Below are 57,671 nucleotides of genomic sequence, written 5' to 3'. Positions count from 1 at the left end.
CCTCGGCCATGCCTGGCTGAACACAACGGATGAAGCCGGCCCCGGCCCGCTGACTATGGCTGGCGGCAAGCTCGCCATCACCGCAGACTGCCGGCTGGACAATCGCGAGGAATTGCTGGCCAGGCTTGGCATCAGGGACGCTTCGCTTGCCGACGGCTCGCTGCTGATGCGCGCCTATCTGCGTTGGGGCGAGGCATGCCCGACCTATCTGCAAGGCGATTTCGCCTTCGCCATCTGGGACAGCGAACGCCAGGCGCTGTTTTGCGCGCGCGACCATTTCGGGGTGAAACCCTTCTACTATCATGCGGATGACCAGCGTTTTATCTTCGCTTCGGAGATCGGTCCCATCTTCGCCGTCAGCGGTGCCGGCGCGCGTCTCAGCGAGCATCAGATATCAGGGTTTCTGGCCGGGCTGCCCGACGATCCGCAGTCGACGCCCTATACCGACATCTTCCGCTTGCCGGCCCGCCACAGCCTGACGGTGAGCGACAGCCAAGTGATGCTGCGCCGCTACTGGCAGATCGAGCCGTCGCCGAGGCCGATGCGGTCCGATGCCGCGGAGGAATTCCGCCACCTGTTCTCGCAGTCGGTCCGCAACCGCATGCGGGGCACACCGGCGGTCGGCGCGATGCTCAGCGGCGGCCTCGATTCTTCCGCGATCGCCTGCGTGGCGGGCCTGCAGAACGCCATGGCGCGAAAGCCCAGACTGCCGACCTTTTCGCTGATCTTCGAAAGCGGCTCCTCGATGGACGAGAGGCCTTTCATCGACGCGGTGATCGGCCAGCAGAAGGTCGACGGCACACTGATTGCCGTCGGCAATTACGCGCCGTTCGCCGAGTTCGAACGCATCCTCGAAGAGCAGGAGGGGACGTTCCTGGCGCCCGGCCTGTCGCTGACGCGCGGCATCTACAGGGAGGCTGGCGCGAAAGGAATGAAGGTGCTGCTGGACGGCCATGGCGGCGACGAAGTCGTCTCGCAAGGTCATGGCCATCTGCACGAGCTTGCCAATGCCGGCAAATGGATGGAGCTGTGGCGGGAGATCCGCAGCGCCTCGAACACCTATGGCGACAGCATGCTGGGCCTGTACTACCAGTTCCTGACCCTTTACGGGCCGGCCTGGCGCATCGCAAAACTCAGGCACACGGCACGCCGCATCCTGGACAGGGTTCGCAGCAGGCCTGCCGCACCGCGCGGCGCGAGCTGGCGCCACCTGGTCAATCCGGACCTTGCCAGGCGGACCGACCTCATCGAACGCTTCCACAGGGCCGGACACATGCCGTCCGCGGTGACTGCCAGTGAAGCGCTTAGCCATCGCTGGATTCTGTCGAACGGCGTCGTGCCGCACGCCTTCGAGGTTCTCGACAAGGCGGCCGCCAATTTCGGGATGGAGCCGCGCTATCCGTTCTGGGACAAGCCGCTGGTCGAGTTCTGCCTGGCGCTGCCGGGCGAGGAGAAACTGCACAACGGCTTTGGCCGCCATGTGCTGCGACGGGCCATGGAAGGGATCCTGCCGCCGTCAGTCCAATGGCGGCGCGACAAGATCGATTTCAAGTCCAACCTCGTCCACGGCATGCTCGGCAACCACCGCGACCTCGTCGACAAGGTGCTGGTATCGGATGCGGACCGCATCGCGCCCTATGTCAACCTGCCTGAGGTGAGCGCGGCCTATGCGCGGATCCTCGGGCAGCCGGATGAGGCGACCCTGCCCGATGTCCAGTGTGTCTGGCGCTCAATCGCGCTTTCTCTCTGGTTACGGCAAGTTCAACTGCGTGGGAGCCAAGCATGACGAGATCGAACACGTCGCTCGCGGCCGACCCGGGGCATGCTCGGTTGCGTGTCGAAGGCAATCCGGAGAGAGAGCGCCGCTTCTACAAGGCCTACGGCCTGACGATCAGCTCGGAACTGGCCTTGCCCGAACTCGAGCCGACGGCGCCGGCCGCGGCCGACATCGTGATCGCCGTCGGTCCGATCGACTATCCAAAACCCTCGCTCGAGGCCGGAACCGCTTTCCGTTTCGAACCGAGGCATCAATATCTGGCATGGCAGGCGGTCGGCGCCTTCCTGATCAGCGACGCCTGCAGGATCGTTGTCGATCCGGCGCCAGGGATAGACGACCAGCTGATCGCCTTTCCGCTGCTCGGGCCGGTCATGGCGCTGCTTTTGCACCAGCGCGGCCTGCTCATCCTGCATGCCAGCGCGATTGCCGTCGGCGGCAGGAGCGCCATCTTCATGGGCGACAAGGGCGCCGGCAAATCGACGACGGCCGGCGCGATGATCAGCGCCGGGCACGGCTTGCTGAGCGACGATGTCGTGGCGCTCGACCTGTCCAGCCCGGACGAGCCGATGATCGTTCCGGGCTTTCCGCAGCTGAAGCTCGCTGCCGACGCCGCGGCCGCCATCCCGATCCGGCAAGCGGAAGTGCGCCCACAGGTGCATCCGGCGATCGACAAGGCACAGCATCGCCTGCATGGCGGGTTTTCGCCGGACAAGGTTCCTGTGACGAGGCTCTACATTCTCGAGCGCGGTGAAAAGGCAGCGATATCGCCGCTGCCCGAGGTCGAGGCGCTGTCGGCCGTCATCAAATTCTCCTACGTGACACGCTTCGGGCGGCCGGCCCTGGTCGGCGATTTCGCCACCCGGCACCTTCGCCACTGTGCCGGGTTGGCTGGCCATATCGGCGTGTGCCGCCTCGAAGTGCCGACGGGCCTCGGCCGAATCGGCGAGGCCGTGGCGCTCATCGAACAGGACCTGGCATCCGACGAACGCGCGCGGTGAGCAGATCATGCCGGCATCATCCGTCCTTCGCTTGTCGCTGTTTCGGGAAATCGCCGGATTTGCCGGCGTCATCGCCAGGATCGGCGGGCGGCGAACCTGGACGGCCTTGCTCTTCCTGGTTCTGGGAAGCCTGACCGAAGGCATCTCGATCCTGCTTCTCATTCCCTTGCTGCAACTGGTGGGGCGTTCCGAGCAGAATTTCGCGGTCAGACTGCCGGACAACGATATCGTGCGCTGGCTGGTGCCTGACGGGACGCTGCAACTGACGACGGTGCTTAGCGCGCTGGTCGGGCTTGTCGCGCTGCAAGCGGCCTTCAACCGCTTCAAGTCCGTCTACATGGCCAGGCTTCTGTTCGATTTCATCAACCGTCTGCGCATGAATCTGTTCGAGAGTATCGGCAAGGCGCGCTGGGGCATTTTCTCACGCATGCGCAGTTCCGATCTCGACCATGCGCTCACCGGCGACATAGACCGCGTGCAGGCCGCGGCATTCTCGCTGCTGATGCTGGCGCAGATCGGCGTGCTTTTGGCAGGCTATCTCGTCATATCGCTGTTCATCTCGCCGGTGATGACAGGCTTCGCCATCGTGATCGGCGTGCTGATGTTCGTCGCGCTGCGGCCTTTTCGCACCCGGGCCACGGCGTTCGGCCGGGTGGTGACGACCAATCGCCAGGATCAGTATCGCACGGTCTCGGAATTCCTGGGCGGCATTAAGGTAGCCAAGAGCCTGAATGTCGAGGCGAGCTATTTCGCGCAGCTGCAGTCGACCCTCGAAAAGATGAAGGCCGACAACATCAACTACGTGCGCAACTCAACGATCGGCACCGCTTTGTTCCAGGTGGCGAGTGTCGCCGGGCTCAGCCTGTTCATCTATGTCGCGCTGGTTCGCTTCCAGCTTTCGCTGGCTGAGATCGTCGTGCTGCTGCTGGTTTTCATGCGCATCGCGCCGCGCTTCATGGACATGCAGACCCAGGCGCAGCAGGTCCTGATCAATCTGCCTGCCTATGCCTCGATGCGCGACCTGCAGACGCGCTTCGACGCGGAGCGCGAATTCGACGCGGAGCGCGAACTGGTGAGCAGCGAACCCGCTGATGGCGCCAGGTTGGCGCTCGATGTCGGGCTCAACATACGTGATGTTTCGTTCGCCTATGGTGACGTTTCCCCAGCACTCAGGGATGGCGAAGGGGGCGGCAAGCCGGTGGTGAGCGGCATCACCTTCGGTCTTCCCGCCGGCAAGGTCACCGCCCTTATCGGCCCTTCGGGATCGGGCAAGAGCACGATCGCCGACATGCTGCTTGGCCTGCTCGAACCGACGCAGGGCAAGATCCTCGCCGACGGCGTCGAGATCGACGCGCAAAACCGCCGGCGCTGGCGCGACCAGGTGGCCTATGTGCCGCAGGACGTGTTCCTGCTGCACGATACGATCGCAGCGAATTTGCGCCTTGCCGCGCCGCAGGCCAGCGACGACGAACTGTGGGCGGCGCTGCGGTCGGCGCATGCCGCCGACTTCGTCGAACGGCTCGAGCATCGGTTGGGTACGGTGGTCGGCGATCGCGGCGTGCGGCTCTCGGGCGGCGAACGTCAACGCATTGCGCTGGCGCGTGCGCTGTTGCGCAGCCCTTCCCTGCTCATCCTCGATGAGGCGACCAGCGCGCTCGACTGGCAGAACCAGGCGCTGATCGCCAAGTCGATCGACGGGCTGCGCGGCCGGATGACTATCCTGACCATCGCGCACCGGCCGTCGATGATCGCCTTCGCCGACTGGGTCGTAGCAATCGAGAATGGCCGCATCGTGGAGGTCGGCCAGTATCAGCGGTTGAAGCAGGAATCCGGCAGCAGGTTGTCCCGGATGCTGTCAGGCGAGCAGGCCGAGAGACAGACCGCCGACATTCGCTGAGGACGATTTGGCCACGGCGCAAAAATCAGTGAATGCTTCGCCTGGCGCTGAACTTCTCGTTCTCGGCCGTCTGGTCCAGGCCGAGGTTTCTTTCGGCTTCGCGTGCCTTGTCGGCTGGCGTCGGAGCGCTCCTGGCGACCATGACGAAGACCAGCAGAAAGTAGCCAAGCTGAATGATGACGGCGCAAGCGATGGCACGCAGCAGCGTCATGCCCAGCGAAGCGCCATCGAAATAGGACCACGCGACCACGATCGCGATGGCGAAAACCATTCCCATGATGAATTTTGGTAGTGACATGCCCGTCGTCCCGTCAACCGACGCGAGCATGCAAAAGCGACGACTTACCCACCCAAGTATCTCCCCATGCGCCACGCGAGCTTATTCTTATGCCCACTTTCGACCGGTTGCTTCCGGCCTTTCCAACCTATCCAAACTCTAACAGGAACAATTTGCGACTCTATTAAGGCGGGAAACTGTCGGCAAGGCCAACCGCAAATAATTTTGAGCGGGTCGACGGGATCGACTCTGTCATGCTGCGACGCACACATAGGCACCATAGCGATTAGCAGGAAGTAAATTTCCCTTCAGTAAAAGCTGCAATGTTAATTAGTATTTTATGCGAACAACCTAGGTCATCCAGCGAATCCTAAGCAATTTAACGCCCCACGCTCTGCGGCGAAGAACGATTCGCCCAAAATCGGCCCCAAAAAAGCACTACATTTTCGGCATTTGCTCACAAATTGTCACAAACGTGCCACAAAGGCGAATTTTTGGGCAGAGCGCGTTTATTATTTAGTCAATTCATGACGTGACTATTTCACCGTGATGGGAAATTGTGTGTTGCGCTGCAGCATTTTTTTGATATCGTGCCGTAAACCATTCGTTCAACGTATGGAGCTTTAAGCATGAGGGACGTCGCCAAGTCGGCCAATGCGGGGTTTTCGCAGGTCGGCATTGATTTTCCGCCACCCATCGGCGGCCTGCTCAAACGCAGTTTCGATATTGTCGGCTCACTGGCCGGCCTGGTTCTTCTCAGCCCGCTGTTTGTGATGGTGGCCCTTCTGGTCAAGCTGTCGGACGGCGGCACGATCTTCTATGGCCACAAGCGTATCGGCCGCGGCGGCCGGGTATTCCCCTGCCTCAAGTTCCGCACCATGGTTCCGGACGGCGAGCGCGTGCTTGCCGCTTACCTTGCCGCCAATCCGGAGGCGAATGCCGAATGGATCGCGACGCGCAAGCTGAAGAACGACCCGCGCGTGACGCGCGTCGGCGCGGTGCTGAGGAAGCTCAGCCTCGATGAACTGCCGCAGATCATCAATATCCTGCAGGGCGACATGAGCCTCGTTGGACCTCGTCCCGTCGTGCGCGACGAACTGGAGATCTACGGCAGCGCCGCCGTCTATTATCTGAAGTCGCGCCCCGGCCTGACCGGCCTGTGGCAGGTCAGCGGCCGCAACGACGTATCGTACGACAGCCGCGTGGCGTTCGATCGCCACTATGTCGAGAACTGGTCGTTGTTCGAGGACGTTCGCATCATCGTCAAGACGGTGCCTGCGGTGTGGATGTCGCGCGGCTCCTACTAGAGTCAGCCTCGCACGGCCGGTCTTGCATTGAGGCGGCCGCCTTCGGCCAGCAGCGAACCTCATCGGGCGGTGGGGGCAAAGCGGATCGGAAACGTTCAGTTGAAAACAGACATGGTCGGACTTCTTCGCAGCAGATCCACGGCGCCGGTACGGCTCATCGCAGCCTGCCTGGCGCTCTCGCTTTCGGTCCCGGCCATGGCCGGCGACTACCAGCTTGGACCGCAGGACAAGCTCAACATCCGCATCGCGGAATGGCAGACCGTCGAAGGCACGTTCCGTGACTGGTCGGCGGTCAACGGAGACTATTCGGTCGGCCCCGGCGGGACGCTCTCGGTGCCTTTCGCAGGCGAATTGCCCGCCGCCGGCAAGACCACCGCCGAGATCGCGGCGACGATCAGCCAAGCCCTGCAGCGTAAGCTGGCGCTTGCGGACAAGCCGGAAGCATCCGTGGAAATGGTGCAGTTCCGGCCGTTCTACATTTCGGGCGAGGTGCAGTCGCCTGGTCAGTTTCCTTACGTGCCTGAACTGACGGTGCTCAAGGCGATCAGCGTTGCCGGCGGCATCCGCCGCAATTCCGATCTCGGTGCCCAGCTCGGCAAGGACCTGATCACCGCCAAGGGCAATTTTGACATTTACGACGACCAGCGGGTTCGGCTGATAGTCAAACGCGCCCGCATCGATGCCGATCTGGTTGGCAAGACCACCTTCGACGTGCCGAAGGAGGTCGAGGGCGATCCGCGGTTGCAAGCCATCGTCGCCGACGAGATGACAATCCTCACCTCCGACCAGAAGGCGCTGAAGCTGAAGCTGCAGGCACTCGATGAGCTGAAGAGCGTTTTGCAGTCCGAAATCGAGTCGCTGCAGCAGAAGATCGTGAACCAGCAGAAGCAGGTCGAACTGGCGCAGAAGCAGCTCAGCAACATTGGCCCGCTGGCTCAAAAGGGTTTGGTCGCCAATTCGCGACTGCTGGATTCGCAGCAATCCGTCGCCGACCTGCAGGGCAAGATCCTGGACTACGAAACGGCAATCCTCACCGCCAAGCAGTCGATCAGCAAGGCGGCGCAGGATGCCATCGATGCCCAAAACACCTTGAGTTCGAAGCTCGCCGCCGACCGGCAGCAGACCGAAGCCGATCTGAACGAGGCTGCGCTCAGGGTGGGCATGCAAAAAGGCCTGATGGCCCAGGCAACGGATCCGGCAACGACGGCTGCCATCACGAGCGGCGAAGAACCGGCCCTCCTCTATTCGCTGGTACGCGTTACCGACGGCAAGACGAGCGAGATCGAAGCCAAGGAAGACACGCCGGTGCTGCCGGGCGACGTGATCAAGGTCAAACTGGCGCCGATGGCCAGCCAGTAGCTCAATCTCGCCCCAAGCCATACGGCGGAGGCGGGATGACAAGGAAGGGTTCGCCCGCGTTCGAGGAGCGCGGGCGGCGATCTGTTTGGACCGCTTGAAGGCATAAAATGCAGCCCGCCGCCCCCCGTCACGTCTACCTCAATCTCGATGCGATGCGCGGCGCGGCGGCGATCAGCGTGATGCTCTACCACTTCTCGCCGTTCATCTCGGACGGCAAGGTGCTGCCTTCGAGCTACCTCGCGGTCGACCTGTTCTTCCTGCTCAGCGGCTTCGTCATTGCGCACGCCTATGACAGGAAGATCGAAACCGGGATGAGCATCGGCTCCTTCCTGCTGATCCGGCTGATCCGCCTCTATCCGCTCTACCTTGCCGGCACGCTGCTCGGCTTTTTTTATCTGATGATCAAGAACAGGATGATGCCGGCCGAATATCTGCCGGTCTCCGACATTGCCGTCATGCTGACGACGGGCATGCTGTTCATTCCGCTGGTCGGCGATGCCTATCACACTATCTTTCCGCTCAATCCCGCCTCGTGGTCGCTGTTTTTCGAGCTCCTCGTGAACATCGCCTATGTACTGCTGTTCTTCGTGCTGTCGAAAAGGGCGCTGGTGGTGCTGATCGCCGGCATCCTGGCGTTGCTGATCCTTGGCGCGGTGCTGGCCGGCACGCTTGATTTCGGCATGACCGGACAGACCATCGCCAGTGGCTTGCCGCGCGTCACCTTCTCGTTCTTTCTGGGCGTGCTGTTTTGCCGGTCGATGGGGGTCATCCAGGGGAGTCTCGGGTTCCTGCAGAAAGGCTACTGGGTCGAGATGGCGATGATCCTGACACTGGTGGTCTTTGCCATCGCGCCGGCAGGCGCCGGCCGCGCGCCCTACGATCTCATCTGCGTCGTTTTGTTGTTTCCGCTCTTGGTCACGGTTGGCGCCGTGGCGCCGACCCGTCCAGGCCTTGCCAGGCTCTATGGCTGGCTCGGGCGGATCTCCTACCCGATCTACATTATCCACACGCCGATGCTGATGATCATCGCGGGAGCGGGTAAGGCCGTCTCCATCGATCCGTTCGCCAACCATCCCTGGTTCGGCATCGTCATGGCGCTTGCGGTTATCGTCATCGCCGACATCGCAACCCGCCTCTATGACGAGCCGGTGCGGCGGTTCCTGCAGCGGCAGATGCAGCGTTCTCGCGCCATCGCCTGAGCTTCGGCTCGCCCCTTAGAGGGGTTCGACTTTTGATGGAATCGCCGACCCGCTCTAAGTATTTGTTTTCACGCAATTCCGGACGGAAAACCTGCGCGCTTTTCCTGGAATTGCTCTAACCTATTGCGTGCGTTCCGCCGCTTGCGGCTTTCGCTTCCTGGATGGCGATCCGCGACCGCTGCGGCCGCACCACCGGCACTTCGCGCAGCTTGAACAGGCCGTAGTAGACGACGAATGACGCCGTGAAGTAGGGGCCGAGGATTTCGACCTCGAAGAAGGAGCGGAGCAGCATGAGGCCGACCGCGCCGGCAAGGACGACCGAATCGGCGCGCCAATCGCGGAAGATCACCGACGACACGTGTCCATAGAAGGCGCGCAGGATGACCAGCGCAATCAGCGTCACCCCGACAAAGCCGAGCTCGACCAGGGTCTCGATATAGGTGTTGTGGAAGTGGAAGCCGGTGCGGGTGGTGATGTAGAACTCGGCCCACAGCCGTTCGGCCTCGGCGAAACCCTGCACCCAATAGGCGGCATAGCCATAGCCGAGGACCGGGAATTGCTGGGCGGCCTCCCAGCCCTGTTCCCACAGATAGGTTCGCCCGGTGAGCGTCGAATCCTTGCCGAAGATGCCGAGCACGAAATCCATAAGGCCGAGATTGAGCGCCGCCATGATCGCCCCGACCAGCGTGCAGGCGCCGACCGCAAACAGCACCCGCCTATAGCGGCGTGACAGCACCTTGCTCACGCCAAGCAGGATGACGACCGCCAGCCCCGCCGGCAGCGACGCCACCGAGGTGGCGGAATGGGCGATGGCCAGCATGTAGAGCGACAGCAGGCCGATCGGCGCCGTCCAGACCAGGCTTGGCCAGCCGCGCCGGTAAAAGACGACAAAGACGAAGCAGAGATAGATGCCAAACGAAGCGAAGAAGCCGACCTGATTCTTGGAGCCGAAGGCCCCGACGAAATTGGTGGTCCCGTCGATGGTGTCGAGCGCATAGGCGCCGACATGCAGCGAATAGAGCAGGACGAAGAAGATCCCGATCAGGGAACCCACCACCAATGTGCGCACACTGACCGTGCGCGCGGCGACATAGGCGCACAGCACATGCGAGAAATACTGGAGCGACGCTCTCGCGGTCGTGCCGGGCGCATGCGACCAGAAGACCGAGAAGCAGACATAGGCGACAAACAGCAGCGGCAGCCAGGCGTCGGAGAGATGCCGCAAAAACCGCCGGTAGTCGACAAGAATGAGCGGAAGCCAGACCGCGTAGTAGGCGAGGATGAGAACCTTGCCGAAATTGGTCGAGTAGGCGAAAGCAAAGATCGAAACGGCGACGGCGAAGGTGCCGTAGACGACATTCTTCTCCGGATCGATCAACAAGGATTTTGGAATCTTCATATCCCTACCGGATCTCTCATCCACTGAGCCTTCGCGGCTGGGCCTGTCAAAGGCTGGACCACGCCCCGATCAGGGGCGTCCATTGTGCAGTGCAATATAACCTACCGTTCTATCGCCCCTCACTCAATGACAAATGTTGTCGCGGGCAAAACAGGAAGGACCTGCGCACGATCCTGCAACAGCTGAATGGCGTTAATGCGGCGCGCTCGCCGCATAAGGCCGCACCAAGTCGGGGCGGGAGCGGGAGCTACCACAAAGCGCCGCCGGTGATTTGGATGTTTTCCATGGTGATGCCCTTGGCCGCGTCCGAGCACAGGAAGACGGCAAGCCCTGCAATCTCTTCCGGCTGCAGCACGCGCTGCTGCGGGTTGCCGCGTGCGATTTCGGCCATGGCTTGCTCAGGCGTGCGGCCCTTGCCTTCACGCTCGACGACTTGCGCGACGTTGCGGCGCATCAGTTCGGTCTCCACCCAGGTCGGGCTGATCATGACGCAAGTGACGCCGTGCGGGGCACCTTCCAGCGCCACGCAGCGGGTCAGGCCGAGCAGGCCGGCCTTCGAGGCGCAATAGGCCGGATTGTCCTTCCAGCCGACGGAGGCCGCGGTCGAGCCGATGTTGACGATACGGCCCCAGCCGCGCCCGATCATGCCCGGCAGCACGGCGCGGGTGACACGAAAGGCGCCGGTGAGGTTGGTGTCGACGATCTTGTCCCAGAGTTCGTCGGAATGGCCGCAGACCGGCTGCTCGGCGGTGGTGCCGGCGGCATTGACGAGAATGTCGGCCGGCCCGATCGCCGCCTCCGCCTCGGCCACGAAACTATTGCTAAGATCGCTGTCGCGCACGTCGAGATGCGCGGCGTGGACCCTTGTGCCATGCGCCCCAAGGGCGGAGCGCACCCGTTCGACCTCCTCGGCGCCCGGATAATAGGCGGCGTCGGTCCTGCCCGTGTCCGGCGCGGCCACATAGGAGCCGACGGCCAGGTTGGCCCCGGCCCTGGCAAGCGCCGTGGCGATGGCGAAACCCATACCGGAGAAACCGCCGGTGACGATGGCACTGCGGCCCGAGAGATTGGTCATCGAACAGGTTCTCCGCAATCACACCACAAGGCAGCCGCCATCGACCCTCATTTCGGCGCCGATGACGAATTTCGCTCCATCCAAGGCCCGGCAATCGGCCCGGTCAAGGCTGCAGCGGCTTGCCAAGCCAATCGCGGTAGAAGCCCTCAAGATCGGGCTCGAAATCATGCACGATCGGATAGCCGGGTGCCGCGGCCTCGACTTCGTGCAGCGTGCCGCATTGCGGGCAGATGAACTCGCGGATCTCCATCCATTCGGGATCCGGCAGATCGCTGTTGGGGTAGATCTCGCGCAGCGTCTCTTCGGTGTTGCGGACATGGATCGCGGCTTTGAGCTTCCAGTTCTTGCGATAGTCGCCGAAAGAATGGCCGCACTCGCATCGGGTTATCCGCTCATCGCCGCTCTGGCAGATGAAAAGATGATCGCTGACCGGCAAGAGGATCGGATCGTTCCAGGCGACACGGTCCTGATAGACGGCGACCATCTTGAAGAAGCGGTCATCGTCCTTGTAGGCGCTCATGATGCGCCGTGTCTGCGGCCAGGGCAGCTGACCGCTAGCCAGATCGCGGATGATTTCCTTGCTGTATGAGGTCATGGCTTTGCTCCCGGCGTGAAGATCGATCTGGCGTCGACGTTCCAGAAATCACTGAAATCCCTGGTGAAGCGCGACGACAGTTTTATCGCGCTGGCGTACATTTTCCTCACCTCCGGGGCGAAGTCGGCCTTTTCGATGCGGCCGCGCTCGGCGGCGATCCAGTCCGCCACAGGAATTGCCTTGGCCAGACGCTCCTTGCGCATGGCGGCGCGGCGTTTGACGGTCGCGTCGATATCGGCAAGCGGATAGCCCTCGGCATCGTCCTTGAGCACGATGCCGAAAACCTGGTCCGCCGCTTCGCGGGTTAGAAAACCGTTCTCGACATCCCATGCCGTCTTGACCGGGTCGCGCTCCAGCACGTCGCCATAGCCGCCGCCGCCATTGTAGGAATGGCTGAAAATGTCGCCTTCCTTGTGTGGGGCGGTGATGTAGGGGCCCTCGACCACGACATGGTCGCCAGCGATGTTCCTCTCGTAATCCGAGACATGCGGATCGGTGCCTGGCGCATGCGCCAGCGGCTCGCCCTTGGCCGCCAGTTCATGGATATTGGAGTTGCGCACCGCGCGGTGCTTCTGGCAGGTCGGCGCCGGATAGCCGCCGCACATGCCGCCATTGTCGAACACGCGCGAGGAGTGCTCCGAGGTGTGCAGCCGCAGATGCGAGGTCTTGTTGATCAGCCAGGTCGAGACGAAGGAGCAGCCGCCGCGATATTTGCCGGCGCCGCCCGAGTTGGGGACGATCGAGCGGCCGATATAGACCATCGGCATCGACTGTTCCCAGACCTCGATGTTGCCCATGTCGGATTCCGGATTCCAGCCGACATAGGCGGTGTCGAGACCGTCCTTGATGGCCAGCGCGCCGGAGCCGGCGGCGGCGCATTCGAAATGCGCCATGCCGAACGGCGTGCCGTACTGGCTTTCGCCACCCATCTCGATCATCGGGCTGTTGACTTGGCCGACAAAGGCTTCCTCGACATAGCCGCGGGCAACGAAGCTGCGCGACAGCAGCCGCTGGAAGACACCATAGGCCGGCAGCAGCAGCGCCCATGAGGTCGCCGTCGCCACCATCTCGTTGTCGGGGTTGGTCCAGGTGCCGTGCGGCAGTTTCAGCTCGGTCGCCATCCAGGCGCCGTCATTGACCAGGCCCTCAAAGTTCATGTGCTGGGTCAGCGTCACGAACATGCCGCCATCCATGCCGGCCGGCGTGCAGTTCATGGAGTGATAGCCCCAGGGCTGGGTGCCCTCGAAGTCCATGGTGATCTTGCCGTCGGTGCCGATCTCCATCTCGATCGGGATGTTGTAGAGCCAGTCGGGATCGCCGAGCGGCTGGAAGCCGGGCTTGCCGGCGGTGACGTGGCCATAGAAGGTGTGGCCGCGATAGATGCCGGGCACGGTGAGCTGGCGGGTGCGGGCGAGCTGGGCGCGACGGCCCTCCTCGATGAATTCCTTCGACACCTGCATCCAGCAGTCAAGGCCGATTTCCGAAATCAGCTGCTTGACGCTTTCGCGCATGTCGATGCAGGAGGCGACCTTGGCCTTCTCGTCGAGCACCCAGTAGATCGGCATGCGCAGATTGCGTTCGCAACGGATGACATAGTCGCGGCGGATCTCGTCATTCTCGCCGATCTTTTCGGCGCAGACGAACAGACCTTCGGTGAAGCGTTCCTGCGCCAGGCAGACGTCGCCGCCCGGCGTGATACCGCCGGCCTCCAGTTCGTGGCAGACCGCGCCGGCCCAGCCGACCAAAGTGCCTTCATAGAAGATCGGCACCACGTCCATGACGTCGGGCACCTGCACGGTGCCGATGAAGGCGTCGTTGTTGGCGAAGATGTCGCCTTCGCGGATGCGCGGATTGTCCTCATAGCCATTTTTGATCATCCATTTGATGAAGCGGCTCATCGTGTGGACGTGCACCATGATGCCGTTGGAGAGCGCGATGGCGTCGCCTTCGGGGGTATAGATCGCCACCACCATCTCACCGACCTCGCGCACGCCGGGCGAGGCCGAGATGCGGCGGGCCATTTCGCGCGCCGAGACGCAATAGGCGCGCAGCTTGGTGTGCAGCGTCTCGAATTTCAGCGGGTCCTGATTGCGCAGTGAGAGCTCGGTGATGCCATCATAGCAGCCGGTCTCGTCCATCAATCGCTCGGAATCGAGCAGCCGTTCGCGAAGGCGCATGGCCGAGGCAGGTTTGTCCAACATGGCGGTCGCCCTCTCAAGCATGGGAATAGTGAAGCAGCGTCCATTCATCGACGAAGACACGGTCTTGCGGGTGAACGACGAGCGTGGTGGCGGGGTGTTCGATGATGGCCGGCCCGATCACTTCATGGCCGGGCTGAAGCAAATCCATCTCGTAGAGATTGGCCTTGTGCCAATGCCCGGCGATATAGGCCTCGCGCACACCCTTGTGGGCGGAGGCGGGATTTGAACTGCCCAGCGGCCGCTTGAGCAGTACCGGCTTGACCTTGTCGGCGGTGGCGATCAGCCCGAGCTCGGTAATGGTGAAGCCTGCTTCGCCATAGCGCGACACGCGATGGTTGACCTTGGCGTAGACCGCCTCGAACTCGTCGAGAACCTTGCGCATGTCCTCGGCCGAGTTGACCTCGGCCAGCGGTGCCATGACTTCGACGTCCTCGAGCTGGCCGGTGTAGCGCATCATCAGGAACGGCACGGTTTTGATCTTCTCGCGGGCATGGCCGTCGGCAATCATCTCGTCGACCGCCGCCCTGGTCAGGTCGTTCCACACCCTTGTGACCTTGGCGCCGAAGCCGGCAAGCGTCACTTCGTCGGCGCGCGAGGGGATATCGTGCTGCGTCGACACCGAATGGCGGCGCATGAAATCGGCCGTCGTGCAGCCGAAAGCGGAGAAGGCGGCGGCAAACTGGAAGGTGATAATGTCCTTGAAGCCGATGCCGCGCGAACAGCCGGCAAGGTGCAACGGGCCCGAACCGCCATACGACAGCAGCGTGAACTCCGAAGGGTGGATGCCTTGGCCAGAGATGACGCGCCGCAGCGCATTGTTGGCGTCGGCCTCGAGCATGTCGATCATGCCTTCGGCGGCTTCCTCAACGCCGACGCCGAGCACGCGGGCGCATTTTTTCTCAAAGGCCTGGCGAGCCTTCTCGACCTGAAGCACGACCTTGCCGCCGAGGAAATAGTGCGGGTTCAGCCGGCCGAGAATGGCGTCGCAATCGGCGATGGTCGGTTCGGTGCCGCCACGGTCGAAGCAGATCGGACCGGGATCGGAGCCGGCGCTTTCCGGTCCGAGCGAGACCTTTTTCGTCAACGGATCGACCTTGAGGATCATGCCGGCGCCGGCGCCGATCGTGTCGAGATGCAGCGTCGGCACATTGAGCTTGAAGCGGTCCATCAGCGGCTCGTTCTCGATGCGCGTCTGGCCGCGGGTGATGACGCCCATGTCGAAGGAGGTGCCGCCCATGTCCGAGCAGATCAGCGAGTCGTTGCCGATAAGCTTGCCGACATAGGCCGCACCCAGGATACCGCCGATCGGGCCGGAGATCATCGTCTCGTGCAGGCGCGGATGGTTGATCGAGGTCAGCCCGCCGAAGGAAAGCAGCGTCTGCACGCCATATTTGAAGCCATACTTTTTCGAGACGTCCTCGATACCCTTGAGCTGCTTGCGGCCGCGCGAGGTGGCGTAGGCCTCGATCAGCACCGAATTCAGGCGCGACTGCTCGCGGATGACCGGCCGCACCTCGTGGCTGGTGTAGACGAGGATGTCGGCGCCGGCGGCGGTGATCTCGCCGCGGCAGATCTCGGCGATGCGCTTCTCGTGCGCCGGATTGACGTGCGAGAAGATGGTCATGATGCAGATCGCCTCGACCTTGTCGGCGATCAGCTTTTTCGCGGCGGCGAAAACCTCATGCTCGTAGAGCGGCAGCACGATATCGCCGAACTGGTCGATGCGTTCGGTGACGCCGTGCGTGCGGCGGCGCGGCACCAGCGGATCGGGATGATGATGCGTCACCGCATGCAGCCGGTCGGCATAGGAATAGTCCGCCCAGGCCTGCAGGCCGCGACCCATGAGGATCATGTCCTCCAGACCCTTGGTGGTGATCAAGCCAAGCTTGCGTCCGGTACGCGACAACAGCGTGTTGAGCATGCCGGTCCCGGAATAGAGCACGACGTTGACGCCCGAAAACAGCGCTTCCAGCGAAATGCCCCAGGCATCTGCCGCGTCTTCCGCCGAAGAGAGAAAACCCTCGGCTTCATTCCTCGGCGTCGTCGCCGACTTGCCGATCTTGAAGTGGCCGTCCTGATCGACAAGGATCGTGTCGGTCATGGTGCCGCCGGCGTCGATACCGATGACGATAGGATTGCCAACGATGGGCGGGCTGCCAACGATGGGGCCGATGGGATTTGGCTGGGTCACGGTCGCCTCGGGGTCTGGTCTAGGATGATGCAAGGCTAGATTCGAAGGACGGCCTCGCGCCATATGCCAAAAGACACAATGACGGCCGGGCTGACATCGCCGAGAAGAGGGCATGCGCATGGGCAGTATCTGGGCGCCGCTGGCCAGGGCGATCGCCGCCACCGGCACGGACAGGCATGTCGACTGCCTGATCGACCTGATCGGCGCCGACATCGCGCATGATCTCGTCACCGTCACCCGTTATTCGGCGACGAAGACGCCCGAATTCGTCAAGCACCGGCGGTTCTCGGACGAGATGGTCCGGCGCTACCTCGCCAGCTATTACGTGTTCGACCCCTTCTATGCCTCGTGGCGGCAGGAGCGGCGGCTGGGCATCATGCCTTTGAAGCGGTTTGCCGACGACAAGGCCAAGCGCGGCCAATACATAGCCGGCTTCCTGGCGCAGTCGGAAATCTGCGACGAGGTCGGCATATTGCTTGCCGATGGCGGCGACTGGTGCCTGGGCATCTTCCTCGACCGCTCGACCACGCCGTTCAGGGACAGCGAAATCGCGCAATTGGAGGCGCGGCTGCCGGTGTTCGAAGCGCTGCACGCGCTCGACATCAGGGCGCGTGGCGCCGACTTCGCCCGCACATCGGCGCCGACGGGTCCCGGTGCCTCGCCCCAGCAGCAACCAAGCATTCCGGCGAGCCTGTGGCCGGAGCTGTCGCTGCGCGAGCGGGAACTCGTCCAGCTGATCCTGGCCGGCCACCCGACTGCGAACATCGCGGAGCGTCTCGGCATCACCGTCGGCACGGTCAAGAACCATCGCCGCCGCATCTATGAGAAGCTCGACATCACCACCGAGCGAGAACTGTTCCTGCAGTTCTTTCAGCATCGGACAGAGAAGGCGTAGCCGGGAGATCCCGCCTTTCGTTCCGCCGTTGCTGCCTCCCATGAGATGAATACAATAGGCGAACCGTCGCCCGCGCAGGCTATGTTGGCAGCAAGGGCGGATACGCAGTTGGAGGGAACGGATGGCCAAACCGCGAATTTTCCTGGGCTCGTCGGGAAAGCAGAAGAAACTGCTGGACGCACTGACACGCGGTCTTGAAGAGATCGCGCAAGTCGAGCCCTGGACGACCTCCTTCAGCCCCGGGACGACCACGCTGGGGCGCCTCATCGAGCTTACCCGCGAGGTCGACTTCGCCGCGTTCGTGTTCGCCCAGGACGACTGGACGAGCGCGAGCCACCCTGAATCGTCCCATTCCGTATCGGCTCAAGCTTCTCCCCGAGACAATGTGGTTTTCGAAGCCGGGCTTTTCGGTGGAGTCCTCGGCATGCGCCGAACGTTTATTCTCCATGCCAACGGCGCCAAGCTTCCCAGCGATCTGCTCGGCCTGACGTCGGTGCGTTACGGCGACGCAGCGACCGCCGCCGAGATGAGAGCGATCAACCAAAAGCTGCGGAACGCGATCGAAAGTGAGGGTCACGTAGCCCGCATAGAGGGTCTTTGGTGGCAGTTTTCCCTGTCGGAGCGCACCGCAAAGGAGCCGTCAGCCGTGAGCCTGCTGCGCATCTCGCGAAACCGCGATGGTGCGCTGGAGCTGACGGGTCGCTCATGGCAGGAGAATGGCAGCCTGTCGGCCAGGTACTGGAGCGAGGCGCTGAAGGAAAAGAGGGAGCCTTCCGGCATTTTCTACTATTGGAACGGAGAACGGCCCCTGGATGCGAACGCGCCGCAGCTGCACGGGACAGGCGAGATCCGGCTGGAGACCGCGGATCGCGCGTCAGGCTATTTCACGACGCGCGCGGACACGCAGCCAGAACTGAATGCGCGCACCTCCGGCGTCTATTTGCGCGCCGATGCCGAGGACTTGAGCATCCTGGACGGGCGCGACAACCAGCGGCGGGTGGAGTTGATCGCAGAGCAGCTGAGCCATTGGCAATCGATCAAGAACGGCTGACAGCGCGCAGTTCCTGGCCTACCAAGATCCCCATCGGCGGCTCCAATCCCGACTTGAACTTGGCGGACGTTGACTTCACATTCGCCGCCTATCGGGAGGAGTGCCGCATGTCGATGCGTTTCGCAGGACGGTTTGCCGGACGATCGGCCGTGATCACCGGCGGCGCCTCAGGCATCGGCCTGGCGGTGGCGCAAAGGATCGTGGCCGAAGGCGGGCGCGTCTCGGTCTGGGACCGCGATCTGGCCCAGATCGAGCAGGCCAAGGCTGCGATCCCGGGCTTGGGCGGGACGATCCTCGACGTCGCCGATGCCGAAGCGGTACGGCGTGCCGCGCAAGAGACGATCAACGCCCTCGGCGCCGTCGACATCCTGATCACAAGTGCCGCCATCACCGGTCCGAACATGACGGCCTGGGATTATTCGGTGGAGGACTGGCGCCGGGTCATCGACATCAATCTCAACGGCGTCTTCTACTGCAACAAGGCGCTGGTGCCGTATATGCTCGAGCGCGACTATGGCAGGATCGTCAACATCGCCTCGATCGCCGGCAAGGAAGGCAATCCCAACGCCTCGGCCTACAGCACCTCCAAGGCGGGAGTGATCGGGCTGACCAAGTCGCTGGGCAAGGAGTTGGCCAGGACCAAGGTGACGGTGAATTGCGTCACGCCGGCGGCGGTGCGCACGGCGATCTTCAACCAGATGAGCCAGCAGCATATCGACTTCATGCTGTCGAAGATCCCGATGGCGCGATTCGGCGAAGTCGAGGAGGTGGCGGCGCTGATCACATGGATCGCTTCCGAGGAATGCTCCTTCACCACCGGTGGTGTTTTCGACGTTTCCGGTGGCCGCGCCACCTATTGAGGCGAGCGGAGCCGCATATGGGTTGCATGCCCGCATTTTCCCGTGGCTTTATCGTACCCGGTTTACCAATGCAGCGGATATGGCGCGCCGTTATTAGTTTTGCGCAAATCCGAACGAAAAACCGTGGCACACTTTTCCTGGAATTGCCCTAGCGCCTGCAAGGCGTTGGGTCGGAGTTGGAAGACCTTGCAGCATCATCCCCGCACTCGCTTCGGACGACCGGCTCGGGCGGCTCCGCAAGTCGCATCGGCATCCGGAAAGGCGCGTCGAACCCTGGTGGTTTGCATCGATCCGGCCTTTCCGCCGACATCGGGCGCCGATCTCAGGAACTTCGGTAACGCCGTGGCGGCAGCCGAACTCGGTCCGGTCTGCCTTGTCTCGGTCAGGCCGCTGGCCGGTCCGCCGCAACCGCTGCCGGCCAACATTCGCGTCGTTACCCTGACTGCCGAGGGGGAACCGCGCGCGCGGGCGCTCGGATTGTGGAGGACCAAGACCGAGACCCGGATCCCGCGTCCGGCGCTGGCGCGGCTCGAGGCGCTGGTTCGCGAATTTCGCCCCGACACGATCGTGGTCGAGGGCATTCCGCTGTTCAGACTGCTCAGGCCTTTGCGGCCGCTGGCGGGGCAGCTCATCCTCGACATGCACAATGTCGAATCAGACCTCGCTGGGCAGTTGCACCCAGCCCAGGGATCTGGCGCGCTTGATGTCAGGCGCCTCGAAAGAAAGGCGGCCGCGATTGTCGACAGGATCTGGGTCTGTTCGCGCCGCGACCACGGGAAATTCAAGGCGCTCGTCTCGAGCACAGTGCCGGTGGATATCGTTGCCAACGGCATCCCGCGGGCTGAGGACATACCCAAGGCGCTGCCGGCGCTGCCAGCCAGTTCCGGCGGTTTCCCGCTCATTCTGCTCGTCGGCCACCTCGGCTACCAACCGAACATCGACGCTGCCCAGCGACTGGCCCGCAGCATCCTGCCGCGCATCCGGCAGGCGCTGCCTACAGCGAAGCTCACTCTCGCCGGCCGCTCGCCCGCGCCGTCCGTACAAGCCCTGGCAAGGCTGGAAGGTGTGGCGCTGGTCGAAGATCCTGACGATGTCAGGCCGCTGCTGTCGGCAGCGCATCTCAGTGTCATTCCGCTGTCGATGGGCGGCGGCACACGCATCAAGATCCTCGAAGCTATGGCGTGGGGCGTGCCCGTCATCGCGACGCCGCTGGCGGCCGAAGGGCTGGACCTGGTCGAGAATGAAGACGTGCTGCTGGCAGCATCGGATGAAGAGCTGGCGGCAATGGCCATTGCGCTCTGCGCGGACCCAGGCCGCATGGCCAGGCAGCGCGCCCACGCCCATGAAGCGGTTTGGTCGAGGTTCGGGCCGCAGGCCATCCGCGACGCCGTCCACAGCGGCCTCGGACTGGCCGATGAAGATGCGTGACGCTCCAGCTGCGCCCAGTCAGCGATCGACGAGCCGCCGATGATCCCGCGGATCCTGCACCAGACCTGGAAGACCGATGCCGTTCCTGTCCGTTTCCAGGCCTATGTCGAGAGCTGGAAGCGGCATCATCCCGACTGGACGATGATGTTCTGGAGCGACCGGATGCTGCTCGAATTCGTGGCCGAGCACTATCCGAACTTCCTGCCGAGCTTTTGCAGTTATTCGCACGGCGTGCTGCGTGCCGATGCCGGGCGCTATCTGCTGCTCCACCATTTCGGCGGCGTCTATGCCGACATTGACTGCGAATGCGTGGCGCCTTTCGATCCCGTGATGGGCGAGAACCGGATCGTGTTTTGCAAGGAGCCGGACACGCACGCGCCGGTGCAGGCGAACTTTCGCGGGCTGCCCTATCTGCTGTTCAACGGGACGATCGCCAGTCCGCCCGGGCACCCATTCTGGCTAGATGTGTTGTCGATGCTGCCCGGACTGACCCATGCCAAACAGGCGATCGATGCAACCGGTCCTTGCCTGCTGACCTCAGCGCAGCTCGGCTATCGCGACCAGGCGGCGTTCGCCATCCATCCGCCAGCCCTGTTCACGCCTGTCGACTCGTCGGGACGAAGGGCGGACAGCGGGGGGCAGACGCTGTCGATCCATCATTGGGTCGGTACATGGTGGACACCCGAGCCTGCGCCGCGGCTGCTGGACAGGATCCGTAGCCTCGCCTACCAGTCTTGGTATCAACTGACGCGCGGCGCCTATCTGGATGAGACGGCGACCAAGCGCGGCGTCAGCCAGGCGGCGCTTTCGGCGCCGCCTCCGAGTGGCCAGAACATCGCCGTCCTGGTGCCGCTTCGCGACGCGGCCGATCACATCCAGCCATTCCTCGACGTCTTGCAACGGCTCGACTATCCCAAGGATAGGATCAAGCTCGCCTTCTGCGAGGGCGACAGCTCGGACGGGAGTTGGGAACGGCTGCAGGCCGCGGTGGCGCCGCTGGCCGGGAAGTATCGCGGCATCGTCCTGCTGCAAAAGCAGCTCGGCAGCGCCAGCCTCGACCGCGCCAATCGAGCGAAGCCGCGGTTTCAGCGCAGCAGACGCGGCAATATCGCCAAGGTCCGAAATCACCTGATCGATCACGGATTGGGCGACGACGACTGGGCACTGTGGATCGACATCGACGTCTGGCAATTCCCGCCCGACATTGTAAGCCGGCTTATCGGAACCGGGCATCGCATCGCGGTGCCCAATTGCGTGAAGATCGCTGGCGGCGACAGTTTCGACCACAACAGCTTCATCACAACCCGCCATACGAAGGATTATCGCTACTACCGCGCAATCCGCGACGGCCTTTACCAGCCTGCCACCGGTGCGCCAGGGCGGCTGTATCTCAGCGATGTCCGGCATCTCGAGAAGATCGGCCTCGACGGCGTCGGCGGAACCATGCTGCTGGTCGATGCCGCACTGCATCGAGGCGGTCTTCGTTTTCCCGAGCTTCCGTACCGGGACCTGATCGAAACCGAAGGCTTTGGCGCCCTTGCCAACGATCTGGGCATCAGGCCGGTCGGCCTTCCCATGCTCGAGATCCTGCATGTGCCGTGGTGAGCGAGCGGCTGCGGGTTCCGCCCCTCAGTCGTGCAGTTCACGCGAGATCGGCGGGCCGACCAAAAAGTCGGCGAAGGTGACTTCGAAGCCTTCGCGCTGCGGCGAGCAGCACATCATACCGACGTCGACCGACTTCGAGGGTGGGAAGTAGGCGAGCCGTACCGGCTTCCAGCGGCCGTCGGACACGTCCAGATACTGGACGCGGATGGCTTCGGCGTGGCGGGTCAGGCGTATCCTGACGCCGTCCGGGTCGGCCGGGATGCTCACCAGCGACCAGTCGGAGGTGTCGTTGGTGACGACGACGGAGAAATAGGCCAGCCCGTCGGTGAATTCGATGCCGGCCTTGATCCAGTGCGTTTCGCTCAAGCGCACCATCAGCCCGGCCTGATCGTAGAGAACCTGGTAGTCGCCTTTGACCGTGACCTCGACGCTGAAATCGCCTTCGGCCGGGCGATACAGGAAATGGCCGTTGTCGCGCCAGAAGCCATAGAAGGTCTCCCGCCAGAAGTCGGTTTCCTTGCCGGTACGCACATGCACGGTGTTGTCGCCGAATTCATGATGCGGCGGCGGGTTGAGCCAGGTCAGGTCCGCGGAGGTCATCGATATGCTCGCCTGCCTGGTTGTTGCTTCTGAACCGCCGCGCGTTGGTCAGCCGGCAAAGCTGTAGGCGGTCTTCACCGTGGTGTAGAATTCCATGGCGTAGCGGCCCTGTTCGCGCGGGCCGTAGCTCGATCCTTTGCGGCCGCCGAACGGAACGTGGAAGTCGACGCCCGCCGTCGGCAAATTGACCATAACCATGCCGGCCTCCGAATTGCGCTTGAAATGCGTGGCATGCTTGAGGCTCGACGTGCAGATGCCCGAAGTCAGGCCGAACGGCGTGTCGTTGGCCACGGCAAGCGCCTCGTCATAGTCCCCGACGCGGATGACGTTGGCGACCGGCCCGAAAATCTCCTCGCGCGAGATGCGCATGGCATTGGTGGCGCCGGTAAACAGCGCCGGCGTCAGATAGAAGCCGGGCGTTGCGGCATCGAGCCGTTCGCCGCCGAAGGCGAGCTCGGCGCCTTCCTTACGGCCGATGGCGATGTAGTCCTCGTCCTGCTTCAGCTGGGTCGCGTCGACAACCGGACCGATCTGGGTCTTGGCATCCAGCGCATCGCCGACGACCAGCTTTTCCATGCGCTCCTTGAGTGCCGCGACGAAGCGGTCGTGTATGCCGTCGGTGACGACCAGGCGGGACGACGCCGTGCAGCGCTGGCCGGTCGAGAAATAGGCGCCGTTGACGGCGCAATCGACGGCCGTGCCGAGGTGGGCGTCATCGAGCACGACAAGCGGGTTCTTGCCGCCCATTTCGAGTTGGAACTTGCGCATGTGCTCGACGCTGGCCGCAGCCACGCGCTTGCCGGTACCGACTGAGCCGGTGAAGGTGATGGCGTTGACATCAGGGCTGTCGAGCATGGCCTGGCCGACGACGGAGCCCTTGCCCATGACGAGATTGAGCACGCCCTTCGGCAGGCCGGCGCGATGCAGGATATCGACGATGGTCCAGGCGCTCTCTGGAACGAGTTCCGCCGGCTTGAAGACGATGGTGTTGCCGTAGGCAAGTGCTGGCGCGATCTTCCAGGCCGGAATGGCGATCGGGAAATTCCACGGCGTGATGATGCCGACGACGCCGACCGCTTCGCGCGTGATCTCGACGCCGACGCCCGGCCGCACGCTTGGAACCAACTCGCCCGATAGGCGCAGCGTTTCACCGGCGAAGAAATCGAAGAGCTGGGCGGCGCGGATGGTCTCGCCTATGCCCTCGGCCAGCGTCTTGCCTTCCTCGCGCGCCAAGTTGCGGCCGATCTCGTCCTTGCGGGCCATGATCTCGTCGGATGCCTTCTTCAGCACCGCGTGGCGGACCAGCGGCGCCGAGCGCGACCAGGCCGGAAAGGCGGCTTTCGCCGCGGCAATCGCCTGTTTGGCCTGCTCCGGACCGGCGGACGCATATTCACCGACCACATCGCCCGTATTCGAGGGGTTGATGTTGCGGGAGCCGGCCTCGCCCAGCCACTCGCCATCGATGAGGTTTTTACGAAACAGGGTCATGATCTTTCCTTGTGGAGGTTCGCTGGTGGCGCCGTCTGCCGGGCTATCTATCACCCGGCCCTCAATCGCCCAAGTCATTTATCAGACAAATAGCGATAGTGTGAGGTCGTTTCAAATCGGACCCTCGATAGCCGATGAGGCGCGCCGGCGAAACCCCGCGCGTGTTCACCTTCGAGGGTCTGAACGAGATCGGTTCCGGTCAGATCGCGAAGGACCAGAACAGGCAGGCGAGCGTCGCCGCGGCAAAGATGACGAAGAACAGGCTTCTCAACAGGACGTTGCGGCGAAGATCGTTCATGGTGAGATGGGCGGCGACGATGGCCGCGACAAACAGGAACCGCCAATAGACCAAAGCCTACAGCACGCCGCCCTGGCCGAAGGCCCATCTGGCGACGAGGCAGCCGACGATGGTCGCAAACAGCGCGATCGTGGCCCAGAACAGGGCATCGGCGGCATTGGTCAGAACGATGCTGGCGGCGCGGATGGGCAGGATCATCATCAAGAGCGCGCTGAAGAAATAGACGGCGGCCAAAGGCAGGAACGAACCGGTATCGGCAATGCCGTCGAGGCGCTTCACGCCGATCGCCCCATAGGGATAGCCGTGCCTGGCAACGGCGAGACTGAGCGCCATCAGCAAGGCGCTGAGCACCGCGACCAATGCGAATGTGGTGAGAGCCTTGCTCATGCCGTTCCTTGCAGCTGCGAATCAACAAGGATGATTTTAGCGCACGGTTTTGAAATTAGGTCACGCGACTGCGCCAGTGGTCGCGATAGCTGGACAGCCCGGCAAAACGCGCAGCGCGCACGGGCTCCGGCGCTTCCGCGGCAAAGTCGCGGCCGACGCTCTCGAAGGCGAGTGCCGCGGCACCCGTGGCGCTGCCTTCGAGTGTAGCGCCTTGCATGAAGGCCTGGCCAGGGCGCAAATCGGCCAGCAGGCTGGCGAGCAGGCCGCCAGTGTTCAGCCCGCCATCGACGATGACGGTGTTTTGCGAATGGATCAGGTCGAGGCAGAAATCGACCATCAGCGCGACATAGAGCAGCGCCATCGCAGCGCCCTGCTCGGCAGTGGGCGTGCCACCGATGATTTCGCCGCCACGGCCGGGCATCGGCCCGCCCGGCGCGAAGCTCGGCAGCGCCATGACGCCGGCGTCGATCACCTGCTGTACCGAGCCAGGTGAGATAGCGCCCTGCCAGTTGCCGCTGATGGTGGCGAATTCGCGCCCGCCCATGAAGCGAATGGTCGGCACCGGGCCGCCGTCGACATCGACATTGACCAGCATGTCGCGGTCGCGATCGAGCACGTCCAGCGGGCAATCCGGATTGAGCACAACGACCCAGGTGCCGGTCGACACGACGGTGAGCGGCCCAAGTTGCTGCCGGCGATAGGCATGCAGCGCGGCATTCGAGTCATGGACGCCGTTGTGGATGGCGATCGGCCGCGCGGCTTCACCGGACCGTTGCTCGCCGATGACGGCGCCGGCGCGGGCGAAGGAAGGCATCTGGCCGCGCCAGCCTTCGGCATCGACCAGCGAGGAGAAGTCGCGCAGGCGCGGCGCCCACAGATGCGAATGGCAGCCGAGATAGGAGACTTCCGAAACGGCGCGGCCGCCGAAGCGCCAGCTCCAATATTGCGGATAGCCGAGGATCGATGTCGCGGCCGTGAAAGCATCCGGCTCGACCGCCTTCAGCCACAGCATATGGCGGCCGTAGTTGAAGCCGAGCGGCAGGCGCGGCGAGAAGGTCTCGGCGAAATCCGGGATGCGGCGATCTATTTGCGCCGCGATGTCTGCCGGCGGCTCCTGCTCGTAGTCGAGGATCGGATGAGTCAGGGCTGCGTCGTCAACCAGGGCAAAGGTGCAGCCGTGGCCCGACACCATCAGACCCCCGACACCGTGGCGGTCGACAGCGTCGGCGATGGCACCGAGCGCCCAGTCATGCAGCGCCGCCTCATCGAGCACGCTGAAGCCGTCCTGGCGTGTCCAGTTCGGCTTGCTGCGTCGCTCGTCGAGAATGCGCCCGTCCTGGCCAAAGACGAACAGCTTCGAATTGGTCTTGCCGAAGTCGAGAACCGCCACCTTCACTGGATGGCTCCCGAGGAAGGGGCGATCCGCACCGTCACGCCGGCATCCTCCAACATGCGCGCATCGGCGTCGGAGAGGCCGTCGTCGGTCACCAGCGTGCCGATACGCGACAGCGGCAGCGCCACGTTGCGCGCGTGGATCGACAGTTTGCGGCTGTCGGCCAGCACCACGATCTGGTCGGCGCAGGGGCTGAGGTCGATTATGGAGCGCACCAGCAGCGGATGTGATTCCAGCACGCCTTCCTGGCTGAGGCCTTGTGCGCCGATGAAGAATTTAGAGGCATAAAAGGGCACGGCCTGGGTGAGCGAATGGATGATGCCGGGCTCGCGATGCAGGTCGCCGCCGGCAACCGTCAGGCTGCAATGGCCATGGTCGCTGAGATAGGCCGCTAAAGGCATCGAGTTGGTGTATAGGCGGATGTTGCGGTCGGCGAGCCTGACGCCGAGATGGAAGCAGGTCGAGCCGCCATGGACGATGACCGCGTCGCCATCGCCCACCATGGTCGCAGCGAGGGCGGCGATCCGCCGCTTGGCCTCGACGGCTAGATCGCGGTTCTCATCATAGGGCCTGGCATAGGCGACGCCGGCCTGCGCGGCGCCGTCGAGCGCGGAAATGCCGCCATAGACCTTTCGCGCCGCGCCGGCCTCGTCGATCTTGTCGATGTCGCGCCTGACCGTCGCAGCCGAAACGCCAAGCCGCTCTTGCAGCTCGCGCACCGAGGCGAAGGGGCGATCCCGCAACAGCTCGACGATCTGCCGCTGGCGGCCGGAGTCGCTCAACTTTTTGCTCCTGGATGCCATTTTTTACGTACAGTTGACGTAACTTACTCAATGTCGGCCGCGCTGCAAATCAGTTTTGATGATCGTAGATCATAGTTGACGCAGATCGCTCGTATCTGCGATATCAACCCCGACTTCGGTCCCGGCGACAGGATTTCGGGCGAGACTCAGCCGGACCGTTCCGAGGAAAGCAGGCGGCGGCTAGCAAAGGACGGATGATATGGTGCCACTTGCCATAGGCATCGACATCGGCACCTCTGGTGCGCGCTCCGTCGCCATACGCCCGGATTTTTCCATTGCCGCGCATTCCGCCCTTGCCCTCGAACGGTTTGGCGCGAACGGCCGCGACCCCGCCGTGTGGTGGGAAGCGATTGCCGCAACGCTGGCGGAGCTGCTCAAATGCATCGATCGCGCGGCTGTGCGCGCGATCGCCGTGGACGGCACGTCGGGCACGCTGCTGCCGGTCGACGGTGTCGGGCGGCCGCTGGCCGAACCGCTGATGTACAACGATAAGGTTTTGGACCACGCCATCCTCGCCGCGATCGCGCGCGTGGCGCCGGAATCCAGTGCCGCGCATGGCGCGACATCCGGCCTCGCCAAGGCGCTGCAATTCCAACCCCTCCCCGGCGTCGTGAAGGTACTGCACCAGGCCGACTGGATCGCCGCGCAGTTTTCCGGCCGCTTCGACGTCAGCGACGAGAACAATGCGCTGAAGACCGGCTACGATGCCGAGGCCCGCCGCTGGCCGGACTGGATCGCGGCCACCGGCATGCGCATGGATTTGCTGCCCGATGTCGTCGCGCCCGGCACTGTCGCTGGCAGGCTCACCCCAAGCGCCGCCGATCTGTTCGGCCTGCCGCGTGACGTGGCAGTGGTCGCCGGCACGACGGATGGCTGCGCCTCGTTCCTGGCGACGGGTGCCACGGCCGTCGGCGACGGTGTCACGGCGCTCGGATCGTCGCTGACCATCAAGATCCTTTCCGACCGACCGATCTCGGCGCCGCGCTACGGCATCTACAGCCATCGGCTCGGCGATGCCTGGCTGGCCGGCGGCGCCTCGAATTCCGGCGGCAAGGTGCTGGCCCAGCATTTTTCCCTGGCGCGCATCATCGAACTCAGTGCTGCGATAGACCCGGAGACGCAGACCGGCCTCGACTACTATCCGCTCAGCACGGCCGGCGAGCGCTTCCCGATCGCCGATCCGGCGCTGCCGCCGCGCCTCGAGCCGCGACCCGCGTCAGAGACCGACTATCTGAAAGCGATGCTGGAAGGCATCGCGGCAATCGAGGGGCTCGGCTATCAAAGGCTTGCCGAGCTCGGCGCGCCGAAACTGACCTCGGTCCGAAGCGTCGGCGGTGGTGCCGCCAATGCCGCCTGGACCGCGATCCGCCGGCGCAAGCTCGGGGTCGATTTTCTGCCGGCGCTTTCCGACGAGGCCGCCGCCGGCACGGCGCGGCTGGCACTGGCGGGCGCAAGCGAAGCGGGGCTGCTGCTGTGAGCGCGAAACGGCCAACACATGTCGACGGGATCGGAGCGCTGGCCGAGCGCTATGACTTGTTCCTGCTCGACCAGTTCGGGGTGCTGCATGACGGCCAACAGCCCTATCCGGGCGCGGTCGAAGCGCTGTCGGCGCTGAAGCGCGCCGGCAAGACGGTGGTGCTGATCTCGAATTCCGGCAAGCGAGCGGAGCCGAACGAGCGGCGCCTACTGAAGCTCGGCTTCGAGGCGGGAAGCTGGGACCATTTCGTCTCGTCCGGCGAGGTGGCGTGGCGCGCCTTCCATGCCATGGCGGCAACTGGGGAGTTGCGCCCCGGCACGAAATGCCTGCTGATCAGCCGCGACGGTGACCGCTCGGCGATCGAGGGGCTGCCCCTTGCCCTGACCGACAGCGGCGGCGATGCCGAGCTGGTGCTGATCTCAGCCAGCGAAGGCGATCGTTTCGACCTCGACCACTATCGCCAGCTGCTTGGCCCGGCGGCGGCGAAACAGGTGCCGTGCTTGTGCACCAATCCCGACAGGATCATGCTGACGGCGGTCGGGCCGCGCTTCGGCGCCGGCGAACTCGCCGATCTCTATGAAAGCCTCGGCGGCAGCGTCACCCGCATCGGCAAGCCCTATCCCGCGATCTACGAGGCAGCGCTGGCTCTCGCCGGCAGTCCGGACGGCGAACGCGTGGTCTGCGTCGGCGACAGCGTCGAGCACGACATTGCCGGCGGTGCCGGCGTGGGGGTCGCCACCGCGCTGGTGTTGGCGGGCATACTGGCTGATGTCACCGACCTCGCTGGGGTTTTCGACCGGGAGGGCGCGTATCCGGACTACACGCTGGACACGTTCCGCTGGCGCTGAACTAACCGATGCGATTGCCGCTCGCCGGATCGAACAGATGCAGCGCCGCCGGATCGGCGGACAGCCGCACCATGTCGCTCGGCCTGACATTGCTGCGGCCCATGACGAAGACGCAGACCTGCTGGTTGGCGAACTTGACGTAGAACTGTGTCGACAGGCCGAGTGGCTCGACCACTTCGACCTCAGCTTCGAGCGCCCCATCCTCGGAGAGCTGGATATGCTCCGGCCGCAGCCCGACGGTGAGCGCGTCGCCATCCTTCAAGGGCAGGCCATCCGGCAATCTGAGCTTCTGGCCGTCGACAAGCACGGCGTCGACTTTGCCGCCCTTGGCGACTGTTGCCGGCAAAAAATTCATACCGGGCGAGCCGATGAAGCCAGCGACGAAGGTATTGATCGGCCGGTCGTAGAGTTCGAGCGGATGGCCTACCTGCTGGACGTAGCCGTCATGCATGACGACGATGCGATCGGCCATGGTCATCGCCTCGATCTGGTCGTGGGTGACATAGACCGAGGTGGTTTTGAGCTGCTGGTGCAGCGCCTTGATTTCGGCGCGCATATGGACGCGCAGTTTGGCGTCGAGGTTCGACAGCGGCTCGTCGAAGAGAAAGACCTTGGGGTCGCGCACGATGGCGCGGCCCATGGCGACGCGCTGGCGCTGGCCGCCGGACAGCTGGCGCGGCAGGCGGCCGAGGAAACTGTCGAGGCCGAGCCGCTTGGCGGCAGCTCCGACCCTGGTGTCGATCGTCGTCTTCTCGGCCTTCTTCAACAGCAGGCTGAAGCCCATGTTCGACGACACGTCCATATGCGGGTAGAGCGCGTAGGACTGGAACACCATGGCGATGTCGCGGTCCTTCGGCGCTACGTCGTTGACCAGGCGTCCACCAATGCGGATCTCGCCGCCGGAAACCTCCTCCAGCCCGGCGATCATGCGCAAAAGGGTCGACTTGCCGCAGCCGGACGGGCCGACCAGCACGACGAACTCGCCGTCGGCGATCTCGAGATCGACGCCGTGCAGGATGCGCAGCGAGCCATAGTCCTTCTCGACATGTTGCAGCGTGACGGAAGCCATCGATTATCCTTTGACCGCGCCGGCGGTGAGGCCGGTGACGAGATAGCGTTGCAGGAAGGCGAAGAAGATGCAGACCGGGATCAGCGCCAGGATGGAAGCCGCCATCATCTGTCCCCAATCGACGGCGAACTTGCCGATATAGGTGAGCAGGCCGACAGCAAAAGTCTTCTGGTCGTCGCTGGAGATCAGCATCAGGGCGAACAGAAGCTCGCTCCAGGCGGCGGTGAAGACGAAGCCGAGCGTGGCGCCCATGCCGGGCAGTGTCAGCGGCACGATCACCTTGCGCATCGCCTGGGCCCGCGTGCAGCCGTCGATCATCGCGGCTTCCTCGAGGTCCTTAGGGATGCCGTCGAAGAAGGACTGCATCAGGAAGGTGGCGAAGGCGGTGTTGAAGGCGGTGTAGATGATGATCAGCCCGACCAGGCTGTTGGTGAGGCCGAGCTCTCCCATGACGCGATAGATCGGCGGAATGACCATCACCAGCGGGAAGGTCTGGGTGAGCAGGAGCAGGATCGCCAGCGTCGCCTTGCCACGGAAGGTGAAGCGCGACATGGCGTAGCCGGCAAGCGTGGCGATGACGGTGACGAACGCCGCCGTCGACACCGAGACGATGACGCTATTGAGGAAATAGCGCGGGAAATCAGAGGCTTCGAGCACGGTGACGAAATTCCGGAACGTCGTCTGCGACGGCCACAGTGTGATGCCTTCGGAATAGAGCAGCCGTTCCGGCGTCACCGAGATCTTCAGCGTCCAGAAGATCGGGAACAGCGCGAAGATCATGTAGGCGGCGATAGCGCCGTAGAGGCCGATGCCGCCGACGATGCGCGAGGAGGTGGAGCGTCCGGCGATCATCAGACGTGCCTCACCAGCAAGCGGCGGATGGCGATCAGCGCCACCGCATAGGCGATCAGCAGCACCAGCAGCAGCACCGCCACCGCCGAGGCATAGCCCTTGTCCAGCGACTTGAAGGCGCTGACATAGATGTAGACCGGCACCGTGCTGGTCGAGCCGGCCGGTCCGCCCTCGGTCATGACGAAGATCAGGTCGGCGAAGGTGGCGATCCAGATCGTACGCAGCATGACGGTGATGACGATGGTCGGCGCCAGGAAAGGCAATGTCACCTTGGTGAAGCGCTGCCAGGGCGAGGCGCCGTCGATTGCCGCGGCCTCATGCAATTCCGAGGGGATCGACTTCAGTGCCGCCAGCAGCGTGATGGCGAAGAACGGGATGCCAAACCAGATGTTGGCGATGATCGGCCCCCACATGGCCGTGGCAGGATCGGACAGGATGTTGGTCGGCTCGGCCTTGAGCCCGAGTGCAAAAAGCCAGTGCGGCAGCGGTCCGATGATCGGGTTGAACAGCCAGGCCCAGGTCAGGCCGGACAGGAAGGACGGCACCGCCCAGGGCAGGAACACCACCGCCTGCACCAATTTGCGGCCGACGAACGGCTTGTCGAGCAATAGCGCCAGGCCAAGCCCGAGGAAGAACTGGAAAAACAGGCTGGCTACCGTCCACCACAGCGTGTTGACCAGCGCCTGCCCCAGCACCTGGTCGGACAGCATCGTCTCGTACTGGCCGAGGCCGACATATTCGGACCTGAAGGCGGAGAATTTGCGGAACGAGTAGCTGATCCCGATGATCAGTGGCACCAGAAGCACCACGACCAGCAGCACGATCGCCGGCGAAAGGTAGAGCCAGGGCTCGATGGCGGTATGGGATAGCCGCTTCTTTCGCGGCTTGCCTGCGGGTCGTATTGCGGACACGGCATAGGTCATCGGCTTCTGGATCGTCTCCTGGAGCAGCGTCGGGACAGCGTCCTCCTCCCCGTTCACGGGGAGAAGATGCCGGCAGGCAGATGAGGTGCAGCGCTAACCTTGAAATGTTGGCGCCGTCCCTCATCCGTCACTTCTCTTATGCATGTCGTCATCCCAAAACCGCTGCGCACTTTTGGGCAACATGCATCGGTGACACCTTCTCGCCCCGAGCGGGGACAAGGAAGGACAGGCGCCTACTTCTTGTTCTTGGCCATCCAGTCCTGCTGCTCCTTGGTCAGGAACGCGGCCCATTGGTCGGCGACCTCCTTGGCCGTCTTCTGGCCGAGCAGCACTTCCTGGAAGTTCTTGATCGCGACCTGGTCGACGAAGTTGCCGAGGTTTTCCAGATGCGTCGGCGGCGTCACCATTTCATATTTGGAACTGTCGCTCAGCTCCGTGAACCAGCCCTTGAACTGCTCGGTCTTGAAATGGGCATCCTGGTCGGCGCCGTTGTGGATCGGGACGACGCCGACTTCCTTGGCCCATTCCAGATTGCCCTTGGGCGACAGCAGGGTCGCCATCAGCTTCCAGGCATCGTCCTTGTGCTGGGAATTGGCGAACATCGCCCAGCCGGCATAGCCGAGCGTCGGATAGGACTTGCCGCTCGGCCCGACCGGCAATGGCGCCACGGCGAAGTCGTCGGCGTTCATCTTGTCAGCGATGCCGAGCAGCGCGTCCGGATCCTGGTTGAGCATGGCGCAGGTGCCGGAATAGAAGCCGGTGACGGTTTCATTGAAGCCCCAGCTCACCGCATCCTTCGGCGCCAGGCCGTTCTTGTACATGTCGGCCAGCATCTGCAGGCCCTTGACCGAGCCTTCATCGTTGATGGTCGAGGTGCCGTCTTCGTTGAAGTAGCCGCCCTTGCCGGCGGCGATGTTCATGAACATGTGCATGCCGTTGAAGGCGCCGGGGCCGCCGCGCAGGCAGTAGCCATATTTGCCGGGAATGGCCGAGATCTTCTTGGAATCCTCGACGAATTCGTCGAGCGTCGCCGGTGGGCCGTCGAGGCCGGCCTCCTTGAACAGTTTCTTGTTCCAGAACAGCGCGTTAACATAGTAGCCGTAGGGGATCATGTATTGTGTGTTGTTGACGGTCGAACCGAACTGCTTGGCGCGGTCGCCGAGCGTCTTGGCGTCTTCCCACTTGGCCATATAAGGCCCGAGATCCTCAAGCTGGCCGTTGGTGGCGTAGAGGCCCATCCAGCGTTCCGGCATCTCGACGATGTCGGGCGTGTCCCCGGCCTGCACCATGGTCAGGAATTTCTCGAACGCCTGGCCCCAGGGCAGCGAGACGAGTTCGACCTTGACGCCCGGATTGGCCGCCTCGAACTCGGCGATCTGCTTCTTCAAAAATTCGGTGCGCGGCGGGCTGGTGATGACCTCGACCATTTTGAGGGTGGATTCGGCCATTGCGCTGCCGGCGGAAATCGCCAGTCCGGCGACGGCGGCAAGCATGAAGGTCAGTCTTTTCATGTTCGGTACTCCCATTTTGAACGGCTTCCGTTTATTTTTTTGCTTTGTCGAAGGCCCGGGCGATGTCGGCCCAGAGATCCTCGACACTCTCCAATCCGACGTTGAAGCGGATGGTTCGGGGGCTGACGCCGAAGCGCGCCATCGAATTCAGGCCCGGCGTCTGCTCGAGCGAAGCCTTTGCCGGGACGACCAGGCTCTCATGGCCGCCCCAACTGACGCCGATGCGGAAGAATTTCAGCGCGTCGACGAAGGCCGGAATGTCGACATCCTCCGTCACCTCGAAGGAAAACAGTCCGGCATAGCCAGCCAGCGTCGCCTTGCCCGGATGGTTGGAATAGGCCGGGTGGTTGACGCGCTCGACATGGCCGTGCGCCTTCAGCCGCTCGGCAAGGGTCAGCCCGCTTTTCATGTGATGCGGCAGTCTGAGCGGCAGCGTGCGCAGGCCGCGCAGCAAGAGCCACGCCTCGAAAGGCGACAGCTTGCCGCCGAGCGAGGAATAGGTCTGCTCGTTGATGCGGCCGATATGAGCAGCCGAACCCGCCACCACGCCGGCGACGGTGTCGCTGTGGCCGCCGAGATATTTTGAGGCCGAATGCAGCACGAGGTCGACGCCGTGCGAAATCGGCTTCTGGAACACCGGTGTGGCCCAGGAATTGTCGATGCTGGTGACGATGCCCTGCTCCTTGGCCAACCGCGTCAGATGCGCGATGTCCTGCAGCTCGAACATCATCGAGGTCGGGCTTTCCAGATAGAGCAGCTTGGCGCCGGGAAGTGCCGCCGCGACCGCGTCGGGATCGGAGCCGTCGACATAGTCGACCTTGATGTTGAGGCGCGGGAACAGGCGCTCGAACAGCCGGTAGGCATCGCCATAGCAGTTGCGCACGGCAACGATGCGCTCGCCGGCGCCGACAAAGGCAAGCACGGTGGCGCTGATCGCCGCCATGCCACTGGAAAAGCCTCTGGCTGCTTCCGCGCCTTCGAGCGCTGCGACGCGGGCCTCGAACTCCATCACCGTTGGATTGTCGCCGCGCGAATAAATCGGCTGGCGCCTTCGGCCCGCAAAAGTGTCAGCCATCTCGGCATAGTTGGTGAAGGTGAACAGCGAGGTCTGGTAGATCGGCGGCACCACCGCACCGCCGGGGAACGGATCGTCATGCGCCAGAAGCGTTGCCGCCTCGGCGAGGTAGTTGCTGCCAAAAGAGCCTGTGTCGAAGCCGGTGGGGTGCTCGTTCATTTTCGGTCCGAAAGTTTGAGATTGGCGGCGCCGCGCTTCAGATCGTTCTCGACGGTGGCGATGAGCTTCAGCGCCTCGGCGCGGGCTCCCTCCGGGTCGTGGGCGGCGATGCAATTGAAGATGGTGCGGTGATAGGGGAAGCTGGCATGGCCGAAATCGCGCACGCCGAGCGGATGTTCCCAAAAACGGTGGAACAGCTCGTGCATGGCGCTGATGATCTGCTCGAACAGCGGATTGCCGGAGGCGCGATATACCGCCTGGTGGAACTCCCAGTCTTCCTCCGACGACATGCCGGCGCGGGTCCGGAAGGCTTCCTCCATGATGTCGAGCTTGCGCTCGATCTCGGCGAGATCTTCCTTGTCGGCGCGTACAGCGCAAAGGGCGGCGGCTTCGGCCTCCAGTGCGCGGCGGATTTCCAGCGTGCGCATCAGGCCGGTGAAATCATTGCCGCCGGCCAATGTCAGCGGCATGTGCAGCATGTCGAGCGAGACGGCCGCCTTGAGATAGGTGCCGCTGCCCTGGCGCCGCTCGACCAGGCCGAGCCCCTCCCAGCGCGTCAGCGCCTCGCGCACCGTGTTGCGGCTGACCTTGAGGCGCTCGGCGAGGATGCGTTCGGTCGGCAGTTTCTCACCGGGCTCCAGCTTTTCCTGCATGACGAAACCAGCCAGCGCCTTCAGCACCGCATCGTCGCGGGCCGTCGTCTGGATCGGCGGAAGGCTGAACTCGGTCACGTCGCGATTACCGAAAGTGGTTCAATGGTCCAACCAATTTCTGCACAGACCGAGGGCCGAGTCAACCGCCGAAACGAGGCCTAGCCGAACGGCACGGAGATGCGCCATCCGGCCGGGTCGGTTCAGCCATGGGCGCGCGACGCCGCGGGGTCCGCGCCAGTGTTGCGCCAGCGGGCAAACATTTCCTCGCGGGCCTGCCTCGAGGCCGCAAGTCGCTCCTTTGCCTGCGCCAGCACAGAAGGCGAAGCCTGCGCGGGCGTGCCGGATCGGAAGGGAGGAGTCGGGGCGTATTCAAGCGAGAGTTGCACCGTTTCGGCCTCGGCCTGGCCGAGAAGCCTGGCGACCAAAGCGAGACCGAAATCGATGCCTGAGGTGACGCCGCCGGCGGTGATCAGGTTTCCGTCCTCTACAATGCGCTCGTCGACAGGAATTGCGCCGAACTCGGCAAGGAAATCATGCGCATACCAATGCGTCGTCGCCCGCTTGCCCTTGAGCAACCCGGCTGCGCCGAGCACCAGGGCGCCGCTGCACACCGACGTGACGTAACGGGCCTGCACCGCGCGCTCCCGCACGAAATCGAGGACTGCCCGATCCTCCAGCAGCGCGTTGACGCCGCCTCCGCCTGGAATGCACAGCACATCGAGAGGCGGGCAGTCATCGAAGGTCACCGTCGGGTTGAGGGACAGTCGGGTCGACGACATCACCGGATTGCGGTCCTTCCAGATCAGTTCCACCTCGGCGCCCTTTGCCGAGGCCACGACTTCGTAAGGACCGGTGAGGTCGAGCTGCTGGACATTGGGGAATACGAGGAAGCCGAAACGAAGGGCCATGGGAATCTCCGCAGGTTGACTCCGGCCAATCTAGGGCATCATGCTTTGGCACGATCGCCAATCACCCCTCGTTTCAAGCCAAACAACAATGCGCCGTATCGAAGTCCTTGCCTATCCCGATGTGCAGCTCCTCGATGTCAGCGGGCCACTTCAGGTTTTCGCCAGCGCCAACGACTTCCTTGTGCAGGCCGGTGAGCCGGCTGCCTATGAGGTGGTGGTCGTAGCCGCTTCCCCGCGGACCAGGACATCGGCCGGCCTCGTGCTCGAGACCGCGGCGCTGCCGCCGTGTGAGCTCGAAATCGACACGCTGATCGTGCCTGGAGGCTGGGGCGTCAACGCGGCCTGCGAGGATCCGAGCCTGATTGATTGGATCATCAGCCACTCGCGCAGCGCCATGCGAACGGCTTCGGTCTGCAGCGGCGCCTTCCTGCTGGCGACGGCAGGTCTCCTCGACGGCCGTCGCGCGGTGACGCATTGGGGACGCTGCGTCGAGTTCGCCCAGCGCTTTCCGGCGGTTCGACTCGAACCCGACCCGATCTTCATTCGTGACGGCAATGTCTGGACGTCCGCGGGCGTGACGGCGGGAATCGATCTCGCGCTCTCCTTCGTCGAGGCCGACCTTGGCCGGCGCATGGCCCTTGCGGTGGCTCGCCAGCTGGTTGTTTTCCTGAAACGCCCCGGCGGCCAGGCGCAGTTCAGCCAGGCCCTCAGGCTGCAGGAAGGCGACGAGCGCTTCGACCGGCTGCATGGCTGGATCCTGGACAATCTGGACGGCGACCTTTCGCTGGCGACATTGGCCGACCGTGCCAATATGAGCCCGCGCAGCTTTTCGCGGCACTATCGGGAGGCAACGGGCCGGACACCCGCCCGTGCGATCGAAGATATCCGGATCGAGGCGGCGCGACGGATGCTGGAGCGGGGCCTGGCCGTCAACCAGACGGCGCGCCACTGCGGCTTCGGCTCGGAAGAGACGATGCGGCGCGGCTTTCTACGCGTCCTCGGCACCAACCCGCGCGACTATCGCGAGCGTTTCTGAGCTGGAAGAGAAGCGAATGCGTTGCCGGGCGCGAAAGCGCTCTCCCATGCCAGGAGTCAAACGTCAGGTGATCGCGCGCTCTCACGCCAGGACGCTGGGCTCAGCGAGGTCACCCGCCGGAACTCGCGATTGAAGTTCGACTTCGTCTGGAAGCCGGATTCGAGCATCGCCGATGTTACCGACATGTCGGTTTCGCGGAGCAACCGGCAAGCTTCGGCAATGCGAAAATCATTGATGTACTGGGAGACGTTCTTGCCTGCGAGCCGGTTGACCGCGCCGGATATCTGGCGGGCCGGCACGCCCGCGCGCCGTGCCAGCCGCGACAAGGTCAGGTTTTCGTCGCGCGAGAGTTTCTGATCGACCAACAGATTGCGGATCCGGTCCAGAGCTTCGCGATCCTGCGCAGCCATGGAGGGAGCCTGGGCCGTGTCCGTGGCGGCACGAGCCTGCGCACGGGAAGCGACGATGGCCGTAAGACTTATGAAAAGCAGACTCAGGAGATTTGCGTTGCTGACGATGAAGGCGACATTCTTCCCCTTGCTCCATTCGAAATCCATCAGGATCGCAAGGTCGAAAAAGGCCGACAGACAAAGCGATGCGGCGGCGATGATGAGGGCGCGGTGCGCCGCCACGGCGCCGTCGAAGCGCGCCTCGTCCAGCGCATCAGGACCGGCGCGGCCGAGATTGAGCACGGCCAGTGCATAGCCAACGAAGATCATGATCAAAGCGACGTCGATCAGGACCGGGGCCAACAGCAACAGCGCGACGATAATGACTGGCGGAGTCGCATGAAGCCAACGAGCGCTGCCAGCGTCGGCCACATCGCGGTGGATCAAAACGCGAAAGCTTGCCAACACCAGAGGCGGAAGGCAACTCGCCACCACGGGCAGCATGTATCGCAGTTCCGCCAAGCCGTAACCCCAACGCAAGCCGACGCCGACCGACTGCAAGGCGCACAGGCCGACCAAGGCAAGGAATGGCCGATTCCCCTCTGACGGCTCCTGAGCGCGCAGCATCCGAGCAAGGAGGATCACAAGCAGCAAGGCGACAACGAACGGCAGCGGAATGAAGATCAAGGGCACGTCCCGAGGAGGCGATCAGATGCGGGAATAATGGCTCATATCGCGATCGAGCACGACCTCAATCGCGATCGAGGACGCAGCGGGAAGCGCTATCTGCAAGTCGTCGCTGGTCCTTTGCAACCGAGCGAGATTTCCATGACGCTTTCCCATCTTCTCTCTGCCGCAGTGCTCACCGCCGCATTCATCGCTCCCAGCCAAGCCGCCGAGGTCGGCGTGCGCGAAATCAAAGTCGCCGCGCCCGAACGCGGGCGGGACCTCGCGGTGACCGTATGGTACCCGGCAGCGGCCGGGGGCGAAGCCGCTCTCGTGGGCGACAACAAGGTCTTCAAGGGCGCGCCGGCATCGAAGAACGCGCCGCTGCACGAAGGGCGGTTTCCGTTGATCGTGCTGTCGCACGGATCCGGCGGCCGCGTTCAGGGCATGGCCTGGCTGGCGACGGAACTGGCCAAGGCCGGCTTTGTCGTGGCGGGACCCAATCACCCCGGCACGACCAGCGGCGACTCGACGCCGGCCGATACGCCGAAACTGTGGGAACGCACGCAAGACCTTTCCGCCGTGATCGACGACGTGACAGCCGATCCGCTGTGGAGCGGTGTCGTCGACGGCAGCAAGATCGGCGTCGTCGGCTTTTCGCTCGGAGGGTCCGCCGCGATGGAAATTGCCGGCGCCCGTGCAAGCCTGGATGCCTATGCGCGCTATTGCGACACCTATGCCAAATGGGATTGCGCCTGGTATGCGGGCGGCCAGGCCTATGTCAATGATCAGCCGGTACGGGTCGACAAGGTCGATCTGCGCACAATCGACAAAGCGCGCTTCGAACGATCGAACCTCGATCGCCGCATCAAATCGGCGGTGCTGATCGATCCAGGTCTCGCTCAGGCCTATGAGGCACAGAGCCTGAAAGAGATCGCGGTCCCGATGAGCTTCATCAACCTCGGCGGCGCCGACACGATCCCCGAAGCGGTGATCGCCGACAAACTGGCAGCGTTGGCACCGCAAGGAACATACGCCACGGTGGCGGGCGCCGTGCATTTCAGCTTCCTGCCGGAATGCAAGCCGGGTGGCGCCGAATTGCTCAAATCGTTCGGGGAGGTCGACCCGATCTGCGAGGACGGCGGCACCCGGTCACGCGCCGACCTTCATTCCGAGTTGATTAGCCTCATTCGGGAAGACCTGCAGCGAACCCTGAAGGATCCCATGTGATTGCACGGCGGCAAGGCCGAGTTCGGTCAGCGCGTAGACCCCGCGCTCGGCCCTCGCAAACCAGCCATAGTAATTGTGCAGCAGGATGCTGGCCGCGCGTGATGAAATGGCCTTCAGGTCGCGCGGCCGCTTCGGGCCATCGGCCATGGCGGCGGCGCAGGCCAGCGCGTCCTGCCGGTAGGCGGTCATGATCGGCACGCGCGTACTGCCGCCGGCTGCGGGATCGCCACGCCGGCGCTGATGCTCCTGGACCAGCCGCGACCGTCGCCTCGGGTCACGCCGTGGCGGCAAGGCGGCGGGGCTGAGCAGCAGTTCGACCTCGCCCTTGCCGCTGACGCCCAGCAGGCCGAAGCCAAGGCGCCGGCACAGCGCGCGGAAGCGGCGATCGTGCTCGCGTCCCTTGCCGCGTGCCGACATGCGTGCGGCAAGCCAGACCTCGTCGCAGGCTGCGGCGCGATCGACTGCCTGGAGCACGAGTTCGAGGTTGAACTGCAGTTTCAGCTCGCAAATGACGACCACGGGCGGCTCGCCGTCGCGCACGCCGACGATATCGCAGCCGCCGATCTCACCTTTGACGGAGAAATCGAGGTTCTCGAGGAACCGCTTCACCGGTGTGTAAAGGGACGTTTCCTGCATGCGCAAGGCTTAGCCGATTCGGGCCAAGCTGGCACCGTGAAGACCGCGCGATGCCCGCTACGGTCTGCGGTGCATGAGGCGACAGACCTCACCAGAAGCCGACCAGCGACCTCAGCATCGCTGCAGGGCCGGCTGCGTCTCGGCACATCTTGCGAAACCCGGCTCGTCCCGTCGCGCTCATGACATCATCGTCGATGTCGCGAAGGATGGTCATCGCATTGCGCCATCCGATCCGGGCAAGAGCAGATGCCAGTTCGGCACGTGCGGGATCGAACGGAGTCTGATTCTCTGTTGAGCTCCCAGCCTGGTCGATGTCATTGCTCGCGCCGAGCGCGTGCTGCGGCATTGCCACGGCACTGCCGGCATCGAAAGGCGAAGAAAGATCAAGAAAACGGGAAATCGAATTCAGCGACGAGGCCGGAAATGAAGCGAGCTCTTCATAGCATACGAAATGCACCGGAGCGCCGGTACGCCGCAGTGCCTCCATTGCGAAATAAAACTGGTTCCAATAGTCCGATGGATTCCGGTACCGGTATTCCATTTGCTTGGGCTCCGTAAAATCCTGCCTGATTTCGAACGGTCCGGTCAGAAACGAACTGAGATATCCACTCGGCTTGAAAATTCCATCGTTCCTGGCAAGTCGATACCACGACAGAAGTTGGGTAACCGGGTCCTTGCTCATGACGACGATCGGCAATTCTCCATATTGCAAATCACGCCCGCTCATGAGGGCGGGAAAAATCCCGTGTTTCCAAAACCCTTCGTCGAAAACGACAGGTACCTTCAGATAGCGCTCGACCAGATACTTCGCGAGGTTCGTGCCGGATCTCGGCGTGCCCATGACACGGACGCGGACGGCACCGTCTCCAAACTGTTTCAGCGATCCGCCGACTGTTGAAACATCCATGCTGGTTCCCGTTACACTCGACGAAAGGGTTGACTGCTCAGCCATCAATTCGCTCGGGCTGCCGGCTTGCCTTGGTCGCCACGGAATCCGGCCAGAAGTTCTCCTGCCCAAAATCGCCTAAATCCAGCGCAGACACATGGCTGAATAAGGTCGCGAAGAACTCTTGCTCGCGGATCGGGCGGTACCGCAACGCGATCGTTTGGCGCAGTTGGTCAAGCCAGGCCGGATCCGTGCAGGCTTTGGCGACCGCAGCGCACCATGCTTCGACATTGCGCGCCGGTATAGTCGGCATCAGTCCCTGTGTCGCCTCCGCCAGCGACGGTGCGTCGGAGATGAGGACCGGCAATCCGAAATCGAGGCACTCGGCCGCCCCCAGGCCCCAGCCTTCTGCGACGGAAGGATAGACGCTGAATTCAGCGCCCCGATAGAGCCCCGCAAGCTCCTGATCCGTCACGTTGGCGCGAAATTGAACCCATTCGCGAAGCTCCGGATGCTCCGCCATGAAGGCGACCAGCTCTTCATACATCCACCCCCAGCGGCCGCAAAAGACGAGCGTCGGCAGCCGATCGCCCAGGATGGGCAGAAGTCGATGCCATACCTTGAGGAGCAGGATGTGATTCTTTCTGATCTCGATCGTCGAGCAATAGAGAACGAACTTCCGGCCTTCAATTTGCCTTTCGCGCGACATCCGTCGATCCGCGACGCCTTCCTTGAGAAAGGCGCCAGGCGATGCAACCGCGATTTCCGGAACCCGGCCGGGAGCGGATGTCGTTGCATGGCACCTCACCCTGTCGGCGGTGTATTTCGACACGCAGACGAGCAGGTGCGAATTTTCAATTTGCCATGCCGTGTTGCGGACGAAACCGCGGGCGTGATGAGGGCCGACGAATTGCGGGAAGTCGATTGGGATGAGGTCGTGCATCAGAGTGAAAATGCCGGACCTGATGTTTTCCGTCAGCTTCTTTGAGGCAATTTCGTGTATGCTCGCGCTCGAAAGAAAGCATATGGCGTCCTTATCTTTTAGCGGATCCTTTGTGACGGTTCTTTTCGGGCGCAGGTATGATTTCATGATTTTGAAGAGGCGAATGGCCGTCTTGGACAGTTGAAACTTGATCCCGCTTCTCTTCTCGCAACCCGCTACGAAGATCGCCGCCACGCGATCAAACTCACGCCCAAAAACGAACGGCGCGGCCCGCATGATCGACAACACTTTCCAAAGGCGGGTCGGATAGGAGCTTTCTTCGCCCTCGACGGGTTGCGGCAGCTCACCGTCAACCAGCTGCCTTAGATAGCGAAGCTCTACTTCGCTCAACGTCTGACCCTGCCCCTGTTTGTCCACAACGAAGAAACTGACCGGCGAGGTCTTCCATCGAAGGGCCTGACGGATGAGTGCTGTTTCGACGCGAGGGATGCCCACAGGCGGATGAGGCCCCCACCGGAACGGCAGGGTGGCATCGATATACAGTTTTTTCAATGATTTGCCCTTGGTAAAGCTTCCGCACTATCAAGGCGATCCAGTTGCCATAATAGTACTCATGCCTGTTCAGACCTTATTACTGCGGCAGCTCTTGTCTAATCTCTGTTCCGGCCTTCGATTTCTTAGAAAATGCTTTCCCGGGAGTCGCATACGTGGGAAAATTACCCACGTCAAGAGCACCGAATGTTTTTCGCGTCGCGAGGGGCCTGCTTGGCTTGCGTCTGCGGTCAGTCACGATGGAGTTCGGCCGCCGGCATTCGCGGGCGCCTAAGAAAATTGAAGCATGGGGAATTGACTTGTGGGTAAATTTCCCACAGTCTGAATTGGTCAGCGATGCTGATGCAGAAGAGGAGCAAGGTACTTCGATCCCTGCCATGCAATGTGCCGGAATCGAGTCTCGGCGGATCCCCCGTCCTATGTGATCCGCCGAAAGCAGCCGACAAAAAGAGGCTCGAGCGAGCTCCCCCCGTTTGAGCGAGCCCGTCTTACGGCTGCCCCGGCCGGTCTGTTTTCGTCTATCCCCGAAGACAGGCCGGCCGGATCATCGCTTTTCTTGAAACGACCTCGCCAGCAGCAATTTTTGAAGGGTTTGGGCGCTCCTCGGCGCGACGCCCGACATTGGACCCAACAGGCCTGGCCACGCAGCGGATGCCCGTAGGGCGATCGACTGCTAAGGCCCACCCGGGCCGTCGGGTTCGCCGCCAGGACCGCCGGGCCCGCCAGGGCCTCCCGGTCCGCCCGGTCCGCCTGGGCCACCCGGCCCGCCTGGGCCAGGGGGATGTTGACCGGGCGGCGGGCTGGGTTGGTTTGGCGATTGGGTGCCGGCATTGTCTCGACGTGACGCCGAAACAATATTCCCCTCTCGGTCAAACCTGACATCGAGAAACGCCCGGACATTGCCCGTCGATTTCGAATCGCCGTTTTGGTCGTCGATGGCGACGCCCAAACCTGACTTGAGCTCGTGTCCCCGACGTTGCAGAAAAGTCTCGTACAGGATGCTTGCGACATAGGCCTGCGGAACCGGAGCTTCCGCCTCCAGATGCACCACTCTGTATCCGCCGTCGGCCTTGGTCAGAGTCAACTGAACGCGCCGATTTGCAAACTCTGATGATCTTGGTCCGATCTTGAGCCGCCCGACCAGCAGTTCGCCGGACTTCACGATTGCCAGGCCGCGAACCGAATATAGCGTTTCATCGGGTCTGGCCTCTATCAAGTCGGGCTTGGCCTCGATCAAGCTCGCAACGATTTTTCCATCGGGCCGGCGAATGCCGTAGACGGCCACGACATCACCCGTCCTGACCGCCAATCCCTCAGTAATTTGACTGGTGTCGATGTCCTGCCCCAGGACCGACATTGAGCCGGCAGCTGCGCGCTCGACAGGGCCGACCACCTCGCTGGTGACATGGATCGCGCGGGTGACGGGCTGACCTGCCTGCTGTTCCACCGCGATCCGAACGACCTGCCCTACCTTCAGGTTGCTCGAGGTGACACGAACTCCGTCGACGAACACCGGCACATCCGGCTGATAGGCAACGCGCACGTCATTGACGAAAATGCTGCCGAAACGCTGGATGGTTCCTACAATGCCGGTGCCGCCGATGCCCTGATCACTGTCCGTCCCAGCCGTCCAGCCGGTACCGCCGATCCCTTGGTCCTTCGGCTGCTCTGTCGCTCTTGCAGACATGCCGCCAAACACTGCCGGAAGGCCAACGCCAAGCGTCAGAAAATCCCGCCTCGTCAGCCTCCAGCTCATGAGGTCTCCCCGCCAGCATCCTTTTGCTGGGGCGATTCTTCGGCAATGAGCGAAGTCCCATCCGAGGTCAGAATATAGATGCCGCAATTCCACCGGCTGGTCCCGCCGGGATCACTTTGGATGGCCTGGTTCGCATGCTTGTTCAGGTGGAGCAGCGTCTCGATTGCGAGTTTGCGGCTATAGGCCTCGAGCGATTTGGCAAGCTGTTCGGATAGCCCGTCATAGTGGACGGCACGCTCGAGGAAGGGCGGATCGTCCGCCAGGATGTTCTGGACGGCGGCGGCGGCATGATCCCCGAGATTTCGGGCAAAGTAGTAGAGCCGAACCTCGCCGTCGCCTCGCGGCACCATCGCTCCTTCCATGAGAACGATGCGATCGTTCTCGTCGACCTCAACGAGCTTTCGATCGAGCCAATCGTCCAGGACGGCCCGCGGCCGCAAATCGCGCGTTACCGATTCCACGAGGCTGGCAAAGGATGCCTCTCCGGCCTCGCTCGCTCGCGGCAAGGGCAACGGAATGCCCTTGGCATCGACAAACGACGGATCCGCAAGCCAACGCGCAACGATGGCACTCGTCCTGGAGACAGAGTCGGGCACCACCCGCACCGGAGCCCCTGCGCCTCTTAGCCGACTGACCTCCTTCCGGTGAACGCCGGTCAGCAAGCTGACCCTGCTGTCGGTCTGCTGCTTGTCGGGCAAGGCGAATTCATGCTCCGCCACATTGACATAGAGCTGACGCAGCAGGTCGACGAAGGTCGGAAACGTCACCCCGCACTTGATCGCCAATCGCACCAACGGGCGAAGAGCCCGGTTCAACGCGCCCTGGACCCCATTGGCGTCCAGATATTGTCCCCCCGATTTGCTCATCGCCGTCCTTCACTAGCCAGTCAAGAAATCGACCATCCATCCCTCGAAAACCCTCGCTGAAAATAGTCCGTGGGAAATGTTTCCACAAGAGGACTGTGACAGGAGAGAGGGGGGAGACACCGAAGGTCGATGTCTCAGATGGCTCCTGCGTCTCGAAATTTGCACCCGATCAAGACTGAAAGCCGTGGGCCAGTCACCGATCCAGCAGCTAAACCCAGTGACGGAAATCCTCGCCTTCGGTTAGAGAACTTCTCCCCAGTTGACATGTGTGAAATTTTCCCACACTTTGCTTTCCGGCACTGGAATCCTGAGCATCAGTAACAGCGGCAGCCTTGCCAATGAGAGGCATCTTTGAAGAAACCCTACACAAAGCCAACCCTAAGCAAGATCAAAGACAGACCCGAAAAGCCCCCGACCAAGATTGGCACTCCCCATTACATAAATTCCGCCCTCGGAAAATCCCCCCGCAAAACACTCAAAGCCCCCGAAGTGACGCTCCCTGTGCTGCACCAAGATAATCTCGACCCCCTTGTTTCGATAGCTGCCGATGTCGTGTCGGCCTACATTTCAAACAACCCTCTTCCTGCCGCCGACCTTCCAAATTTCATCGGCCAGATTTACACGTCACTTAAGGTCATTTCAGTTGGAGTTCCCACCGTCCAGCCTGGCGAACTCAAAGCTGCCGTTCCCGTAAGAAAATCTGTGACGCCCGACTTCATCGTCTGCCTCGAAGATGGCAAGCGCTTCAAGTCATTGAAACGGCATATCGGGGTACACTATGGCCTGACGCCGGATCAATATCGAACGAAGTGGAACTTGCCGTCCGACTACCCGATGGTGGCGGCAAATTATTCCGCACGTCGTTCGACGCTGGCCAAATCGATGGGGCTCGGCCGAAAGCCAAAGTAAGTTGCGCCGCGGGGCAGCGTGGGCGGTTTGCGCGAGCGCATAAGCGCCGCGCCAGCCTGCGCCCAACAAGGTCGGAACGTCAGCGCCAGCCGAGGGCCGGCGCGACGTGCTTCAGTATCGCCCCGATGACATGCGCGTTGTAGTCCACGCCGAGTTGGTTGGGGACGGTCAGCAGCAGCGTGTCGGCCTCGGCGATCGCTTCGTCCTCTCTCAGTTGTTCGACGAGGATATCCGGCTCGGCGGCGTAGGTGCGGCCAAACACGGCAAGCTTGTCGGGCTCGATGTAGCCGAAATGATCCTCGCTCCCATTGCCGCCGAAATAGGCGCGGTCGCGGTCATTCACCAACGCGAAGATGCTGCGGCTGACGGACACTCGCGGCTCGCGCGCATGTCCAGCTTCCTTCCACGCCGCGCGAAAAGCCCGGATCTGCTCGGCCTGCTGGATGTGGAGCGGCTGTCCGCCCTCGTCGAATTTGAGCGTCGAGCTTTGCAGGTTCATGCCGAGCTTGCCCGCCCATTGTGCAGTGGCGTTGGTGGCGGCGCCCCACCAGATCCTGTCGCGCAGACCGGCCGAGAAGGGCTCGAGCCGCAGCATTCCAGGCGGATTGGGAAACATCGGCCGGGGGTTGGGTTGCGCGAAGCCCTCGCCGCGCAGCACTTTGAGGAAAACCTCGGCGTGGCTGCGCGCCATGTCGGCATCGCTTTGACCTTCCTGCGGCACGTAGCCGAAATAGCGCCAGCCATCGATCACCTGCTCCGGCGATCCCCGGCTGATGCCAAGCTGCAGCCGGCCGCCGGCGATCAGGTCAGCCGCGCCTGCGTCCTCCGCCATGTACAGCGGGTTTTCGTAGCGCATGTCGATGACGGCGGTGCCGATCTCGATGCGACTGGTTTTGGCGCCAACTGCGGCCAGAAGCGGAAAGGGCGAACCAAGCTGGCGGGCAAAATGATGCACGCGGAAATAGGCGCCGTCCACGCCCAGTTCCTCGGCGGCGACAGCCAGTTCGATCGACTGCAGAAGCGCGTCGGACGCCGACCGCGTCTGCGACTGGGGCGAGGGCGACCAATGGCCAAAGGAAAGGAAGCCGATCTTCTTCATGCGACAAGCAGCCTGTTCATTCTACATCCTCGTCGGCGCGACAGGGTTCATCGCGTCCGTGGATAGCGCGCCCACACAACGCACGTCCATGGCGCTGACTCTTTGAAGGTTTCGAGGGCGGTATTTGCTCCCTCGATTATTGCCTGGCGAACGTCCCCGTGTAGGTGTGCCCGGCAAGCGCATAGGTGACGGCCAGCGTTCCGTCCGGCTGCATCGCAAAGCTGGCGTCCGCGCCATTGGGAAGGCGCCCGAGCTTCAATGTCGTCCCGACAATTTTCCCGGCGCCGTCGGCCACTCCCGGTCTGTTGTCGGCCAGATCTCCCCACGCATAGGTGACAGTCACGCTGCCGCGCGGAGAAATCGTCAGCACGGCCAGCTTGCCTTCATACAGCCCATCCAGCTGTCCAGCCCATATGCCGGAAAAAGCGGCGTATTTGGGCGCAACGCCCTTGGCGGGTGGAATGATGGCAACGGAGGGATCCAGAACCGCCGAACCCTCCGGAGCAGGCGCCGCAACAGCGGGAAGAGCGGGCTGGGGAGCAGGCGGTGGCGGTGTTTCAGGAGCAGTCTGGCAGGCGGCGAGCATGAATGCCGCCAAACCAAGCGTCAGAAGAGGACTGTTTGGTGGAGCCAATCGGAGACTAACCGCCATCATAAAACATCAATAAAAACAATGCGTTCGGTTCTGCATCGACGCCATCATGTACCGCAGTTATGTACCAGTTTTTGAAACCCGTTGCAAATAAGTGCCCGATCCGCGCCTGCACGCACCACCGCCGCGCTTCGACGGCTAACGATAGAATGTTGGAACCGACTGGTGTCGGGGCGCAAGGCCCACGGTTTCCCCCTCAATCAATACGCCATCGAGGCGGCGCGCAAGTTTGTCAGCGTCAACTTGTGTGCCGTGTCCTAAAATACCGTCCAAAATTCCCATGATGTTCCCCAAGCCCCGGGCACCATCGCGCAACGACAACACGAGCGCAAGCCTGCAACAGATGCACCCTCAATGTGCGCAGAACTACGGGAGTATCGACAAAGTGGGAAAGAGCGAACCATGGGGCTAGCAGGGTGCAACTCACCAACGGCGCGACACGGGGCGCCGGCAACGACGCTAGAGGTCGCGGTTGCCCCAATTGTTGCCGTTAGCTTGCCTTGGGTGGATCGACCGCTCCCGCCGCCTTAGGTCTTCAGCTCGCGCTTGAGTTCGTTGAGGAAGCGCCCGTCCGTACCTTCCGCGATAATCCTGTCGGGTGTGGAGCCGATCAAACCGATTTCCTTCAGCCGCAGCGCATAGAAGCGGACGGTGTCAGTGGAATCGTAGTCCCGCCATTTCCGGTAAGGCAACTCGCTGATCGCTGCGAACGCATCATCGTAGTGGCTGGCGAACCCGCCCGCGACCAAGCGCTCGGCAACCAGAGCCGGCGCGGCGGTGCATAGATCTGCAGCCTTGAGGATGGCGCGCAGCACACGCTTGGTAGCAACCGGATGCGCGGCCACAAAATCGCTGTTGCCGGACAGCATGCAGCAGAAATATTGTGACCAAGGTCGGTCCACAGTGCTGTTGACGATCACGTGCCCGACCTTGCTGCGCCGCAATTCCTGCGGGTCCGGCGGAAAGCCAAGGAACGCATCCACGTCACCGCGCGCGAACAGCTCCTTGGGCTTGATCGCCGGGTTCACAACCCAGTTGATGTCGTGCGCCGGATCGAGCCCGACATAGGCCGCGATGCTGGCGAGGAACAGATGCGGGCCCGTACCGAGCCCTTGAACGCCGACGTTCCTGCCTTTCAGATCGACGACGCTGTCGATCCCGCGCTTGGCAAACAGCTCGAAGCAGCCGGGATGGACTCCGCCGAGCAGAGTGATCCGCGCACCGGAGTCCAAGGCGACGATCAAATTTGTCACGAAGTTGAGGGTAAAGTCGATCTCGCCATTCGCCACCGCGGAGGCCTGGGCCGCACCGGCGCCTGTGACGACATAGTCAACCTCGGTGAAGCCCTCAGCACGCAGAAGTTCCTCTGCAACATACTGTGGCGCCACGCAGATGCTAGGAATCTTCGCCAAGCGAATGCGCGTGGTCTCCGGCGGTGGCTCGGCAAGAGCTCGAGTTGGAGCGCCGACGAGGCTGGCGGCGCCGGCGGCCGTCAGGCCGGCCAGGAACCGGCGGCGGTTCTGGATGCTCTGCATAGGAATCCTCCTCCGGTTGAAAGCAAATCAAGCCCTCAGTTCTGAGAGACGCCAGCCGTTCTTGGTCCACGCGCAAGGCCGCATCCGGAATGGATGCCGCCACCAGCGTTAGTCCTACCTCTTGTCGTGAGCGGCGATGCACCGGCCGCTCACATCTTAAGCTCGCGCTTCAACACGTCAAGAAAGCGCCAGTCAGTGCCGTCGGCGATGACCATCTGCGGACTCGACTTGATCATGCCGTCTCCTGCATGCGCAGTGTGTAGAACCGCAGCGAGTCTTCAGGATCGAATTCCCGCCACCTCGTACCGGAAATCCTTCAGCGTCTGGAGAGCGTAGTCACACGACGGGACGAAATCGCGATGGACCATGCCGGGCACTAACGCTAGCTTGGCCGACCGATCCACCGCACGATTTCATAGGCAGGCATCGGGCGGCGAAAACCCTTCAGCGTCAGTTCGCCAACAAGAACGGATTCGACCAGCGACTCGACAGCTCCGAGGACCCGTTGGCTAACAAGAATCTGGCGCGATTTGGCCTCCTCGCACAATCGGGCGGCATGGTTCGACACAGTGCCGATGACGGCATAGTCCGAGCGCTGATCAAAACCGATGCGCCCGATGGTTGCGTGGCCCCTGGCAATGCCGATCCCAAAGCCAAGCAAATAGTCCCGCTTGCGCCATCGCTCTGAATGCTCGCCAATTGCGTCGCGCATCGCAGCAGCCATTGAGACAGCTCTCTCGCTGTGGTCGGCGCATGGCAGTGGATCGTTGAAAACCACGACGATACCGTCGCCCACGAACCGCTCGAGAGTCCCCTCGTGGCGGACAATTTGTTCACCAAGACAGGAATGATACTCGGCAAGAACTGTCATGACTTCTTCGGGTTCGGCGGTCTCCGCGAAGGCTGTAAAGCCGCGCAAATCGCAAAAGACAACGGTCACCTCGCGACGGTGGCTCTGCAAGAGCGCATCTCCATTGCCAGCCGCAACGATGAGATCGGCGACCTGTTCGGGCAGGAACCGCCTTAGCCGCGCCATTCGCTCGAGCTCCGTCACCTGCTCAGCCACGGTTTGCTCGAGCGAGCGATTCCAGTCGGAAAGTTGCGCGGCTTGGTCCTCAAGGCGTTTGGCTTGGCTCGCGACAGTGTCGTGAAGCGCCTTCTGGCGCAGCATCGAGCGCACCCGCGCTAACAGCGCCCTGTGCTCGAAGGGCTTAGTCAGATAGTCGTCGCCACCGGCGTCCAGCCCCTCGACCACGTCGCGCGTGTCGGCTTTCGCGGTGACCAGAATAACGGGGATCGATCGCAGCGATTGATCGTGCTTGAGCATGCGTACCACACTGATGCCGTCGAGCTTCGGCATCATGATGTCGAGCAGGATCAGATCCGGCGTGAGTTCGCGGGCTTTCGCAAGCCCCTCTTCACCATCGGCGGCGGTTGCAACTTCGTAGCCATTCGCCTCGAGGCGCATGCGCAGGATCTCGAGGTTTTCCGGAGTATCGTCGACCGCGAGAATGCGAGGCGGATCGTGCAAGGTGCTGCCTCCCTCAAGAAAGGAACCCGCGAATCTCGGAAAGCAGCTGGCGCGGACTGAATGGCTTGGCAATGTAACCATCGCACCCAGCAGCAAGGGCTTTCGCCTCGTCGCCTGACAACGCGTAGGAGGTGACGGCGATAATCGGAATGTGCCGGAGCGCCGGGTCGGCCTTGATGCGGCGGGCCGCTTCATACCCGTCGATCACCGGGAGCTGAATGTCCATAAGGATCAGGTCTGGCCTGTGCGCTCGGGCTGCAGCGATGCCGGCGGCGCCGTCCGCCGCCTCGATCAGTTCGTATTCGGTGGTGGCAATGAGATCGCGGATGATCTGGCGGTTGTCCTCGGTGTCTTCCACCATCAGGATTCGTTTGCTCATGCGGCCCTCACGTCCTCATTCACCCGGATTGGCACCTTTAGACGGAACGTCGACCCTGACCCGATCACGGACTCGACGTCTATGGTTCCGCCATGCATTTCGGCGATGCGCTTCGAGATCGCCAGGCCAAGACCCGTACCGCCCTTCTGCCTGGTGCTGCTGTTGTCGACCTGCTGGAATTCTTCGAAGATGAGAGCCTGGTCCTTGGAGGCGATGCCGGGACCGGTGTCTCGGACGGTCATCTCGAAGTGCCCGTCGACCGCATCGGCAAGAATGTCGACCGCACCCGTTTCGGTGAACTTGACGGCATTGCCTGCAAGATTGAGCAGGACCTGCGTCAAACGGCGTTCGTCCCCGCGGCCGATTGGAAGGTTCTTGGCAACAGTCGTTGAAAGCTCAAGACCCTTCGCCCGTGCCAGCGGCTCGACAGCCGTAACGGTCGATCGAACAATTTGCGCGACGGAGTAGTCCTCGATCGCCAGCGTGAGCTGACCGGCTTCGATCTTGGAAAGATCGAGTACGTCGTTGATGAGCCCGAGGAGGTGACGGCCGTTTGCCTGCACGCGTGCGACGGTCGTCTTTGCCTTGTCCGGGAGTTCGCCGTAGATGCCGTCGACCAGCAGTTCTGTGAAGCCCAAGACCGAATTGAGCGGTGTCCTGAGCTCGTGGCTCATATTTGCGAGGAACTGCGACTTGTGGCGGCTAGCTGCCTCCAGTTCCTGCCCTTTCTCCTCGATCTCGCGGAACAGCTTGGCATTCTGGATCGCGAGCACCGATTGGGCTGCGAAGGTCTCCAGCAGGTGGACAACTTGCTCATGGAAGGCACCTGGCTTGTAGCGCCTGACGACCAGTGCACCGACGATCTTGTTGGGCCTAAGCAGCGGAACGATCAGAACACCGCGATATCCGGCTTCGACGATCGTCTTTCTTACAAGGACGGATGAGGCCTCCTCGCTGAGGTCGGGAAACTGCACCGGCATCCAGCGCCCGGGTGCGTCGCCGATCCCCATGTCGGCCAGCCCGATCGTCTGGTGTGAGACTGCGGCGATAAGCTCATCGCTCATACCGAAGTTCGCGCGCGGACGGAATTGCTGCCGCGTGCTGCTGAACACGTAGATGGTGCCAGCATCCGTCGCCGACAACTGGACCGCTTTGGCGACGATGGTTTTCAGCACCGTGTCGAGATCCAGCGTCGAATTGACCGCCTTCATCACCTCACCAAGCGCCTCGAGCTCACCAACAGACGCGGCAAGCTCGCGCGTCCGTGACTGCACCGCCTCGAAGAGCCGCGCATTCTCGATGGCGATCACCGCCTGGTCGGCGAATGTCTCGACGAGCGCGATCTCCTTGGGATTGAAAGGTTGCGGCTCAACCCTCGTCATGACGAATACGCCTACGAGATCACCTTCCCGCAACAGCGGGGCAGCGAGGACGGTGCGGAATCCGCCTGCCTCAGCGATCAAGGCAACGCGGTAGTCCGGATCAGCGGTCACGTCTTCGATTTGCACGATCCGCCGTTCTTCGATGACGCGCCCTACGGCGGAGCCTCGGCCTGCGGCAAGCGCTGGAAGTGGATTGGCGTCGACATAAGCACGGAAACTGGGCGGGTAGCCATGCGTCGACACATATCGGAATACGCCATCCAACAACTGCACGATACCACCCTTGTCGGCACGGCAGAGCCTGACAGCCGATTCCACCAACGTATCGAGCACGACCTGCAGATCGAAGGTAGAGCGGCTGATGACCTTCAGAACGTCTGCGGTGGCTGTCTGCTGCTGAAGGGCTTCGTCGAGCTGCTGGGTACGCGTCTCAATCTCCTGATACAGGCGCCCCAGCTGGTCGGACGTCTGGTTGACGTTAGCGGCGAGCACTCCAAGTTCGTCGCGATTGGCGACGGCAACCTGTTGGGCAAAGTCGCCGGCCGCTATCTGGCTGAGACGCGTCTCGATCTTCTTGACCGGTTCGATCAACGACCAGGAGATGATGTAGCCGAGCCCCAACGCCAGCAGGATACTGCCCACCGCAAACGAGACCACGATCAGTCTGGACGTGCCGTACGCACCCTCGGTCGTTTCGATGGCCGCCACCATGTCGGCTTCGGCCATGTTGACCAGCTGGTTTGTCAGCCGCTCGAGGCTATCAGCCGACGGTATGATTTCATCAAGCTGAACCTTGCGCGCCTCCTCAGTGCGGCCGGCGCGGACGAGCTCTGCCACGTGCGTCACCCCGGCTGTCAGCCGTTCATACTCTTGCCTGACCTGGCCAAGCACTTCGACCTCGGCTTTGGCGACGAACTCCATGCGGTCGAGGTCGTAGCCGAACTGATTGAGCTGGCGCATCGCTGCATCCAGCATCCGGTCGTCCTGAAGCAACAGGGCGGTGGAGATGCCGTAGAGCTGGGTGGTCGTATCGTGCTGTACCTGGCGGTAGGCCGCGATCCTGCGCTGCAGCTTGATCAGCTCGTTGGTCTGATCGTTCACCCCACTCAGCACCTGCAACCCGACGGCCCCGAGCACGATCAGCAGGCCGACGATCGACAGGAATGCGATCAAGAGCTTGGTCTGGACGCGTGCCGGCAACCGGGCAACCCAGCCAACGAGCCGGTTCGTTATGCTATTTGGATTCGTCCAAGAGGCTGAGAAGGTCATCCCGGAACTCCTCCAGGTCGAACCGGACACCAAGATACTGTACTCGCAAGATGCCACCGGGGTCCACGAGCGACGTCAACAAGGTATGGTCGACATCTCCGTTCGCCGCCTTTTTCGCGATCACCCCGTATTTCCGTCCCACCTCATGGACGACCGCCGGATCACCGGTAAGAAACGACCAGCCCTTCAGGTCGGCGCCAAAATTCTGCGCATATTCCTTCAAAGCATCGGGCGTATCGCGCTCCGGGTCGACGGTGATCGAAACGAAGACGATCTTCGATCCGAACGTCGAGCCCAGCTTCTCCTGCACGCTGGCCATATGAGCGGTCAGCATGGGGCAGACGTCGGTACAGTACGTATAGATGAATGAGACGGCGACCACCTTGCCGCGAAAGTCGTGCAGCGACACAGGGCCGCCATCCTGCGATACTAGGGTAAAGTCCGGCGCCTGTCCGATCGTCGGCAGGCGCTCGTCGCGCGGCGCGTCGTGCGCGTATGCCGGCCCGGCCATCAGCGCCAGCAGCAAGATGCGCGCCGGCCACTCGCTCACGTTTTCATCTCGCGCTTGATCTCGTTGAGGAAACGCCAATCCGTGCCGTTGGCGATGATCTTGTTAGGGCCGGCCTTGATGAAGCCGACTTCGTTCATCCGCAGTGCGTAGAAGCGCATTGTGTCTTCGGGGTCGAACTCCCGCCACACGTCGTAGCGCGCTTCGCGCAAGCCTTCCAACGCATAGTCGTATCGATCGGTGAACTTGCCATCGACCGATAGTTGCGCAGCCAGTTGCGGATCCGACGCGCAGATGTCTGCGGCCTTGAGAATGGCTCGCAGCACGCGTTTGGTCGCCACCGGGTGTCTGTCGACATAGTCCGCGCTGCCGGCAAGCATGCAGCAGTAGTGTTGCGACCATGGCCGGTCGGCGGTCGTATTGAGGATCGTGTGGCCGAAGTTCCGGACGCGCTGCTCCTGCGGCTCGGGTGGCACCGCCAGAAAGGCATCGACCTTTCCTTCGTTAAAGAGTTGCATCGAGCTGACGTCAGGGTTCGCGACCCACTCGAGATCGGTGGCGGGATCGAGACCAACATAGGCGGCCATGAGGGTCACGAGCACGTGCGGAGCTGACGTCAGCGCGAACACGCCCACCCTCTTGCCCTTGAGGTCGGAAATGCTGTTGATGCTTTCCTTGACGATCAGTTCGAGGCAGCCGGAGTGCAGGCCGGTGACCACCTTTATCGGCATGCCGGCTTCGATCGCCATGATGTGCGCTGGCGGAAAGTCGGTGGTGAAATCCAGTTCGCCGCTTGCGAGCATCGCGGACGGGTCGGAGTCGGCGGCCAAGTCTACGTAGCGTACATCGGTGAACCCTTCGGCGCGCAATAGCTCCCCGGCGATATTCTTGGGTGCTTCGCAAAGGGCGCGAAACGTCCTTGGCAAACGCACTGTCGTGGTCTCTGGTGCCGGCTCGGCATGAGCCGATGTTGGCACGCTGACGAGGCCTGCGGCGCCGACCGCCGATAGGCCCAGCATGAAACGGCGTCGATTCTGAATGATCCGCATGTCACGCTTCCTCCCTAGGACAAAGCAGGCTCAGATTTTCAACTCACGCTTGACCTCGTTGAAGAACTGCCAATCGGTGCCGTTCGCGATGATCTCGTTTGGGTTCGACTTGACAATCCCGGCTTCATGCAACCGCAACGAGAAGAACCTGATCGTGTCCTCGGGATCGAAGTCGCGCCAATTGGAGTATGGGAGCTCGCGGAGCGCCTGCACGGCGTAGTCGTAGTGTTCGGTGCGTCCGCCATCTACCAGGAGGCGTGCCACCCGTTCCGGTTCGGCCGCGCAGATGTCGGCCGATTTGATGATGGCGCGGATGACGCGCTTGGTGGCAGCTGGATTTTTCTCAGCATAGGCGGCGTTGACCGCCAGCATGCAGCAGTAATATTGCGACCACGGCCGGTCCTTGGAACTGTCGAGGATGACGTGGCCGACTTTGCGGGCGCGGAGATCTTGAGCCTCAGGCGGAAAAGCCAGGAAGGCGTCGACCTTGCCCTCGGCGAAAAGCTCCGCCGGCTTTGCCTCGCCGACGATCCATTCAATGTCGCGTTGCGGATCGAGGCCGACATAGGTCGCCATGGCACTGACGAAGATATGCGGATCCGACGATAGATTGCCGCCGACGCCGACTTTGCGGCCCTTGAGATCCGCGATGCTCTTGATTTCCTCGCGTCCGAACAACTCGTAGCAGCCGACATGCACTCCGGAGATCACCTTGATCGGGGCGCCAGTGTCGACCGGAATGATTAGGGCCGTGGCAAAGTCAATGCCGAAGTCGATGTCGCCGCGCGCCAGCATCTCGGTCTGGGCGATACCGGCCTCGGCGGCCACGAAGCCGAAATCTGAGAACCCCTCTGCGCGGATCAGATCCTCGGCGACGTACTGCGGGGCGATGCAGATACCAGGCGCCGCCGCAAAGCGGGCGATCGTGGTTTCAGGTGCCGCTTCGGCGGCGGCCGCGTTGCGGCCCTTTGCAAGACCCGCGGCTGTGAGCGCAGACAGGCCTGTGAGGAAACGGCGACGGTTCTGGACAATCTGCACGAGTCTCTCCTCCCTTGAAAAAGGGCACAGCGTGTCGGCGATAGGTCTACGTCTTCAACTCGCGCTTGAGCTCGTCGAGAAAGCGCCAGTAGGTGCCTTCGGTGATGATCGTTTGCGGGCCCGGCTTGACGATGCCCGTCTCCTGCATACGAAGGGCGTAGAAGCGGATCGTATCCTGGATGACCTGCATAAACCTCTCCTTCCCTCGATAGGGCGCAGGGCGTGTTGCCGATTGCCTACGTCTTCAACTCCCGTTTCAGTTGATCGAGAAAACGCCAATCCGTTCCAGTGGCGATTATCTCTTGCGGACTCGACTTGACCATGCCCGTTTCGTGCATGCGCAGCGCATAGAAGCGCATCGAGGCTTCGGCATCGTAATCCCGCCACCTGTCGTACCGGATGTCGTGCAGAGTTTGCAGCGCGTAGTCGTAGCTGGGCACAAACCCTCGATCGACCATCTGCTGCGCTACAAACGGCGGATCCGACGCGCAGAGGTCGGCGCCCTTGAGAATGGCCCTGAGCACGCGCTTCGTCGCCACCGGATGTCTGTCGACATAATCCGCAGTCGCGGAAATCATGCAGCAGAAATGCTGCGACCAGGGCGGGTCGGTGGTCGAGTTGAGGATCGTATGGCCTACTTTCCTGGAGCGAAGTTCCTGCGTGCGGGGCGGTTGGCCGAGTACTGCATCGTACTTTCCTTCGACGAAGCCTTCAGCAAAATTGTGTTCTTCGATGACCCATTCGATGTCGTTGACCGGATCGAGCCCGACATAGGCGGCCATCAGAGAAACCAACACGTATT

At 62.7% G+C, this 57,671-nt stretch carries 50 protein-coding genes and 1 pseudogene (2 of these 51 running past the window's edge); 16 read left to right on the top strand and 35 right to left on the bottom strand.

The annotated features are described in order from the left end of the window. The 3 genes in view from D3227_RS01855 to D3227_RS01845 are tightly spaced (at most 7 nt apart) and all read left to right on the top strand, a layout consistent with a single transcriptional unit that may run on beyond the window. On the top strand, positions 1-1,786 hold the 3' portion of the coding sequence (locus D3227_RS01855; RefSeq protein WP_120011967.1) for a lasso peptide isopeptide bond-forming cyclase. The gene continues 146 nt to the left of window position 1, outside the view; the window shows 1,786 of its 1,932 coding nt (coding positions 147-1,932); the start codon falls outside the window, past its left edge; it ends in the stop codon at positions 1,784-1,786. Continuing rightward, entirely contained in the window at positions 1,783-2,775 is a 993-nt protein-coding gene (locus D3227_RS01850) for a phosphoenolpyruvate carboxykinase (ATP) (RefSeq protein ID WP_120011966.1), read from the top strand. Before D3227_RS01855 ends, D3227_RS01850 begins: the two co-directional genes overlap by 4 nt. A gap of 7 nt (positions 2,776-2,782) precedes the next feature. Beyond that, positions 2,783-4,672, top strand: coding sequence for an ABC transporter ATP-binding protein (locus tag D3227_RS01845; protein ID WP_120011965.1), 1,890 nt, complete (start codon positions 2,783-2,785; stop codon positions 4,670-4,672). A gap of 25 nt (positions 4,673-4,697) precedes the next feature. On the opposite strand, the gene D3227_RS01840 is transcribed toward D3227_RS01845, so the two are convergent. Beyond that, complete coding sequence (locus tag D3227_RS01840; protein ID WP_120012224.1) at positions 4,698-4,970, bottom strand: exopolysaccharide production repressor protein; 273 nt, start codon at positions 4,968-4,970, stop codon at positions 4,698-4,700. A gap of 608 nt (positions 4,971-5,578) precedes the next feature. On the opposite strand from D3227_RS01840, the gene D3227_RS01835 reads away from it, so the two are divergent. From D3227_RS01835 to D3227_RS01825, 3 genes are all read left to right on the top strand, one after another. Continuing rightward, a complete protein-coding gene (locus D3227_RS01835; RefSeq protein ID WP_120011964.1) occupies positions 5,579-6,256 on the top strand; it encodes a sugar transferase in 678 nt (225 codons plus the stop codon). Positions 6,257-6,367: 111 nt separating this feature from the next. Continuing rightward, a complete protein-coding gene (locus tag D3227_RS01830) occupies positions 6,368-7,615 on the top strand; it encodes a polysaccharide biosynthesis/export family protein (RefSeq protein WP_120011963.1) in 1,248 nt (415 codons plus the stop codon). 107 nt (positions 7,616-7,722) lie between these two features. Next, the gene (locus tag D3227_RS01825; RefSeq protein ID WP_120011962.1) at positions 7,723-8,814 is read left to right on the top strand and encodes an acyltransferase family protein; all 1,092 of its coding nucleotides are present in this window, start codon (positions 7,723-7,725) and stop codon (positions 8,812-8,814) included. A gap of 115 nt (positions 8,815-8,929) precedes the next feature. Here the strand turns inward: D3227_RS01825 and D3227_RS01820 are convergent, their stop codons facing one another. The 5 genes from D3227_RS01820 to D3227_RS01800 all read right to left on the bottom strand — a co-directional run bounded on the left by D3227_RS01820 (position 8,930) and on the right by D3227_RS01800 (position 16,275). Continuing rightward, a complete protein-coding gene (locus D3227_RS01820; protein WP_120011961.1) occupies positions 8,930-10,213 on the bottom strand; it encodes an O-antigen ligase family protein in 1,284 nt (427 codons plus the stop codon). A gap of 247 nt (positions 10,214-10,460) precedes the next feature. After that, positions 10,461-11,288 (bottom strand): SDR family NAD(P)-dependent oxidoreductase, encoded by an 828-nt coding sequence (locus D3227_RS01815; protein WP_120011960.1) that lies wholly within the window; start codon positions 11,286-11,288, stop codon positions 10,461-10,463. 103 nt (positions 11,289-11,391) lie between these two features. Further along, complete coding sequence (locus D3227_RS01810; protein WP_120011959.1) at positions 11,392-11,883, bottom strand: acetone carboxylase subunit gamma; 492 nt, start codon at positions 11,881-11,883, stop codon at positions 11,392-11,394. Next, entirely contained in the window at positions 11,880-14,084 is a 2,205-nt protein-coding gene (locus D3227_RS01805) for a hydantoinase B/oxoprolinase family protein (RefSeq protein ID WP_120012222.1), read from the bottom strand. Before D3227_RS01805 ends, D3227_RS01810 begins: the two co-directional genes overlap by 4 nt. 13 nt (positions 14,085-14,097) lie before the next feature. Then, positions 14,098-16,275 (bottom strand): hydantoinase/oxoprolinase family protein, encoded by a 2,178-nt coding sequence (locus D3227_RS01800; protein ID WP_167480568.1) that lies wholly within the window; start codon positions 16,273-16,275, stop codon positions 14,098-14,100. A 112-nt stretch (positions 16,276-16,387) separates the two neighbouring features. On the opposite strand from D3227_RS01800, the gene D3227_RS01795 reads away from it, so the two are divergent. From D3227_RS01795 to D3227_RS01775, 5 genes are all read left to right on the top strand, one after another. After that, positions 16,388-17,170, top strand: a complete 783-nt coding sequence (locus D3227_RS01795) for a helix-turn-helix transcriptional regulator (RefSeq protein ID WP_120011958.1) — start codon at positions 16,388-16,390, stop codon at positions 17,168-17,170. Positions 17,171-17,291: 121 nt separating this feature from the next. Next, on the top strand, positions 17,292-18,221 hold the full coding sequence (locus D3227_RS01790; RefSeq protein WP_120011957.1) for a TIR domain-containing protein: 930 nt from the start codon (positions 17,292-17,294) through the stop codon (positions 18,219-18,221). A gap of 107 nt (positions 18,222-18,328) precedes the next feature. Next, complete coding sequence (locus D3227_RS01785; RefSeq protein WP_120012218.1) at positions 18,329-19,081, top strand: SDR family NAD(P)-dependent oxidoreductase; 753 nt, start codon at positions 18,329-18,331, stop codon at positions 19,079-19,081. Positions 19,082-19,357: 276 nt separating this feature from the next. Next, positions 19,358-20,509: a glycosyltransferase gene (locus D3227_RS01780; protein ID WP_120011956.1), complete on the top strand. Its 1,152-nt coding sequence runs from the start codon at positions 19,358-19,360 to the stop codon at positions 20,507-20,509. Between the two features lie 39 nt (positions 20,510-20,548). Then, positions 20,549-22,114, top strand: coding sequence for a glycosyltransferase (locus tag D3227_RS01775; protein ID WP_120011955.1), 1,566 nt, complete (start codon positions 20,549-20,551; stop codon positions 22,112-22,114). Positions 22,115-22,138: 24 nt separating this feature from the next. Here the strand turns inward: D3227_RS01775 and D3227_RS01770 are convergent, their stop codons facing one another. The 5 genes and pseudogenes from D3227_RS01770 to D3227_RS01750 all read right to left on the bottom strand — a co-directional run bounded on the left by D3227_RS01770 (position 22,139) and on the right by D3227_RS01750 (position 27,062). Further along, positions 22,139-22,714, bottom strand: coding sequence for a DUF1349 domain-containing protein (locus D3227_RS01770; protein ID WP_120011954.1), 576 nt, complete (start codon positions 22,712-22,714; stop codon positions 22,139-22,141). A gap of 48 nt (positions 22,715-22,762) precedes the next feature. Continuing rightward, complete coding sequence (locus D3227_RS01765; RefSeq protein WP_120012216.1) at positions 22,763-24,202, bottom strand: aldehyde dehydrogenase family protein; 1,440 nt, start codon at positions 24,200-24,202, stop codon at positions 22,763-22,765. Positions 24,203-24,401: 199 nt separating this feature from the next. Next, positions 24,402-24,887: pseudogene (locus D3227_RS01760) on the bottom strand (hypothetical protein). Positions 24,888-24,942: 55 nt separating this feature from the next. Further along, positions 24,943-26,283, bottom strand: a complete 1,341-nt coding sequence (locus tag D3227_RS01755) for an FGGY-family carbohydrate kinase (RefSeq protein ID WP_120011953.1) — start codon at positions 26,281-26,283, stop codon at positions 24,943-24,945. Next, a complete protein-coding gene (locus D3227_RS01750) occupies positions 26,280-27,062 on the bottom strand; it encodes a DeoR/GlpR family DNA-binding transcription regulator (RefSeq protein ID WP_120012214.1) in 783 nt (260 codons plus the stop codon). The genes D3227_RS01755 and D3227_RS01750 overlap by 4 nt, the downstream gene beginning before the upstream one ends. Before the next feature lie 220 nt (positions 27,063-27,282). Between D3227_RS01750 and D3227_RS01745 the strand changes: the two genes are divergently transcribed. Beyond that, positions 27,283-28,560, top strand: coding sequence for an FGGY-family carbohydrate kinase (locus tag D3227_RS01745; RefSeq protein WP_120011952.1), 1,278 nt, complete (start codon positions 27,283-27,285; stop codon positions 28,558-28,560). Then, positions 28,557-29,408, top strand: a complete 852-nt coding sequence (locus D3227_RS01740) for a TIGR01459 family HAD-type hydrolase (RefSeq protein WP_120011951.1) — start codon at positions 28,557-28,559, stop codon at positions 29,406-29,408. Before D3227_RS01745 ends, D3227_RS01740 begins: the two co-directional genes overlap by 4 nt. 1 nt (position 29,409) lies before the next feature. Here D3227_RS01740 and D3227_RS01735 read toward each other — a convergent pair whose 3' ends face one another. From D3227_RS01735 to D3227_RS01705, 7 genes are all read right to left on the bottom strand, one after another. Further along, positions 29,410-30,477, bottom strand: coding sequence for an ABC transporter ATP-binding protein (locus D3227_RS01735; RefSeq protein WP_120011950.1), 1,068 nt, complete (start codon positions 30,475-30,477; stop codon positions 29,410-29,412). Positions 30,478-30,480: 3 nt separating this feature from the next. Further along, positions 30,481-31,329 (bottom strand): carbohydrate ABC transporter permease, encoded by an 849-nt coding sequence (locus D3227_RS01730; protein ID WP_120011949.1) that lies wholly within the window; start codon positions 31,327-31,329, stop codon positions 30,481-30,483. Continuing rightward, on the bottom strand, positions 31,329-32,252 hold the full coding sequence (locus tag D3227_RS01725) for a carbohydrate ABC transporter permease (protein ID WP_120012212.1): 924 nt from the start codon (positions 32,250-32,252) through the stop codon (positions 31,329-31,331). Before D3227_RS01725 ends, D3227_RS01730 begins: the two co-directional genes overlap by 1 nt. Positions 32,253-32,485: 233 nt before the next feature. Then, positions 32,486-33,763 (bottom strand): ABC transporter substrate-binding protein, encoded by a 1,278-nt coding sequence (locus D3227_RS01720; protein ID WP_120011948.1) that lies wholly within the window; start codon positions 33,761-33,763, stop codon positions 32,486-32,488. A gap of 31 nt (positions 33,764-33,794) precedes the next feature. Further along, entirely contained in the window at positions 33,795-34,997 is a 1,203-nt protein-coding gene (locus D3227_RS01715; RefSeq protein ID WP_120011947.1) for a PLP-dependent transferase, read from the bottom strand. Next, positions 34,994-35,728, bottom strand: coding sequence for a FadR/GntR family transcriptional regulator (locus D3227_RS01710; RefSeq protein WP_120011946.1), 735 nt, complete (start codon positions 35,726-35,728; stop codon positions 34,994-34,996). The genes D3227_RS01715 and D3227_RS01710 overlap by 4 nt, the downstream gene beginning before the upstream one ends. A 122-nt stretch (positions 35,729-35,850) precedes the next feature. Continuing rightward, on the bottom strand, positions 35,851-36,558 hold the full coding sequence (locus tag D3227_RS01705; RefSeq protein ID WP_120011945.1) for a DJ-1/PfpI family protein: 708 nt from the start codon (positions 36,556-36,558) through the stop codon (positions 35,851-35,853). An 88-nt stretch (positions 36,559-36,646) separates the two neighbouring features. Here D3227_RS01705 and D3227_RS01700 point away from each other — a divergent pair, with 88 nt between their 5' ends. Further along, positions 36,647-37,594 carry a GlxA family transcriptional regulator gene (locus tag D3227_RS01700; RefSeq protein ID WP_120011944.1) on the top strand — a complete coding sequence of 316 codons (948 nt, stop codon included), beginning with the start codon at positions 36,647-36,649 and terminating at the stop codon, positions 37,592-37,594. Between the two features lie 56 nt (positions 37,595-37,650). On the opposite strand, the gene D3227_RS01695 is transcribed toward D3227_RS01700, so the two are convergent. Continuing rightward, a complete protein-coding gene (locus D3227_RS01695; RefSeq protein ID WP_245451613.1) occupies positions 37,651-38,487 on the bottom strand; it encodes a helix-turn-helix domain-containing protein in 837 nt (278 codons plus the stop codon). 324 nt (positions 38,488-38,811) lie between these two features. Between D3227_RS01695 and D3227_RS01690 the strand changes: the two genes are divergently transcribed. Continuing rightward, positions 38,812-39,879, top strand: coding sequence for an alpha/beta hydrolase family protein (locus D3227_RS01690; RefSeq protein ID WP_120012210.1), 1,068 nt, complete (start codon positions 38,812-38,814; stop codon positions 39,877-39,879). Here D3227_RS01690 and D3227_RS01685 read toward each other — a convergent pair. The 5 genes from D3227_RS01685 to D3227_RS01665 all read right to left on the bottom strand — a co-directional run bounded on the left by D3227_RS01685 (position 39,802) and on the right by D3227_RS01665 (position 45,518). Then, positions 39,802-40,515 carry a DUF2161 domain-containing phosphodiesterase gene (locus D3227_RS01685; RefSeq protein WP_120011942.1) on the bottom strand — a complete coding sequence of 238 codons (714 nt, stop codon included), beginning with the start codon at positions 40,513-40,515 and terminating at the stop codon, positions 39,802-39,804. The genes D3227_RS01690 and D3227_RS01685 overlap by 78 nt on opposite strands. Positions 40,516-40,603: 88 nt before the next feature. Next, positions 40,604-41,422, bottom strand: a complete 819-nt coding sequence (locus D3227_RS01680) for a sulfotransferase domain-containing protein (protein ID WP_167480567.1) — start codon at positions 41,420-41,422, stop codon at positions 40,604-40,606. A gap of 37 nt (positions 41,423-41,459) precedes the next feature. Continuing rightward, positions 41,460-42,896, bottom strand: coding sequence for a glycosyltransferase family 4 protein (locus D3227_RS01675; protein WP_147377570.1), 1,437 nt, complete (start codon positions 42,894-42,896; stop codon positions 41,460-41,462). Between the two features lie 673 nt (positions 42,897-43,569). Beyond that, positions 43,570-44,595: a DUF5666 domain-containing protein gene (locus D3227_RS01670; RefSeq protein WP_147377569.1), complete on the bottom strand. Its 1,026-nt coding sequence runs from the start codon at positions 44,593-44,595 to the stop codon at positions 43,570-43,572. Between the two features lie 53 nt (positions 44,596-44,648). Next, entirely contained in the window at positions 44,649-45,518 is an 870-nt protein-coding gene (locus tag D3227_RS01665) for a DUF6502 family protein (protein WP_245451612.1), read from the bottom strand. A 501-nt stretch (positions 45,519-46,019) separates the two neighbouring features. On the opposite strand from D3227_RS01665, the gene D3227_RS01660 reads away from it, so the two are divergent. Then, entirely contained in the window at positions 46,020-46,427 is a 408-nt protein-coding gene (locus tag D3227_RS01660; protein WP_120012208.1) for a Ros/MucR family transcriptional regulator, read from the top strand. A 79-nt stretch (positions 46,428-46,506) separates the two neighbouring features. Here the strand turns inward: D3227_RS01660 and D3227_RS01655 are convergent, their stop codons facing one another. The 11 genes from D3227_RS01655 to D3227_RS01600 all read right to left on the bottom strand — a co-directional run. Beyond that, positions 46,507-47,526: an LLM class flavin-dependent oxidoreductase gene (locus tag D3227_RS01655; protein ID WP_120011937.1), complete on the bottom strand. Its 1,020-nt coding sequence runs from the start codon at positions 47,524-47,526 to the stop codon at positions 46,507-46,509. A gap of 136 nt (positions 47,527-47,662) precedes the next feature. Continuing rightward, complete coding sequence (locus D3227_RS42540; protein ID WP_245451611.1) at positions 47,663-48,112, bottom strand: hypothetical protein; 450 nt, start codon at positions 48,110-48,112, stop codon at positions 47,663-47,665. Positions 48,113-48,705: 593 nt separating this feature from the next. Further along, positions 48,706-49,713, bottom strand: a complete 1,008-nt coding sequence (locus D3227_RS01635; RefSeq protein ID WP_120011936.1) for an ABC transporter substrate-binding protein — start codon at positions 49,711-49,713, stop codon at positions 48,706-48,708. A gap of 382 nt (positions 49,714-50,095) precedes the next feature. Next, positions 50,096-51,244 carry a response regulator gene (locus D3227_RS01630; protein ID WP_120011935.1) on the bottom strand — a complete coding sequence of 383 codons (1,149 nt, stop codon included), beginning with the start codon at positions 51,242-51,244 and terminating at the stop codon, positions 50,096-50,098. 13 nt (positions 51,245-51,257) lie between these two features. Then, entirely contained in the window at positions 51,258-51,605 is a 348-nt protein-coding gene (locus D3227_RS01625; protein ID WP_245451610.1) for a response regulator, read from the bottom strand. 14 nt (positions 51,606-51,619) lie between these two features. Continuing rightward, complete coding sequence (locus tag D3227_RS01620; protein ID WP_167480566.1) at positions 51,620-54,205, bottom strand: GAF domain-containing protein; 2,586 nt, start codon at positions 54,203-54,205, stop codon at positions 51,620-51,622. Positions 54,206-54,239: 34 nt separating this feature from the next. Next, a complete protein-coding gene (locus D3227_RS01615) occupies positions 54,240-54,824 on the bottom strand; it encodes an SCO family protein (RefSeq protein ID WP_120011932.1) in 585 nt (194 codons plus the stop codon). Next, a complete protein-coding gene (locus tag D3227_RS01610; RefSeq protein ID WP_120011931.1) occupies positions 54,821-55,831 on the bottom strand; it encodes an ABC transporter substrate-binding protein in 1,011 nt (336 codons plus the stop codon). Before D3227_RS01610 ends, D3227_RS01615 begins: the two co-directional genes overlap by 4 nt. Positions 55,832-55,861: 30 nt before the next feature. Then, positions 55,862-56,869, bottom strand: a complete 1,008-nt coding sequence (locus D3227_RS01605; protein ID WP_167480565.1) for an ABC transporter substrate-binding protein — start codon at positions 56,867-56,869, stop codon at positions 55,862-55,864. A gap of 46 nt (positions 56,870-56,915) precedes the next feature. Then, complete coding sequence (locus D3227_RS41445; RefSeq protein ID WP_167480564.1) at positions 56,916-57,059, bottom strand: hypothetical protein; 144 nt, start codon at positions 57,057-57,059, stop codon at positions 56,916-56,918. Positions 57,060-57,105: 46 nt separating this feature from the next. Further along, positions 57,106-57,671 carry the 3' portion of an ABC transporter substrate-binding protein gene (locus tag D3227_RS01600; protein WP_120011929.1) on the bottom strand. The gene runs 445 nt beyond the window's last position, so the window shows 566 of its 1,011 coding nt (coding positions 446-1,011); its start codon lies off the right edge, out of view; it ends in the stop codon at positions 57,106-57,108.

This window comes from Mesorhizobium waimense, from assembly GCF_003601975.1.
Taxonomy (GTDB): Bacteria; Pseudomonadota; Alphaproteobacteria; order Rhizobiales; family Rhizobiaceae; genus Mesorhizobium; species Mesorhizobium waimense.
Note: the sequence above shows the minus strand (reverse complement) of the source record. Positions and strands in the feature narration are given on the sequence as shown.

Bases quoted from the DNA above. Each gene is read 5' to 3' on its own strand.
- D3227_RS01850 (WP_120011966.1), top strand. From the start codon at position 1,783: ATGACGAGATCGAACACGTCGCTCGCGGCCGACCCGGGGCATGCTCGG.
- D3227_RS01845 (WP_120011965.1), top strand. From the start codon at position 2,783: ATGCCGGCATCATCCGTCCTTCGCTTGTCGCTGTTTCGGGAAATCGCC.
- D3227_RS01840 (WP_120012224.1), bottom strand. From the start codon at position 4,970: ATGTCACTACCAAAATTCATCATGGGAATGGTTTTCGCCATCGCGATC.
- D3227_RS01835 (WP_120011964.1), top strand. From the start codon at position 5,579: ATGAGGGACGTCGCCAAGTCGGCCAATGCGGGGTTTTCGCAGGTCGGC.
- D3227_RS01830 (WP_120011963.1), top strand. From the start codon at position 6,368: ATGGTCGGACTTCTTCGCAGCAGATCCACGGCGCCGGTACGGCTCATC.
- D3227_RS01825 (WP_120011962.1), top strand. From the start codon at position 7,723: ATGCAGCCCGCCGCCCCCCGTCACGTCTACCTCAATCTCGATGCGATG.
- D3227_RS01820 (WP_120011961.1), bottom strand. From the start codon at position 10,213: ATGAAGATTCCAAAATCCTTGTTGATCGATCCGGAGAAGAATGTCGTC.
- D3227_RS01815 (WP_120011960.1), bottom strand. From the start codon at position 11,288: ATGACCAATCTCTCGGGCCGCAGTGCCATCGTCACCGGCGGTTTCTCC.
- D3227_RS01810 (WP_120011959.1), bottom strand. From the start codon at position 11,883: ATGACCTCATACAGCAAGGAAATCATCCGCGATCTGGCTAGCGGTCAG.
- D3227_RS01805 (WP_120012222.1), bottom strand. From the start codon at position 14,084: ATGTTGGACAAACCTGCCTCGGCCATGCGCCTTCGCGAACGGCTGCTC.
- D3227_RS01795 (WP_120011958.1), top strand. From the start codon at position 16,388: ATGCGCATGGGCAGTATCTGGGCGCCGCTGGCCAGGGCGATCGCCGCC.
- D3227_RS01790 (WP_120011957.1), top strand. From the start codon at position 17,292: ATGGCCAAACCGCGAATTTTCCTGGGCTCGTCGGGAAAGCAGAAGAAA.
- D3227_RS01785 (WP_120012218.1), top strand. From the start codon at position 18,329: ATGTCGATGCGTTTCGCAGGACGGTTTGCCGGACGATCGGCCGTGATC.
- D3227_RS01775 (WP_120011955.1), top strand. From the start codon at position 20,549: ATGATCCCGCGGATCCTGCACCAGACCTGGAAGACCGATGCCGTTCCT.
- D3227_RS01770 (WP_120011954.1), bottom strand. From the start codon at position 22,714: ATGACCTCCGCGGACCTGACCTGGCTCAACCCGCCGCCGCATCATGAA.
- D3227_RS01765 (WP_120012216.1), bottom strand. From the start codon at position 24,202: ATGACCCTGTTTCGTAAAAACCTCATCGATGGCGAGTGGCTGGGCGAG.
- D3227_RS01745 (WP_120011952.1), top strand. From the start codon at position 27,283: ATGGTGCCACTTGCCATAGGCATCGACATCGGCACCTCTGGTGCGCGC.
- D3227_RS01735 (WP_120011950.1), bottom strand. From the start codon at position 30,477: ATGGCTTCCGTCACGCTGCAACATGTCGAGAAGGACTATGGCTCGCTG.
- D3227_RS01730 (WP_120011949.1), bottom strand. From the start codon at position 31,329: ATGATCGCCGGACGCTCCACCTCCTCGCGCATCGTCGGCGGCATCGGC.
- D3227_RS01725 (WP_120012212.1), bottom strand. From the start codon at position 32,252: ATGACCTATGCCGTGTCCGCAATACGACCCGCAGGCAAGCCGCGAAAG.
- D3227_RS01720 (WP_120011948.1), bottom strand. From the start codon at position 33,763: ATGAAAAGACTGACCTTCATGCTTGCCGCCGTCGCCGGACTGGCGATT.
- D3227_RS01715 (WP_120011947.1), bottom strand. From the start codon at position 34,997: ATGAACGAGCACCCCACCGGCTTCGACACAGGCTCTTTTGGCAGCAAC.
- D3227_RS01705 (WP_120011945.1), bottom strand. From the start codon at position 36,558: ATGGCCCTTCGTTTCGGCTTCCTCGTATTCCCCAATGTCCAGCAGCTC.
- D3227_RS01700 (WP_120011944.1), top strand. From the start codon at position 36,647: ATGCGCCGTATCGAAGTCCTTGCCTATCCCGATGTGCAGCTCCTCGAT.
- D3227_RS01695 (WP_245451613.1), bottom strand. From the start codon at position 38,487: ATGCTGCCCGTGGTGGCGAGTTGCCTTCCGCCTCTGGTGTTGGCAAGC.
- D3227_RS01690 (WP_120012210.1), top strand. From the start codon at position 38,812: ATGACGCTTTCCCATCTTCTCTCTGCCGCAGTGCTCACCGCCGCATTC.
- D3227_RS01685 (WP_120011942.1), bottom strand. From the start codon at position 40,515: ATGCAGGAAACGTCCCTTTACACACCGGTGAAGCGGTTCCTCGAGAAC.
- D3227_RS01680 (WP_167480567.1), bottom strand. From the start codon at position 41,422: ATGGATGTTTCAACAGTCGGCGGATCGCTGAAACAGTTTGGAGACGGT.
- D3227_RS01665 (WP_245451612.1), bottom strand. From the start codon at position 45,518: ATGAGCAAATCGGGGGGACAATATCTGGACGCCAATGGGGTCCAGGGC.
- D3227_RS01655 (WP_120011937.1), bottom strand. From the start codon at position 47,526: ATGAAGAAGATCGGCTTCCTTTCCTTTGGCCATTGGTCGCCCTCGCCC.
- D3227_RS42540 (WP_245451611.1), bottom strand. From the start codon at position 48,112: ATGCTCGCCGCCTGCCAGACTGCTCCTGAAACACCGCCACCGCCTGCT.
- D3227_RS01635 (WP_120011936.1), bottom strand. From the start codon at position 49,713: ATGCAGAGCATCCAGAACCGCCGCCGGTTCCTGGCCGGCCTGACGGCC.
- D3227_RS01625 (WP_245451610.1), bottom strand. From the start codon at position 51,605: ATGGTGGAAGACACCGAGGACAACCGCCAGATCATCCGCGATCTCATT.
- D3227_RS01610 (WP_120011931.1), bottom strand. From the start codon at position 55,831: ATGCGGATCATTCAGAATCGACGCCGTTTCATGCTGGGCCTATCGGCG.
- D3227_RS41445 (WP_167480564.1), bottom strand. From the start codon at position 57,059: ATGCAGGTCATCCAGGATACGATCCGCTTCTACGCCCTTCGTATGCAG.